This is a genomic window from Nocardioides endophyticus (assembly GCF_039543845.1).
GTDB classification, from domain to species: Bacteria; Actinomycetota; Actinomycetes; order Propionibacteriales; family Nocardioidaceae; genus Nocardioides; species Nocardioides endophyticus.
Window position 1 is genome coordinate 385392 of the sequence record NZ_BAABKN010000009.1, and the last position, 54879, is coordinate 440270.

At 71.0% G+C, this 54879-nt stretch carries 60 protein-coding genes and 1 tRNA gene (2 of these 61 running past the window's edge); 36 read left to right on the plus strand and 25 right to left on the minus strand.

Translation table 11 applies throughout. The annotated features are described in order from the left end of the window. The 7 genes from ABEA33_RS07880 to rodA all read left to right on the plus strand — a co-directional run. Positions 1–491, plus strand: the final stretch of a protein-coding gene (locus ABEA33_RS07880) for an alpha/beta hydrolase (RefSeq protein WP_345526184.1). The gene continues 1255 nt to the left of window position 1, outside the view; only the last 491 of its 1746 coding nucleotides appear in the window; the start codon falls outside the window, past its left edge; its stop codon occupies positions 489–491. Next, complete coding sequence (locus tag ABEA33_RS07885; RefSeq protein WP_345526185.1) at positions 488–1045, plus strand: hypothetical protein; 558 nt, start codon at positions 488–490, stop codon at positions 1043–1045. Before ABEA33_RS07880 ends, ABEA33_RS07885 begins: the two co-directional genes overlap by 4 nt. 107 nt (positions 1046–1152) lie before the next feature. Further along, positions 1153–2184 (plus strand): rod shape-determining protein, encoded by a 1032-nt coding sequence (locus ABEA33_RS07890; RefSeq protein ID WP_345526186.1) that lies wholly within the window; start codon positions 1153–1155, stop codon positions 2182–2184. Beyond that, complete coding sequence (gene mreC / locus ABEA33_RS07895) at positions 2181–3101, plus strand: rod shape-determining protein MreC (RefSeq protein ID WP_345526187.1); 921 nt, start codon at positions 2181–2183, stop codon at positions 3099–3101. Before ABEA33_RS07890 ends, mreC begins: the two co-directional genes overlap by 4 nt. Next, positions 3098–3607, plus strand: coding sequence for a rod shape-determining protein MreD (gene mreD, locus ABEA33_RS07900; RefSeq protein WP_345526188.1), 510 nt, complete (start codon positions 3098–3100; stop codon positions 3605–3607). The genes mreC and mreD overlap by 4 nt, the downstream gene beginning before the upstream one ends. Next, a complete protein-coding gene (gene mrdA, locus ABEA33_RS07905) occupies positions 3607–5715 on the plus strand; it encodes a penicillin-binding protein 2 (protein ID WP_345526189.1) in 2109 nt (702 codons plus the stop codon). Before mreD ends, mrdA begins: the two co-directional genes overlap by 1 nt. A gap of 1 nt (position 5716) precedes the next feature. Continuing rightward, on the plus strand, positions 5717–6892 hold the full coding sequence (rodA, locus tag ABEA33_RS07910) for a rod shape-determining protein RodA (protein ID WP_345526190.1): 1176 nt from the start codon (positions 5717–5719) through the stop codon (positions 6890–6892). Between the two features lie 127 nt (positions 6893–7019). Here rodA and ABEA33_RS07915 read toward each other — a convergent pair whose 3' ends face one another. Next, a complete protein-coding gene (locus tag ABEA33_RS07915) occupies positions 7020–8162 on the minus strand; it encodes a calcium:cation antiporter (RefSeq protein WP_345526192.1) in 1143 nt (380 codons plus the stop codon). Positions 8163–8240: 78 nt separating this feature from the next. Between ABEA33_RS07915 and ABEA33_RS07920 the strand changes: the two genes are divergently transcribed. The 3 genes from ABEA33_RS07920 to ABEA33_RS07930 all read left to right on the plus strand — a co-directional run bounded on the left by ABEA33_RS07920 (position 8241) and on the right by ABEA33_RS07930 (position 9921). Beyond that, the gene (locus ABEA33_RS07920; RefSeq protein WP_345526193.1) at positions 8241–9227 is read left to right on the plus strand and encodes an FUSC family protein; all 987 of its coding nucleotides are present in this window, start codon (positions 8241–8243) and stop codon (positions 9225–9227) included. A gap of 249 nt (positions 9228–9476) precedes the next feature. Beyond that, positions 9477–9644: a hypothetical protein gene (locus tag ABEA33_RS07925; RefSeq protein ID WP_345526194.1), complete on the plus strand. Its 168-nt coding sequence runs from the start codon at positions 9477–9479 to the stop codon at positions 9642–9644. A 148-nt stretch (positions 9645–9792) separates the two neighbouring features. Then, entirely contained in the window at positions 9793–9921 is a 129-nt protein-coding gene (locus tag ABEA33_RS07930; protein WP_345526195.1) for a hypothetical protein, read from the plus strand. On the opposite strand, the gene ABEA33_RS07935 is transcribed toward ABEA33_RS07930, so the two are convergent. Further along, on the minus strand, positions 9906–10733 hold the full coding sequence (locus ABEA33_RS07935; RefSeq protein WP_345526196.1) for a ceramidase domain-containing protein: 828 nt from the start codon (positions 10731–10733) through the stop codon (positions 9906–9908). The two genes, ABEA33_RS07930 and ABEA33_RS07935, sit on opposite strands and share 16 nt — an antisense overlap. 385 nt (positions 10734–11118) lie before the next feature. Here ABEA33_RS07935 and ABEA33_RS07940 point away from each other — a divergent pair, with 385 nt between their 5' ends. Then, complete coding sequence (locus tag ABEA33_RS07940) at positions 11119–12159, plus strand: HNH endonuclease signature motif containing protein (protein WP_345526197.1); 1041 nt, start codon at positions 11119–11121, stop codon at positions 12157–12159. A gap of 336 nt (positions 12160–12495) precedes the next feature. On the opposite strand, the gene ABEA33_RS07945 is transcribed toward ABEA33_RS07940, so the two are convergent. Together ABEA33_RS07945 and ABEA33_RS07950 are read right to left on the minus strand one after the other, a co-directional pair. Then, entirely contained in the window at positions 12496–12669 is a 174-nt protein-coding gene (locus ABEA33_RS07945) for a hypothetical protein (RefSeq protein ID WP_345526198.1), read from the minus strand. 164 nt (positions 12670–12833) lie between these two features. Beyond that, positions 12834–13232, minus strand: a complete 399-nt coding sequence (locus tag ABEA33_RS07950) for an FAD synthase family protein (protein ID WP_345526200.1) — start codon at positions 13230–13232, stop codon at positions 12834–12836. Between the two features lie 45 nt (positions 13233–13277). Between ABEA33_RS07950 and ABEA33_RS07955 the strand changes: the two genes are divergently transcribed. Continuing rightward, a complete protein-coding gene (locus tag ABEA33_RS07955) occupies positions 13278–14543 on the plus strand; it encodes a DUF445 domain-containing protein (protein WP_345526202.1) in 1266 nt (421 codons plus the stop codon). A 17-nt stretch (positions 14544–14560) separates the two neighbouring features. Next, entirely contained in the window at positions 14561–14806 is a 246-nt protein-coding gene (locus ABEA33_RS07960) for an RNA-binding S4 domain-containing protein (RefSeq protein ID WP_345526203.1), read from the plus strand. Between the two features lie 27 nt (positions 14807–14833). On the opposite strand, the gene ABEA33_RS07965 is transcribed toward ABEA33_RS07960, so the two are convergent. Then, the gene (locus tag ABEA33_RS07965; protein ID WP_345526205.1) at positions 14834–15202 is read right to left on the minus strand and encodes an FKBP-type peptidyl-prolyl cis-trans isomerase; all 369 of its coding nucleotides are present in this window, start codon (positions 15200–15202) and stop codon (positions 14834–14836) included. Between the two features lie 105 nt (positions 15203–15307). Between ABEA33_RS07965 and ABEA33_RS07970 the strand changes: the two genes are divergently transcribed. Then, entirely contained in the window at positions 15308–16345 is a 1038-nt protein-coding gene (locus ABEA33_RS07970; RefSeq protein WP_345526207.1) for a PP2C family protein-serine/threonine phosphatase, read from the plus strand. Positions 16346–16351: 6 nt separating this feature from the next. Here ABEA33_RS07970 and ABEA33_RS07975 read toward each other — a convergent pair whose 3' ends face one another. Together ABEA33_RS07975 and hisN are read right to left on the minus strand one after the other, a co-directional pair. Next, the gene (locus tag ABEA33_RS07975) at positions 16352–16783 is read right to left on the minus strand and encodes a CBS domain-containing protein (RefSeq protein WP_345526209.1); all 432 of its coding nucleotides are present in this window, start codon (positions 16781–16783) and stop codon (positions 16352–16354) included. A 38-nt stretch (positions 16784–16821) separates the two neighbouring features. Next, complete coding sequence (gene hisN, locus ABEA33_RS07980; RefSeq protein ID WP_345526302.1) at positions 16822–17685, minus strand: histidinol-phosphatase; 864 nt, start codon at positions 17683–17685, stop codon at positions 16822–16824. A 53-nt stretch (positions 17686–17738) separates the two neighbouring features. Between hisN and ABEA33_RS07985 the strand changes: the two genes are divergently transcribed. After that, positions 17739–18170 (plus strand): DUF2231 domain-containing protein, encoded by a 432-nt coding sequence (locus tag ABEA33_RS07985; RefSeq protein ID WP_345526211.1) that lies wholly within the window; start codon positions 17739–17741, stop codon positions 18168–18170. On the opposite strand, the gene rsgA is transcribed toward ABEA33_RS07985, so the two are convergent. From rsgA to ABEA33_RS08005, 4 genes are all read right to left on the minus strand, one after another. Further along, complete coding sequence (gene rsgA, locus ABEA33_RS07990; RefSeq protein ID WP_345526212.1) at positions 18167–19156, minus strand: ribosome small subunit-dependent GTPase A; 990 nt, start codon at positions 19154–19156, stop codon at positions 18167–18169. The two genes, ABEA33_RS07985 and rsgA, sit on opposite strands and share 4 nt — an antisense overlap. Before the next feature lie 10 nt (positions 19157–19166). Next, positions 19167–20435, minus strand: coding sequence for a 3-phosphoshikimate 1-carboxyvinyltransferase (gene aroA, locus ABEA33_RS07995; protein WP_345526213.1), 1269 nt, complete (start codon positions 20433–20435; stop codon positions 19167–19169). A gap of 74 nt (positions 20436–20509) precedes the next feature. Then, positions 20510–21034: a DoxX family protein gene (locus ABEA33_RS08000; RefSeq protein ID WP_345526214.1), complete on the minus strand. Its 525-nt coding sequence runs from the start codon at positions 21032–21034 to the stop codon at positions 20510–20512. Between the two features lie 9 nt (positions 21035–21043). Next, positions 21044–22450, minus strand: a complete 1407-nt coding sequence (locus ABEA33_RS08005; RefSeq protein ID WP_345526215.1) for a sigma-70 family RNA polymerase sigma factor — start codon at positions 22448–22450, stop codon at positions 21044–21046. A 116-nt stretch (positions 22451–22566) separates the two neighbouring features. Here ABEA33_RS08005 and ABEA33_RS08010 point away from each other — a divergent pair, with 116 nt between their 5' ends. From ABEA33_RS08010 to ABEA33_RS08035, 6 genes are all read left to right on the plus strand, one after another. After that, the gene (locus ABEA33_RS08010; RefSeq protein ID WP_345526216.1) at positions 22567–23298 is read left to right on the plus strand and encodes a hypothetical protein; all 732 of its coding nucleotides are present in this window, start codon (positions 22567–22569) and stop codon (positions 23296–23298) included. 287 nt (positions 23299–23585) lie between these two features. After that, entirely contained in the window at positions 23586–24353 is a 768-nt protein-coding gene (locus ABEA33_RS08015; protein WP_345526218.1) for an SOS response-associated peptidase, read from the plus strand. Further along, positions 24350–25006 carry an alpha/beta hydrolase family protein gene (locus ABEA33_RS08020; protein ID WP_345526220.1) on the plus strand — a complete coding sequence of 219 codons (657 nt, stop codon included), beginning with the start codon at positions 24350–24352 and terminating at the stop codon, positions 25004–25006. Before ABEA33_RS08015 ends, ABEA33_RS08020 begins: the two co-directional genes overlap by 4 nt. Before the next feature lie 92 nt (positions 25007–25098). Continuing rightward, positions 25099–25746 carry a sigma-70 family RNA polymerase sigma factor gene (locus ABEA33_RS08025; protein ID WP_345526222.1) on the plus strand — a complete coding sequence of 216 codons (648 nt, stop codon included), beginning with the start codon at positions 25099–25101 and terminating at the stop codon, positions 25744–25746. Next, positions 25743–26018 (plus strand): mycothiol system anti-sigma-R factor, encoded by a 276-nt coding sequence (gene rsrA / locus ABEA33_RS08030; RefSeq protein WP_345526223.1) that lies wholly within the window; start codon positions 25743–25745, stop codon positions 26016–26018. Before ABEA33_RS08025 ends, rsrA begins: the two co-directional genes overlap by 4 nt. A gap of 117 nt (positions 26019–26135) precedes the next feature. Next, the gene (locus tag ABEA33_RS08035; RefSeq protein ID WP_345526224.1) at positions 26136–27146 is read left to right on the plus strand and encodes a superoxide dismutase; all 1011 of its coding nucleotides are present in this window, start codon (positions 26136–26138) and stop codon (positions 27144–27146) included. Positions 27147–27204: 58 nt separating this feature from the next. Here the strand turns inward: ABEA33_RS08035 and ABEA33_RS27435 are convergent, their stop codons facing one another. The 5 genes from ABEA33_RS27435 to ABEA33_RS08055 form a co-directional block, all read right to left on the minus strand. After that, positions 27205–27279: a 50S ribosomal protein bL37 gene (locus ABEA33_RS27435; protein WP_371863162.1), complete on the minus strand. Its 75-nt coding sequence runs from the start codon at positions 27277–27279 to the stop codon at positions 27205–27207. Positions 27280–27441: 162 nt separating this feature from the next. Beyond that, complete coding sequence (locus tag ABEA33_RS08040) at positions 27442–27801, minus strand: thioesterase family protein (protein WP_345526225.1); 360 nt, start codon at positions 27799–27801, stop codon at positions 27442–27444. After that, positions 27801–28301 (minus strand): GNAT family N-acetyltransferase, encoded by a 501-nt coding sequence (locus ABEA33_RS08045; RefSeq protein ID WP_345526226.1) that lies wholly within the window; start codon positions 28299–28301, stop codon positions 27801–27803. The genes ABEA33_RS08040 and ABEA33_RS08045 overlap by 1 nt, the downstream gene beginning before the upstream one ends. Beyond that, positions 28294–29958 carry an acetolactate synthase gene (locus tag ABEA33_RS08050; RefSeq protein WP_345526227.1) on the minus strand — a complete coding sequence of 555 codons (1665 nt, stop codon included), beginning with the start codon at positions 29956–29958 and terminating at the stop codon, positions 28294–28296. The genes ABEA33_RS08045 and ABEA33_RS08050 overlap by 8 nt, the downstream gene beginning before the upstream one ends. Before the next feature lie 9 nt (positions 29959–29967). Next, the gene (locus ABEA33_RS08055) at positions 29968–30819 is read right to left on the minus strand and encodes a DUF2785 domain-containing protein (protein WP_345526228.1); all 852 of its coding nucleotides are present in this window, start codon (positions 30817–30819) and stop codon (positions 29968–29970) included. Positions 30820–30888: 69 nt separating this feature from the next. Here ABEA33_RS08055 and ABEA33_RS08060 point away from each other — a divergent pair, with 69 nt between their 5' ends. After that, complete coding sequence (locus tag ABEA33_RS08060) at positions 30889–32364, plus strand: sensor histidine kinase (RefSeq protein ID WP_345526229.1); 1476 nt, start codon at positions 30889–30891, stop codon at positions 32362–32364. A gap of 20 nt (positions 32365–32384) precedes the next feature. Here the strand turns inward: ABEA33_RS08060 and ABEA33_RS08065 are convergent, their stop codons facing one another. Next, the gene (locus ABEA33_RS08065; protein WP_027863177.1) at positions 32385–32636 is read right to left on the minus strand and encodes a WhiB family transcriptional regulator; all 252 of its coding nucleotides are present in this window, start codon (positions 32634–32636) and stop codon (positions 32385–32387) included. Positions 32637–32870: 234 nt separating this feature from the next. Between ABEA33_RS08065 and ABEA33_RS08070 the strand changes: the two genes are divergently transcribed. Then, the gene (locus tag ABEA33_RS08070) at positions 32871–33278 is read left to right on the plus strand and encodes a hypothetical protein (protein WP_345526230.1); all 408 of its coding nucleotides are present in this window, start codon (positions 32871–32873) and stop codon (positions 33276–33278) included. An 8-nt stretch (positions 33279–33286) separates the two neighbouring features. Here the strand turns inward: ABEA33_RS08070 and ABEA33_RS08075 are convergent, their stop codons facing one another. The 3 genes from ABEA33_RS08075 to sodN form a co-directional block, all read right to left on the minus strand. After that, entirely contained in the window at positions 33287–34090 is an 804-nt protein-coding gene (locus ABEA33_RS08075; RefSeq protein ID WP_345526231.1) for an RNA polymerase sigma factor SigF, read from the minus strand. 1 nt (position 34091) lies between these two features. Continuing rightward, positions 34092–34532, minus strand: coding sequence for an ATP-binding protein (locus ABEA33_RS08080; RefSeq protein WP_345526232.1), 441 nt, complete (start codon positions 34530–34532; stop codon positions 34092–34094). A 274-nt stretch (positions 34533–34806) separates the two neighbouring features. After that, on the minus strand, positions 34807–35208 hold the full coding sequence (gene sodN, locus ABEA33_RS08085; RefSeq protein WP_345526233.1) for a superoxide dismutase, Ni: 402 nt from the start codon (positions 35206–35208) through the stop codon (positions 34807–34809). Between the two features lie 74 nt (positions 35209–35282). Here sodN and ABEA33_RS08090 point away from each other — a divergent pair, with 74 nt between their 5' ends. The 4 genes from ABEA33_RS08090 (at position 35283) to ABEA33_RS08105 (ending at position 38591) form a co-directional block, all read left to right on the plus strand. Next, complete coding sequence (locus ABEA33_RS08090; protein WP_345526234.1) at positions 35283–35618, plus strand: S24/S26 family peptidase; 336 nt, start codon at positions 35283–35285, stop codon at positions 35616–35618. 141 nt (positions 35619–35759) lie between these two features. Next, positions 35760–36935 (plus strand): NAD(P)-dependent malic enzyme, encoded by a 1176-nt coding sequence (locus ABEA33_RS08095; RefSeq protein WP_345526235.1) that lies wholly within the window; start codon positions 35760–35762, stop codon positions 36933–36935. 19 nt (positions 36936–36954) lie between these two features. Beyond that, complete coding sequence (locus ABEA33_RS08100; protein ID WP_345526236.1) at positions 36955–37923, plus strand: zinc-binding dehydrogenase; 969 nt, start codon at positions 36955–36957, stop codon at positions 37921–37923. Next, positions 37920–38591: an SDR family oxidoreductase gene (locus ABEA33_RS08105; protein WP_345526237.1), complete on the plus strand. Its 672-nt coding sequence runs from the start codon at positions 37920–37922 to the stop codon at positions 38589–38591. Before ABEA33_RS08100 ends, ABEA33_RS08105 begins: the two co-directional genes overlap by 4 nt. Here the strand turns inward: ABEA33_RS08105 and ABEA33_RS27580 are convergent. Both ABEA33_RS27580 and ABEA33_RS08115 read right to left on the minus strand, forming a co-directional pair. Beyond that, positions 38572–39138, minus strand: coding sequence for an MmcQ/YjbR family DNA-binding protein (locus ABEA33_RS27580; protein WP_486348356.1), 567 nt, complete (start codon positions 39136–39138; stop codon positions 38572–38574). The two genes, ABEA33_RS08105 and ABEA33_RS27580, sit on opposite strands and share 20 nt — an antisense overlap. After that, positions 39030–39677 carry an acetoacetate decarboxylase family protein gene (locus tag ABEA33_RS08115; RefSeq protein WP_345526239.1) on the minus strand — a complete coding sequence of 216 codons (648 nt, stop codon included), beginning with the start codon at positions 39675–39677 and terminating at the stop codon, positions 39030–39032. Before ABEA33_RS08115 ends, ABEA33_RS27580 begins: the two co-directional genes overlap by 109 nt. Before the next feature lie 82 nt (positions 39678–39759). On the opposite strand from ABEA33_RS08115, the gene ABEA33_RS08120 reads away from it, so the two are divergent. Genes ABEA33_RS08120 through ABEA33_RS08130 form a run of 3 tightly spaced genes read left to right on the plus strand, consistent with a single transcriptional unit; the run spans position 39760 to position 44055 of the window. Next, positions 39760–42033, plus strand: a complete 2274-nt coding sequence (locus ABEA33_RS08120; protein ID WP_345526240.1) for a sulfatase-like hydrolase/transferase — start codon at positions 39760–39762, stop codon at positions 42031–42033. After that, positions 42026–42586, plus strand: a complete 561-nt coding sequence (locus tag ABEA33_RS08125; RefSeq protein WP_345526241.1) for a TetR family transcriptional regulator — start codon at positions 42026–42028, stop codon at positions 42584–42586. The genes ABEA33_RS08120 and ABEA33_RS08125 overlap by 8 nt, the downstream gene beginning before the upstream one ends. A gap of 38 nt (positions 42587–42624) precedes the next feature. Continuing rightward, positions 42625–44055 carry a M1 family metallopeptidase gene (locus tag ABEA33_RS08130; protein WP_345526242.1) on the plus strand — a complete coding sequence of 477 codons (1431 nt, stop codon included), beginning with the start codon at positions 42625–42627 and terminating at the stop codon, positions 44053–44055. Between the two features lie 18 nt (positions 44056–44073). Here ABEA33_RS08130 and ABEA33_RS08135 read toward each other — a convergent pair whose 3' ends face one another. After that, a complete protein-coding gene (locus ABEA33_RS08135; RefSeq protein ID WP_200944940.1) occupies positions 44074–44250 on the minus strand; it encodes a DUF6104 family protein in 177 nt (58 codons plus the stop codon). A 3-nt stretch (positions 44251–44253) separates the two neighbouring features. Then, the gene (locus tag ABEA33_RS08140) at positions 44254–47988 is read right to left on the minus strand and encodes a multifunctional oxoglutarate decarboxylase/oxoglutarate dehydrogenase thiamine pyrophosphate-binding subunit/dihydrolipoyllysine-residue succinyltransferase subunit (RefSeq protein WP_345526243.1); all 3735 of its coding nucleotides are present in this window, start codon (positions 47986–47988) and stop codon (positions 44254–44256) included. Positions 47989–48166: 178 nt separating this feature from the next. Here ABEA33_RS08140 and ABEA33_RS08145 point away from each other — a divergent pair, with 178 nt between their 5' ends. From ABEA33_RS08145 to ABEA33_RS08160, 4 genes are all read left to right on the plus strand, one after another. Beyond that, entirely contained in the window at positions 48167–48757 is a 591-nt protein-coding gene (locus ABEA33_RS08145) for a hypothetical protein (protein ID WP_345526244.1), read from the plus strand. Then, positions 48754–49653, plus strand: coding sequence for an LCP family protein (locus tag ABEA33_RS08150; RefSeq protein ID WP_345526245.1), 900 nt, complete (start codon positions 48754–48756; stop codon positions 49651–49653). Before ABEA33_RS08145 ends, ABEA33_RS08150 begins: the two co-directional genes overlap by 4 nt. Positions 49654–49935: 282 nt before the next feature. Next, a complete protein-coding gene (locus ABEA33_RS08155; RefSeq protein ID WP_345526246.1) occupies positions 49936–51216 on the plus strand; it encodes an amidohydrolase family protein in 1281 nt (426 codons plus the stop codon). Then, a complete protein-coding gene (locus ABEA33_RS08160) occupies positions 51213–52292 on the plus strand; it encodes a dipeptidase (protein ID WP_345526247.1) in 1080 nt (359 codons plus the stop codon). Before ABEA33_RS08155 ends, ABEA33_RS08160 begins: the two co-directional genes overlap by 4 nt. A 59-nt stretch (positions 52293–52351) precedes the next feature. Here the strand turns inward: ABEA33_RS08160 and ABEA33_RS08165 are convergent. Further along, positions 52352–52424: transfer RNA gene (locus ABEA33_RS08165), tRNA-Arg, on the minus strand. 208 nt (positions 52425–52632) lie between these two features. Between ABEA33_RS08165 and argS the strand changes: the two genes are divergently transcribed. After that, positions 52633–54315, plus strand: coding sequence for an arginine--tRNA ligase (gene argS / locus ABEA33_RS08170; protein ID WP_345526248.1), 1683 nt, complete (start codon positions 52633–52635; stop codon positions 54313–54315). A gap of 4 nt (positions 54316–54319) precedes the next feature. Next, positions 54320–54879 carry the beginning of a diaminopimelate decarboxylase gene (gene lysA / locus ABEA33_RS08175; protein ID WP_345526249.1) on the plus strand. It continues 841 nt past the right edge of the window, so the window shows 560 of its 1401 coding nt (coding positions 1–560); the start codon lies at positions 54320–54322; its stop codon lies off the right edge, out of view.

Below are 54879 nucleotides of genomic sequence, written 5' to 3' on the forward strand. Positions count from 1 at the left end.
GCTACGGCTCGACGACCACCGGCCACGCCGCCCACGACGAGGGCATCCCGGTCGACGACCTGGTCTTCGTCGGCAGCCCCGGGGTCGGCGGCGAGACCGACGACGTCGGTGACACCGGCATCGACCCCGACCACGTGTGGGCCGGCTCCAACAGCCGCGACCCGATCGCCGACCTCGGCAACCACGGCTGGCTCCACCTCGAGTCCGCGCTCGGCGGCCCCGGTCTCGGCGACGACCCGGCCGAGGACGACTTCGGAGCGAACCGGTTCCAGGCCGAGTCGACGAGCCGGCCCGACTTCCTCGACGTCGGAGAGCACTCGAGGTACTTCGACCACGGTAGCGAGTCGCTCTACAACCTCAGCCAGATCGTCAGCGGCAACTACGACGCGGTGCTCACGGCCGGCCCGGTGACCGACCCCTGGTACGCCGGCCCGCAGGACCCCGAGTGGGACCGCGACCCCACCGACCGCGACACCCTGGACGGTCAGTGAGGCGCCGCCGGCGGGCCCCGGGCCTGCTGCTGCTCCCGGCCCTGCTGTTGTCGGGATCGGGCTGCGCGGTCTTCGGCAGCGACGACGTCGACTCCGGCACCGCCGAGGAGGCGCTGCTCGGCCAGCGCGACGCGGTCGCCGAGACGGCGCGGGGCCTGGTCGCCATCAGCCACGACGTGCTCGGCAGCGAGGTGCTGGAGTCCCGGGGCGGCTGGGAGGGCTGCACCGGCCGGTTCCCCGAGGGCTACGAGGACTTCCGCTACACCGCCGACGTACGCCTGGAAGCCGCGCCCGGCAGCGGGGAGGACGTCGCGGAGGCGCTGCGGACGATAGCCGAGCAGAGCGGGTACGCCGTCGAGGAGCCCGGCTCAGCGGACCCGGACGACCCGGTCCGGGTCACGGACGGCTCGGTGTCGGCGTCCCTGATGGACGTCCCCGACCTCGGGACGGTCGGCGACGTGCTGATCCGGCTCAGCGCCGATCCGTGCGTCGCCGTACCAGAGGATGAGTGGCAGGACTGGATGAGCCGCAAGGACCCCGGACCGCAGATCTGACGACCCGAGGTCGATTTCGCAGGTCACGCCGCGTGTCCTCCCCGGTGAGGCGTGTCCTCGTTCGTAGCCTGTTGTCACTTCTTCCCCACCTGCAACAAGGCGACACGATGGCTAACAGCTTCATCGGCCGCGACATGGCCGTCGACCTCGGCACCGCGAACACGCTGGTCTATGTCCGCGGCAAGGGCGTCCTGCTCGACGAGCCGAGCGTGGTCGCGATCAACGACAACACCGGCGAGATCCTCGCCGTCGGCCACGAGGCGAAGCGGATGATCGGGCGCACGCCCGACAACATCGCCGCGATCCGGCCGCTCAAGGACGGGGTGATCGCGGACTTCGAGGCCACCGAGCAGATGCTGCGCTACTTCATCCAGCAGGTCCACAAGCGCCGCTACTTCGCCAAGCCGCGGATGGTCATCTGCGTCCCCAGCGGCATCACCGCCGTGGAGCAGCGTGCGGTCAAGGAGGCCGGCTACCAGGCCGGCGCCCGCAAGGTCTACATCGTCGAGGAGCCGATGGCCGCCGCGATCGGCGCCGGGCTCCCGGTCCACCAGGCGACCGGCAACATGGTCGTCGACGTCGGCGGGGGTACGACGGAGGTCGCGGTCATCTCTCTCGGCGGCATCGTCACCAGCCTCTCGATCCGCACCGCCGGCGACGACCTCGACCAGGCGATCGTCGCGTGGATGAAGAAGGAGCACGCGCTGATGCTCGGCGAGCGCACCGCCGAGGAGGTCAAGATGACCCTCGGCTCCGCGTTCCCGATGACCGACGAGCCGGAGGCGGAGATCCGCGGACGCGACATGATCTCCGGGCTGCCCCGCACGGTGGTCGTGTCGAGCGCCGAGGTGCGCCAGGCGATCGAGGAGCCGCTGCACGCGATCGTCGACGCCGTACGCTCCACCCTCGACCAGACCCCGCCCGAGCTGGCCGGCGACATCATGGACCGCGGCATCGTGCTGACCGGGGGCGGCGCGCTGCTCCGCGGCCTGGACGAGCGGCTGCGCCACGAGACCGGCATGCCGGTCCACGTCGCCGAGGACCCGCTGACCTCGGTCGCGATCGGCGCCGGCAAGTGCGTCGAGGAGTTCGAGGCGTTGCAGCAGGTGCTGGTGACCGACCGCAGGCGGGTCGGATGAGTCTCGACCGCCGGAGGGAGCGCCGGTGGCGCGGCCCTCTCAACGACCAGCAGGGTCCCTCGCGGGGACTGCTGGTCGCTCTGGTGCTGGCCTGCCTCACGGTGATGAGCCTCGACTCGCTGGACTCGTCGCCCATCGACCCCGCCCGCCGAGCCGTCGGTGAGGTCTTCGGCCCCGCCGAGGTCGCGTCTGCTGCTGCGATCCGACCGTTCACGGCCGTGCCGAACTGGTTCCGCTCCAAGGACTCGATGCAGCAGGACCTGCTCGACCTGCAGGCCGAGAACTCCGACCTGCGCTCGAAGGTCGCGACCCAGGACTACGACCGCAACCGCCTCGAGGAGTACGACGGCCTCACCGCCGCCGCGCAGAGCCTCGGCTACTCGCTGGTGCCGGCTCGGGTGGTCGGCCTCGGCCCGTCGCAGTCGTTCTCCCGCACCGTCACCATCGACGCCGGCTCCGACGCCGGCATCCACCCCGACCTCACCGTGGTCAACAACGACGGCCTGGTCGGCCGGGTCCTGCGCGTCACCCGCACCACGGCCACCGTGCTGCTGATCGTCGACGCCGACTCCGTCGTCGGTGGCCGGGTCGGTCGCAGCATGGAGGTCGGCTTCCTGCACGGCCGCGGCGTGCTCGGCAACGACGGCCGCCTGGATCTCGAGCTCGTCGACGACACCGCGGTCCCCGCCAAGCACGACACGGTCGTCACCTGGGGGAGCGAGGCCGGCGGCCCGTACGTCGCCGGAGTGCCGGTCGGCAAGGTCACCACCGTCTACAGCAGCCTGCGCGAGACGGCACAGCGCGCGGTCATCGACCCGTTCGTCGACTTCGGTGCGCTCGACCTCGTCGGCATCGTCGTCCCGGCCGGCACCGCCAGTGACCGCGCGATCATCGAGGCCGACGGAGGCCTGCGATGAACGCTGTCCGCGCCCTCGTGGCGGCCGCCGCCGTCGCCGTCGCCCTGGTCCTCCAGGTCTCGTTCTTCCCGCACCTGGCCTGGGACGGCATCGTCCCCAACGTGTGCCTGCTCGTGGTCGTCGGAGCGGCGCTGACCCGCGGCCCGCAGTTCGCGATCGTGCTGGGCTTCGCCGCCGGCCTCGCCCTCGACCTCGCCCCGCCCGCCGACCACCTCGCCGGCCGCTGGGCGCTGGCACTCGTCGTGGTCGGGTACGTCGCCGGCCGGGTCCGTCGCGACACCCAGCCCACCGCCGGCACGGTCGTCGCGACCGTCGCCGCGTCGTCGTTCGTCGGCACCTCAGTCTTCGCGCTCACCGGGCTGGTGTTCGGTGACCCGATCGGCATCCCGCAGATGCTCGAGGTCGTGCTCGTCGGGGTGCTCTGGGACGTGCTGCTCACCCCGCTGGTGCTGCCTCCGGTGATGGCGATGTTCCGTCACCTCGAGCCGGACCGGTCTCTCGCCTGATGTCTGCCCGTACCGGTCGCCTGCGGCTCTACGTCATCCAGGCGTTGGTGTTCTCGCTCTTCGCCACCCTGTTCGTGCGCCTCTATTACCTCCAGGTCGTCGGCGGCGAGGAGTACCACGCCCAGGCGACCTCCCAGTCGGTCCGCGAGGTCGTCGTCCAGCCGCAGCGCGGGCTGATCGTCGACGACATGGGTCGCCCGCTGGTCGCCAACCGCACCTCCTGGGTGGTCTCGATCGACCGCTCCGTCCTGGCCAAGCTCAGCGAGCACCAGCAGGGCGTGCTGCTCGAGCGGGTGGGCAAGGTCGTCGACGTGCCGGCGCCGCGGATCCGCAAGCTGCTGGTCACCTGCGGCGAGGACGGCTCGGAGTCCGGCGTCTGCTGGAACGGCTCGCCGTACCAGCCGGTCCCGGTCGCCGAGGACGTCAAGAAGGCCGTCGCCCTGCGCATCCTCGAGCAGCCCGAGGACTTCCCTGGCGTGATCGCCGACCAGCAGAGCGTGCGCGCCTACCCGGCGCCGTACGGCATCAACCTCGCCCACGTGCTCGGCTACCTCAGCCCGATCACCGAGGAGGAGCTCGACCAGTCCGAGGAGGACGGCGACACCTCGGTCAACGGTGCGTCCTCGGTCGGCCGGGCCGGGATCGAGAAGGAGTACGACCGCTGGCTGCGCGGCATGCCCGGCTACAAGAGCGTGGCGGTCGACTCGATGGGCCGGGTGCTCGGCGACGACGGCGAGGTCGCGGGCGAGCCGGGCGACACCCTCGTCACCAGCATCGACGCCAAGGTCCAGGGCGCGGTCGAACGGCAGCTCGCGCAGACCATCGCGACGGCCCGTCAGACCTATGACCCGGTCACCCACAAGAACTACGTCGCCGACTCCGGCGCCGCGGTCGTCATGGAGGCCAAGACCGGCCGGATCGTGGCGATGGCCAGCCAGCCGACGTACGACCCCGAGACCTGGGTCGGCGGCATCACCAAGAAGCAGCTGGCGCAGCTCTACTCGACCGCCGCCGACAACCCGCTGCTGAGCCGGGCGACCCAGGGGCAGTTCGCCCCCGGCTCGACGTGGAAGCCGATCATGACCGTCGGCGCGCTCAACAACGGCTTCACCCCGCAGACCCGCCTGGACTGCTCGTCCGGGCTGCAGGTCGGCAACCGCTGGTTCAAGAACTACGAGTCCGCGTCGTACGGCTCGATCGGCTTCGACCAGGCGCTGCAGCTGTCGTGCGACACGTTCTTCTACCGGGTCGGGCTCAGCTACTGGCAGCGCTACGGCTCGGACCCGACCAACGTCGACGCGAAGGACCCGCTCGTCGACGAGGCGAAGGACTTCGGCTTCGGCAGCGAGACCGGGGTCGACCTGCCCGGCGAGGCCAGTGGCCGGATCGCCGACCGGCACTGGAAGCTGGACTACTGGAAGTCCATGAAGTCCTACTACTGCAAGATCGACGAGGACGGCTCCGCCAAGTCCGACTTCCTGCGCCTCTTCGCCCACGAGTTCTGCCTGGAGGGCAGCTACTACCGTGCCGGCGACGCCGTGAACTACTCGATCGGGCAGGGCGACACGATCGTGACGCCGCTGCAGCTCGCCCGGGCGTACGCCGCGCTGTCCAACGGCGGCACGCTCTACGAGCCTCGCGTCGCGAAGGCCGTGGTCAGTCCGGACGGCAAGACGATCCGGAAGATCAAGCCCAAGGTCCAGGGGAGGGTCGACGCGTCGGCCGCGAGCCTGCGCTACGTCGACCAGGCGCTGCTCGGCACCCCGAAGGTGGGCACGCTCGCCTGGAAGTTCGGCGGCTTCCCGCTCGACAAGGTCCAGATCCGCGGCAAGACCGGCTCCGCCGAGGTCCAGGGCAAGCAGTCGACCTCGTGGGTCGCGACGTACGACGAGAACTACGTGGTCGTCATGATGCTGACCCAGGCCGGCACCGGCTCCGGGACCACCGGCCCCGCGGTCCGCGCAGTCTGGGAGTCGCTCTACGGCATCAAGGGGATGGACATCGACCCGGGCAAGGCCGCGATCGCGGGCACCACGCCGCCGGCGGGGCTCCCGACGTTCATGCGCGACGGCACGATCCTGCCGCCGTCCGCGGCGAAGGAGGACTGACATGAAGGTCCCTCGGCTCGACTGGGTGCTGATGGTCGCCGTCCTCGCGCTGCTGACCCTCGGGACGCTGCTCGTCTGGTCTGCGACGAGCCATCGCGCGGACCTCACCGGCGGCGACACCACGGCGTACCTCCGCAAACAGCTCGTCAACGTCGTGATCGGGCTCGTGCTGATGGTGCTGGTGCTGGCCACCGACCACCGGTGGGTCCGGATCGTCGCTCCGCTGGTCTACCTCGGCTCCATCGCCGGCCTGGTGCTCGTGCTCACCATGGGCAGCACCGTCAACGGGTCACGGTCCTGGCTGCAGCTCGGCGGGATGTCGATCCAGCCCTCGGAGTTCGCCAAGCTCGCCGTGGTCATCGGGATGGCGCTGTGGGTCGCCGAAAGGGCCGACGTACGCCGGATCAACGGCGGCGGTCTGCGTGGCAGCGGCAGCCTCGGCGACGTCGCCGGGATGCTGGCGATCGCGGCCGTGCCCGCCGTGCTGATCCTGCTCCAGCCCGACCTCGGCACCATGCTCGTGCTCTCGGCGACGGTGCTCGGGGTGGTGGCGATCTCGGGTGCGCCGAGGCGGTGGCTGGCGCTGCTGGCGGCCGGTGGCGTCACTGCGGCGGTCGCGGCCGTCGCGGGCGGGTTCCTCAAGCAGTACCAGCTCGAGCGCTTCCTGGCGTTCACCAACCCCGACCTCGACCCGCGCGGCGCCGGCTACAACGTCGAGCAGGCCCGGATCGCGATCGGCAGCGGCGGGCTCACCGGGGAGGGGCTCTTCGGTGGCTCGCAGACCCGGGCGGGCTTCGTGCCCGAGCAGCACACCGACTTCGTGTTCACCGTCGCGGGGGAGGAGCTCGGCCTGCTCGGTGCCGGCCTGCTGATCGCCCTGCTCGGGGTCGTCATCTGGCGCGCGCTCGCGATCGCGACCCGCACCGACGACGTCTTCGGTCGCCTCGCCGCGGCCGGCATCGCCTGCTGGTTCGCCTTCCAGGCCTTCCAGAACGTCGGGATGTGCCTGGGCATCATGCCCGTGACCGGCGTACCTCTCCCGTTCGTGTCGTACGGCGGCAGCTCGATGTTCGCCGGCCTGCTCGCGATCGGGCTGCTGCAGAACATCCACCTGCGCGCGAACGCCGCCCCGGCTGCCCGTCTGGCCGCGCCGCCGCGGGTGCTCGTGGCCCGCTGACGGTCCGGTGGTTAAGGAGGGACGAAGTCCCGTCTCGCAACCCCGGACGCCAAGGCAGACCACGTATCGGTGGTTGAGGTGTGAAGGCTGCCAGGCCTGAGCCTCGAAACCACCACCAACCCGACGGCTAGGGGTTGATCGCCAGGAAGACGAAGGCAGCCAGCAGGGACAGGTGCACGAACCCCTGCAGCGACTTCGACCGGCCGGGTACGACGGTGAGGACCGAGACGATCACCGAGACCAGCAGCAGCACCATCTGGGTCGGCTCCAGGCCGAGGATCAGCGGGCCGTCGAGCCAGATCGACGCCACGGCGATGACGGGGATGGTCAGGCCGATGCTCGCCATCGCGGAGCCGTAGGCGAGGTTGAGGCTGATCTGCACCCGGTTGCGCGCCGCGGCCCGCCCGGCGGCGATCGACTCGGGGAGCAGCACGAGGAGCGCGATCACGACACCGACGAACGAGTGGGGCGCGCCGACGGCCTCGACGGCGTCCTCGATCGGGTACGACTCGACCTTGGCCAGGCCGACGACCGCGACCAGCCCCAGCAGGAGCAGCGCGAGGCTGGCCAGTGCGGCCCGGTCGCTCGGCGGGTCCGCGTGCCCGTCGCCGTCGAGGTCGACCGGCCCGTCGATCGGCCCCGAGGCCGCCCAGTCGCCGTTGGACGCGCCGGGACCGGTGTCGACGGCCAGGAAGAAGTCGCGATGCTTCACGGTCTGGGTGAACACGAAGATCCCGTAGAGCCCGAGCGAGGCGACCGCTGCGAACGTGAGCTGGGCGGGGGAGAACTCCGGTCCCGGGTGCGAGGTCGTGAAGCGCGGCAGCACCAGGGTCAGCGTCGCCAGGGCCACGACGGTCATCAGGGCCGAGCCGGCGCCCTCCGGGTTGAAGACGGCCATCCGGTACTTCACGGCGCCGATCAGCAGGGACAGCCCGACGATGCCGTTGAGCGTGATCATCACCGCGGCGAAGACCGTGTCGCGGGCCAGCGCCGAGGTGTCGCCGCCGCCGAGCATCAGCGTGACGATCAGCGCTACCTCGATCACCGTCACGGCGACTGCCAGGAGGAGGGAGCCGAACGGCTCGCCGACCCGGTGCGCGACGACCTCGGCGTGGTGGACGGCGGACAGCACCGCGCCGATCAGGAAGATGCCGACAGCGACCGCCGCGACCGTGCCCGGGTGTCGGCCCCACGCCAGTGCGAGGACCACGATCGCCGTGACGGGCGCGAGTGTGGTCCAGCTGAGCCAGGGCGACCGAGGGTTGCTCATGTCCAAACCCTACGGACCCGCAGGACTCACCCGCGTCGGGTGAGACACCCGCGGACGCGGCGCCCTAGCCTCCCGATGGTGACGACCGCTCCTGCGCCGGCCCCGCCGGCCATCCGGTGGGACGGGGCGAGCGCCCTCCGCGGGCTGCTGCTCGGGCTGCCGGCCGCCGCCATGGCGGCGCATGACGTCCAGCCCGCGGCCCTGTTGGCGGTAGGCGTCATCCCCGCCGCGATCCTGCCGCTGGCTGCGCGCCGGCGAGGGCGCGTCCGGGCAGCCGTCGTGGGCTACCTCGCCGGCATCTCGATCGTCCTCGGATCGGCACTGGCCGTCTGGCCGCCGCTCGCGGTCGCGGGCATCTTCGTCATCGCGGTGGTCGCGGGGCGGGTCGCCGCCGACCGGCCGGCCGGTGCGCTGGTGCTCAGCCTGTGCCTGCCGCTGATGGGGGCCGGGTTGAGCTATTCCGGCGTGGAGAACTCCTGGGACCTGGGGCTGGCCCTCGTCGCAGGCTCGACCTGGGCGTTGCTGCTCTCGATGTGTTGGCCCGAGCACGCGCCGTCCGAGGCCCTCGCTGCGCCGCAGGGGCCGCCCCCTGCGGTCATGGTGCGCTTCGGCTACCTGGCCGGTACGACGGGAGCGCTCTGCGCGGCGATCGGCTTCGGCCTCGACCTCGAGCACGTCGGCTGGCCGGTGATCGCCGGGTTGATCGTGATGCGACCCGTGCCGGCCGTGCAGCGGATGCGCTCGGTGGACCGGATCGCGGACGTGGTCCTCGGAGCCCTGCTCGCGATCGCACTGGTCGCGACCGGTGCACCGGGCTGGGTCTTCGGCGCTGCGATCGCGGTTGTCATCGTGGCGGCCACCGCGACCGCCGCCAGTCGGTGGTACCTCACGCCGGCGTACACGACGTTCCTGGTCTTCGTGATGCTGCTCGCCAACGACCCGGACGACGCCCGCTCGCGCTTCTGGGAGCGGGTTCTCGAGACGGCGCTCGGCATCGGCGTGGCCGCGGTCGTCGTCTTCGCCATCGCCCCGCTGATCACTCGACTCAGGAGGCCACCGACATGACCGACGTACTCCCGTCCTGGCGCGACGGCGCCACCCGACGGGCGATCCTCACTTCGTCGCGGCCGTGACCGAGGCGTACCAGCCGCGGTCGGGTGGGCGACGGCTCTACAACGTCAACCCGTCGGACGACGGCGTACGCGCGGCAGCGAGTCGCCGTGGGACGAGTCCACCCGCCCGACGTACGACTCTCCCCTTCCGCCCGTCGCCTGGATCGCGCAGGAGCGCGCGGCCGGTCAGCACCTGGTCGACGTGCACGACCACCTGCGCTCGGAGCTCGAGCAGCTCTTCGACCTGATCTCGCAGGTGGAGGCCGGGACGCTCGAGGCGGGCGCCGCGCGGTCGCTGATCAACACCATGCGATGCGGCAGAACGACTGGGCGCTCGGTGCCTACTGCCAGTCGTACTGCCGGGTGGTGACGACCCACCACACGATCGAGGACACCTCGATGTTTCCCGCACCTGCGTGCGAGCGACGCCGCGCTCGTCCCGGTGATCGACCGGTTCGAGGAGGAGCACCACGTCATCGCCGGCATGCTCGACGGCGTCGACCGGGCTGGTCGCCGTGGTGTCTGAGGCAGATGGCCTGGCGCGGCTGCGCGAGGCGGTCGACCTGCTGTCGGACACGATGGCCTCGCACCTGTCCTACGAGGAGACCCAGCTGGTCGAGCCGCTGGCCCGCTACGGCTTCCACTGAGCCGACCACTCGCTCGCCCAGAGCCGGAACAACAGGTACGCCGAGGCGGCGTCGAGCAGGTGCCAGGCAGCGTGCCCCTGGAGCAGGGAGTCTGGGTCGCACCACACGGACTTGGTGACGTTCCAGATCGCGAAGGCGACCAGGATCGCGCCGAGAGCCGCCGCTCCCCAGCCAAGATCAGTGCGGGGCTCGGTGCGGGGCGCGGTGGCCGGGGCTCGACCGGCGCGGAGCCAGAGTCGGATCTCGAGGACCACCGCGGAGAGCAGCAGTGCCGCGAAGGCAACGTTGCCGGCCTGCTCCACGACCGGCAACGTGCCGTCGTACAGGCCGATGAGCTCGCAGGCCGCCACGAACAGCAGGAAGAGCTGCGCGAACAGCACCCGCCCCTGCCGCACCCATCGCATCAGCGCGTAGGCAGCGGCGAACGCGGCGACGAGATACATGCTGAGCAGGTCCAGGTCGCCGCCGTGCTCGGCCTGGGTCGCGTGCATCGCCGCGCTTGCGGGTCCGAGGATGACCACGACGCAGGCGTACGCCGTCGCCAGCCCGTCGTGCTGCGAGAGGACGTCGCCGAGCTGGTCGCGCCGCCCCACCCGCCACGCCACCAGGAGGCCGGCGCCGACGAACCCCAGGTTGGAGAACGAGTTCGCCGGCTGCTTCACCCACCCGTCGCGCGCGGCCTCGCAGAAGTTCGCGCCCCGCCCCACGTCCGGCCCCAGCCATCCGTTGCCGACGGCGAGCACGAGGAGCCCGGTCGACACCACTGCCGTGAGTGCGGCGTACGCCAGCGGGCGCAGAGACCGGGTCGGCATGTGCCGACCCTAGGGTTCCTGGTGGTCGAGGTGTGAGGGCCGCCGGGCCCGAGCCTCGAAACCACCACCAGCGTGGGCCACTTGTCGTCCACAAGCCTGCTTGCGGCAGCGTTGTCCACTGGTCGACGGCGCCGGGATGCGGGCGCCGGTCGCAGGGGGTTGGCTGGACCCATGACCGCGATCGCAGTCCCGAGACACCGAGTGTCGGTGGCGGTCGCGCACGCACACACCGAGCTGGACGCCGTGGCGGACGCGTCGGTGTGGTCGATGGATGCTGCTGAGACCGCGACGACTTTGGTGGAGGTCACCCGGTTGAAGTCGCGGGTGGTTGAGCTCGAAGCCCGGGTCGTGGCGCACGCCGACGAGCTGCAGGTCGGGCCAGGAGGTGGGTGCCACGTCGACGGCGAACTGGCTGGCGCACACGGTGAAGGAGACCCGTCCGGCGGCTGCCCGGACGGTCCGGCTCGGGTACGACCTGGCCACGCACGACCTGGTCCGGGCCGCGTTGGCGCGCGGGGATCTGCGGGTCGAGCAGGCCCAGGTGATCATCCGCGCGGTCGAGGCTCTGCCCGAGGGCCTGGGCCCGGACCTGGTGATCAGGGCCGAGCGGCACCTGGTCGCCGCGGCGCAGGAGCACGACGCCCGCACGTTGAGGATCCTCGGACGCCGGCTGCTGGAGGTGGTGGCGCCGGACCTGGCGGATGCCCATGAGGCCGACCTGCTCGAGAGGGAGGAGGCCAAGGCGGCGCAGGCGGCCCGGTTGACGATGACCGACGACGGGCACGGCAAGACCTACGGTCGGTTCACCCTCCCGACGGCGCAGGCCGCCAGGTTGCGGAAGATGCTGCTGGCGATCGCCGCTCCGAAGCACCAGGCCGCCACCCACGGAGCGGGCGCAGGTGTGGTGCGCCGGCCGGGGCCGGAGCGGCTGGGGAGGGCGTTGGCCGAGCTCATCGAACGCATCTCGGCGAAGGACCTGCCGAAGGTCGGCGGCACCGACGCCACCATCGTGGTCACCATCGACCTCGACACCCTCACCGGGAAGCTGGCGAAGGCAGGGGTCCTCGACACCGGCGACCGGATCAGCCCCGGACAGGCCCGCCGGCTCGCGTGCACCGCCCGGATCATCCCCGTCGTCCTCGACGGCGAGTCTCAGGTCCTTGATGTGGGCCGTGCCCGCCGGCTCTTCACCAAGGCCCAGCTGCTCGCGATGGCCCTGAGCGACGGCGGCTGTGTCGCCGACGGCTGTGACTGGCCACCCTGGATGTGCCACGCACACCACTGGCAGCGATGGGCCGACGGAGGACCCACCGACCTCCACAACGGCGGACTCCTCTGCCCGAGACACCACGCCCGAGCACACGACCCCACCTACGAGACGACCCATCACCCCAGCGGCAGGGTCAGCTTCCACCGCAGGTGCTAGGTCGGAAAGTCGCGCCAACCGCGAGGGATGGTTCGAGCGTTCAGTTGGCGAGAGGTTGCTGATGGGCGTCACCCGCGCCGTGCTGGTAGCAGTGCTCGTGCTGCCGTTGACGGCCTGCACCTCGAACGAGCCGATCCCGAAGGCCGAGCCCGAAGTCACGACGGAGCCGGCTTCTCCGACCGCAGCGGACACGCCGACCGTGCCTGCCCAGCAGCCGGCCTGGGACCCGCCCAGCTGCGACCAGGGCGATCGCAGTCGCGCGGGAGATGTCGCGAGCCGGGTTGCGGTAGTCCGACGACAGGGACGTGACGACCTCCCAACCGGCGAGCGCCCAGATCAGCAGCGCGGCCGCCGACCGATCGCGGCCCACCCGTGCGGCGCGAACGGCGTCAGGTTGGCGGCGCTGGCGTGGGGGAGTGAGACCAGGGTCGCGACCAGCAGTAGCACGGCGAGCGTCGCGGCGATGACTGGCTGGACCCGGCCGGAGACGCGCACGCCGTACCAGTTCATGATCGCGACCGTGCCGATCAGCAGCCCGGACGTGGGCAGCTGGGTCTGCCGACCACTGCCGAGGCTGTCCGCGACGTACGCCCCGGCGAAGCCCGCGGCCGCGGGAGCGCCGAGCGGGATCGCGAAGTTGGGCCATTCCGGGCCCGTCTGGATGGGCCGATCCGCTAATTGCCGCCGGAGATCTTCTCGATCAGCGCGGTCGTGGAGATCGCCGGCGTACGGGTCAGGTAGACGACCTCGCAGATGTCCTTGAACTCGTCGAACCGGCCCTCCCAGTCGTCGCCCATGACGAGCACGTCGGCGGCGTACTGCTGGATGTATTCGCGCTTGAGCTCGAGGCTCTCCTCGACGAACACCTCGCTCACCGGCTTGAGCGCGGCCACGATCGCGAGGCGCTCGCCCTGGCTGAAGACGGGTTCGCGGCCCTTCTTGCGCATGTTGAGCTCGTCGGCGGATACCCCGACCACCAGGCGGTCGCCGAGGGCGGCCGCGCGCTCGATCACCCGGAGGTGCCCGACGTGGAACACGTCGAACGTGCCGAAGGTGATGACCGTGCGTGACATGCCACGGATTCTTTCACGCCCACTCCTAGGGAAGGATGGCGGGAGATGGCTGCCACCCTCACGATGATCACGCCCGACTCCGGTGCCGACGAGCGCCGGCGTCGGGGCCTGCGCCGGATGCGCACGGTCGCTGTCAGCCTGCTGGTCCTGGCCGCGGTCGTGTACGTCGCGACGCTCGGCCAGGACGGGTTCTGGGGCTTCGTCAACGCGGGCGCGGAGGCCTCGATGGTGGGTGCGATCGCGGACTGGTTCGCCGTCACGGCGCTCTTCAAGCACCCGCTCGGGCTGCCGATCCCGCACACCGCGCTGATCCCGAAGCGCAAGGACGAGCTGGGCCGCTCGCTCGAGGAGTTCGTGGGCGAGAACTTCCTCCAGGAGGAGATCATCCGAGACCGCGCCGCGGCCGCGACGATCTCGCTGCGGGTGGGCCGCTGGCTCGCCGTACCCGAGCATGCGCGGCGGGCCGTCGACGAGGTCGCCGAGGTCGCTGGCGCCGCGCTCGGCCGGATCCGCGAGGAGCACGTCGAGGAGCTGGTGCGCGACGTATTGGTGCCGCGCTTCCACGCTGAGCCGATTTCGCCGCTCATCGGAAGTCTCCTGGAGGAGACTGTCCGCGACGACCTGCACCACGGGCTGGTCGACCTCGCCCTCGACGAGCTCTACGCCTGGCTGGTGGCCAACCCGGAGGCGGTGGCCGAGATCCTGGGGGAGCGCGCGCCGTGGTGGGCGCCGACCCGGGTCAACGACGCCGTCATCTCCCGGCTGCACCGCGAGCTGGTCAACTGGGTCGAGGACATCCGCGAGGACCCGCGCCACCACGCGCGGCAGGCGCTGGACTCGATGCTCGCCAAGCTCGCCGATGACCTGCTGCACGACTCCGCGACCCAGGTGCGCACCGAGCGCCTCAAGGAGCGGCTGCTCGACCAGCCCCAGATCGTCGCCTCTGGCGTGTCGCTCTGGAACGCCCTGCGCCGCAGCCTCCAGGCCTCCCTCGCCGACGCCGACGGCCCGCTCCGCACCCGCCTGGTGGCCGAGACCGCCGCCTTCGCCGAGCGCCTGCTCGCCGACGAGAAGCTCCGCGCCCGGATCGACGGCCTCGCCGCCGACGCCGCGGTGTACGCCGTCGACAGGTACGGCGCCGAGATCACCGCGGTCATCACCCACACCGTCGACCGCTGGGACGGCAAGGAGGCCGCCAGCCGGATCGAGCTCCAGGTCGGCCGCGACCTCCAGTTCATCCGGATCAACGGCACCATCGTCGGTGGGCTGGTCGGGGTGCTGATCCACACGGTGTCGGTGCTCCTCACGTGAGAGAGCACAATGAGCGCATGTCCGAGCCGTACGACGTAGCCATCCGCGACCAGTCGATCCGACTCGGCCAGTTCCTCAAGCTCGCCAACCTGGTCGAGAGCGGGGCGGAGGCCAAGCCCGTCATCCAGGACGGGCAGGTGACGGTCAACGGCGAGGTCGAGACCAGGCGGGGACGTCAGCTGGTGATGGGTGACGTGGTCACCCTCGGCTCCCAGTCGGCGCGGGTGGCAGACGAGAGCGCGGACGACGGGCTGCCCTGGTAGGTAGCCCGCCGCCGGAAGAGTCTGAACTCAGGAGACGCCGATCAGGTCGACGACGAAGATCAGCGTCTCGCCGGGCTTGATGGCGCCGCCGGCGCCGCGGTCGCCGTACCCGAGGTGCGGCGGGATGACGAGCTGGCGGCGGCCGCCGACCTTCATGCCCTGCACGCCCTGGTCCCAGCCGGCGATGACCTGGCCGATGCCGAGGCGGAACTGCAGCGGAGCGCCGCGGTTGTACGACGCGTCGAACTCCTCGCCGGTGGAGTGGGCGACGCCGACGTAGTGCACGGAGACGGTCGAGCCGGCGGTGGCCTCGTCGCCACCGCCCTCGGTGATCTCGGTGACGACGAGGTCGGCGGGCGGGTCGAAGTCGGGGAAGTCGATCTCGGGCTTGTCCATGACGTCCACCCTAACCAGCGCGTAGGTCACCCCATCCGGGTGACCCGAGCGGCGGGATCGGAGGTTGTCGGCTCGCCGTGACACCCGAACTGCCACACTTCGGGGGTGAACCCCCTCCCACATCCGGGTCGCCTGGACCTCGGACTCGTCAGCGGATTCTCGGTGCTGGCCGTCCTGACCTTCATCTCGGTCACGTGGGACATCCAGCTCACGACTGCGATGGTCGCGGCGCCGATTGTGGCCTCGTTCATGACGAACGCCGGCCGGACCGCGATCGTGGCCGGCGCCGCGATCGCCCTCTCGGCGGTGGGCGGCAGCTGGCTCGACGTGCCCTACACCTTCGACTACTGGTTCCGGGTCGCCATCTGCGCGTCGCTCGCGGGACTGGCGGTGCTCTCGGCGCTGCTCCGCGACCGTCGTGAGTCCCGGCTGCAGCGGATGACCGTGATCGCCGAGACGGCCCAGCGTGCGGTCCTGCGTGCGATGCCGAACTCCATCGGCTCGGTCGGTCTCGCCGCCCGCTACGTCTCCGCGTCCGCCGAGGCGCTGGTGGGCGGTGACCTCTACGAGGTGGCGGCCACTCCGTTCGGCGTACGCGTCATCGTCGGCGACGTCCGTGGCAAGGGTCTCGAGGCGGTGCAGACCGCTGCCACGGTGCTCGGCGCATTCCGGGCCGCGGCCTTCACCGAGCCCGACCCGGCCGCTCTCACCAGGAGCATCGACGACACGCTGTCACGGATGCTCGACGACGAGGAGTTCGTCACCGCCATCGTCGGCGAGTTCCAGGGCGACCGGGTGACCATTGCCAACTGCGGTCACCACCCGCCGATCCTGGTCGGGGCCGACGGCGCGGCCGAGATCTCCACCGGCGAGCCGACAGTGCCTCTCGGCCTGGGCTCCGTGCCCGAGCTCAGCGAGCACGCCTGGCCGGCGGGCTCCCGGATGCTGTTCTTCACCGACGGGCTGGTCGAGGCCCGCGACGGGACCGGCGAGTTCTTCCCGCTCGCGGAGTACGCCGACGAGCTCCGTGACGGCACGGTCGAGGAGGCGCTGGACCGCCTGGTCGCGCGGCTGCTGGCGTACGCCGGCCAGGAGATGAACGACGACATGGCGCTCGTCCTCGCGGAGCGCACCGGCGCCTAGTCAGGCTCAGATCTGGTGTACGTAGCTGTCCAGCTGGTCGCGCTCGAACTCCAGCTGGTCGATGCGGTGCTTGACCACGTCGCCGATGCTGATGATCCCGACCAACCTGCCGTCGTGGACCACGGGCACATGCCGGATCCGGCGCTCGGTCATGGTCTTCATCAGCTCGTCGACGTTGGTGTCCTGGTCGCAGGTCTCCACGGCCGCGGTCATGATCCTGGCGACGGTGTTGTCGATGACGGTGCCGTCGGTGTGGAGGTGTCGGACGACGTCGCGCTCGCTGACGATCCCCTCGAGCGTGGCGCCGTCGGTGCTGACGATCAGGGCGCCGACGTTGTGCTCGGCGAGCTTGGCGACCAGCTCGCGCACGCCGGCCTCGGGACTAATCGTGATGACCTCATGACGGGTCTTGGCGTTGAGCACGTCACCGATTCGCATGTCACGACGGTACTCGTGACCGGGGTCACGCGTACAGATCAGTCTCGGCGGTGCAGCCGGAGGTCCGACACCGAACCCGGGCCGGTCCGTCGCGAGTCGGGGTCGTCGTCGTCATCGGGCAGCGAGCCGAGGAACGACAGGGCCGCCTCGTGCAGGTGCCCGTTGGACGCCAGCGCGTTGCCGCCGAACGGTCCGTCCGTGCCGTCGAGCGACGTGAACCGTCCACCCGCCTCGCGCACAATGATGTCGAGGGCGGCCATGTCGTAGACCTCGAGCTCGGGCTCGGCGGCGATGTCGACGGCACCCTCGGCGAGCAGCATGTAGGACCAGAAGTCGCCGTACGCCCGGGTCCGCCAGCAGCGCCGCATCAACGACTCGAAGTCGTCGAGGCGGTCGCGCTCGTCCCAGCCGGAGAGCGAGGAGTACGACAGCGAGGCGTCCTCGAGCCGGCGTACGTCGGAGACCTGGCACCGGACCGCCTTGAGCAGCGAGCGGCCGGTCCAGGCGCCGTTGCCCTTCGACGCCCACCACCGGCGCTGCAGCAGGGGAGCGGAGACGACGCCGAGCACGACCTCGTCGTCGACGGCCAGGGAGATCAGGGTCGCCCAGACCGGGACGCCGCGGACGAAGTTCTTGGTGCCGTCGATCGGGTCGATGATCCAGCGGCGCTGGCTGTGCCCGCTCGAGCCCTGCTCCTCGCCGGTGATGGCGTCGCGCGAGCGGGCCCGGGACAACGTACGGCGGATGCTCTCCTCGACCGCCTGGTCGGCGTCCGTCACCGGTGTGAGGTCCGGCTTGCTCATCACGTGCAGGTCGAGCGCCTTGAACCGGCTCTCGCTGATCGAGTCGGCGTCGTCAGCCAGGACGTGCGCGAGGCGCAGGTCGTCGGTGTAGTCCGTCAGTTTGTTCGGCACGGCCTCACACTATTCTCATCAACCTGGTGCAACCTTCACCTATGGAGATCAACGGACTCCCGTTGCACCCGCTGGTGGTGCACGCGGCGGTCATCTTCGGACCGATCGCCGCTCTGGTGGCGCTGGCGTTCCTCGTGCCCCGATGGCGGTTGAAGCTGCGCTGGCCGATGGTCGGCCTCGCCGTGATCGCCACGCTGTCGATCGTCGCGGCGTACCTCACCGGCAACGACTTCCTCCAGCACAAGCCCGAGCTGCGGACCAGCCCGCAGGTGCAGACCCACGAGGACCGGGCCCGCCAGCTGCTGTGGGTGACCATCGCCTTCGGCGTCATCGCGCTGGTCTCCGGCTGGTTCGCCACCCGCACCGGGGCACTCCGCGTCGTGCTCGACGTGCTGCTCGGCGTCGTGTCGGTCGCCCTGCTCGTGCTGGTGTTCCTCACCGGCGAGGCCGGTGCCCGGGCGGTCTGGGGTTAGTAGAGCGGTTCGCTCCGGGCCGCCAGCAACCGGCGGAACGACTCCACCCGCAGCGGGTCGGCGGTGCCGGACTCCACGGCCTCGTCGAGACCGCACTCCGGCTCGTCGGTGCCGTGGGTGCAGCCGCGCGGGCAGTCCTCGGTCATCTCGTCGAGGTCGGGGAAGGCCTCGATCAGCCGCTCCGGCTGCACGTGCGCGAGCCCGAACGACCGGATGCCGGGGGTGTCGATGATCCACCCCGAGTCGTCAGGCAGCTCGAGCATGAACGCCGACGTCGACGTGTGCCGGCCACGCCCGGTGACCGCGTTGACGTGCCCGACGTCGCGGTAGGCGGTCGGCACCAGCGCGTTGACCAGGGTGGACTTGCCGACCCCGCTCGAGCCCACCATCACGCTGATCTTGCCGTGCAGCCGATCGCGCAGCTCGGCCAGGTCGCCGCCGCGCTGGGTGACCACCCACGGGACCCCGAGGGAGCGGTAGGTGACCAGCAACGTCTCCGGGTCGGCGAGGTCCGACTTGGTGAGGCACAACAGCGGCTGCATGCCCGCGTCGTACGCCGCCACCAGGGCGCGGTCGATCAGCCGCGGCTGGGGTTCGGGGTCGGCCAGAGCGGTCACCACGACCAGCTGCTCGGCGTTGGACACGATGACGCGCTCGACAGGGTCGTCGTCGTCCGCCGTACGACGCAGCGTGGTCACCCGCTCGCGCACCTCGACGATCCGGGCCAGCGAGCCGTCGTCGCCCGTCGTGTCGCCGACGACCCGCACGCGGTCGCCGACCACGACGCCCTTGCGGCCCAAGGGGCGTGCCTTCATGGCCATCACCTTGTGGCCGTCGAGGAGCAGCGTGTAGCGGCCGCGGTCGACGGTCACGACGACACCGTCCACGGCGTCGTCATAGGTGGGGCGGTCCTTGGTGCGCGGACGGGTACGCCGACGGGGACGGTCGTAGTGCTCGACGTCCTGGTCGGAGTACCGGCCCGTCATCGGCGCGCACTCATGGGGAGAGGAGCCCGGACCAGAAGCCGGCGAAGTCGGGGAAGGTCTTGGCCGTCGTGCCGACGTTCTCGACCTGGATCCCGTCGACGGCAGCCCCGACGATCACGGCGGCGTGGGCCATCCGGTGATCGGCGTACGTGTGGAACACCCCGCCGTGCAGGGGAGCGGGCCGCAGGCTGAGGCCGTCGGCGTGCTCGGTCACGTCGGCACCGAGTGCACCGAGCTCGGTGGCCAGTGCGGCGAGCCGGTCGGTCTCGTGGCCGCGGATGTGGCCGATGCCGCGCAGGTGCGACGGCGACTCGGCGAGCGCGCAGAGTGCGGCGATCGCCGGGGTGAGCTCGCCGACGTCGTGCAGGTCGACGTCGATGCCCTGCAGAGCCCCCGAGCCGGTGACCCGCAGGCCGTCGTCGTCGAGCTCGACCGTGCAGCCCATCTCGGTGAGGATCCCGCGCAGCGCGTCGCCGGCCTGGGTGGTCGCGTGCGGCCAGTCGCGCACGGTCACCGATCCGCCGGAGACCGCGGCCAGCGCCAGGAACGGCGCGGCGTTGGAGAGGTCGGGCTCGATCAGGTGGTCGACGGCCTTCACCGGTCCCGGCGCCACTCGCCAGCGGTTCGCGTCCGCGTCGTCGACCTCCACGCCGTGCTCGCGCAGCATCGCGATCGTCATGTCGATGTGCGGGAGGGAGGGCACAGGCTTGCCGTCGTGGCGTACGTCGACGCCCGCGTCGTACCGTGCCCCGGCCAGCAGCAGCGCGGAGACGAACTGCGAGGACGCCGAGGCATCGACCACGACCGTGCCGCCCGGCACCGAGCCGGCGCCGTGGACCGTGAAGGGCAGGGCGTCGCCCTGGATCGAGACGCCGAGGTCGCGCAGTGCCGACAAGACCTGACCGATGGGTCGCTGCCGCATGTGCTCGTCGCCGTCGAAGGAGACCAGCGACGTGCCGAGCCCGGCGATCGGCGGCACGAACCGCATGACGGTGCCCGCCAGCCCGCAGTCCACGACGGCGTCCCGGTCGAAGGCACCCGGGGTCACGACCCAGTCGTCGCCGGACGTGTCGACGGTCGAGCCGAGCGACGTGAGCGCCGCCGCCATCAGCGATGTGTCGCGTGAACGCAGCGCCCGGCGTACGACGGACGGGCCGTCGGCGATGGCCGCCAGGATCAGCGCGCGGTTGGTGATCGACTTGCTGCCGGGCAGGGTGACGACGGCGTCCACGGGGTGCACGGCGCGTGGGGCCGGCCACAGGTCAGGGCTGCTCGTCACCCGCGACAGCCTAGTGGGGGCACGGCCCGGGACGACCGGGCGTCAGCCGATTCGAGGCTCAGCCGATTCGAGGCTCAGCCGATTCGGGCCCGGGCGAGCTTGGCCTCGCGCCGGGCGTCGTGGGCCAGGCGCTTCGCCTCGCGGCGGGCGTCGCGTACGCCGTGCCGGGCTCGCCAGGCGACTCCCGGCTTCCCCTCGGTGTCGCCCGCGGCGATGATCAGGCCACCCACGACGGAGACGTTCTTGAAGAAGTGCAGCTTCTGCTGGGTGCGCTGGGCCGGGTCCTGGACCTCCCAGAACCGGTGCCCCGCCGCGGTTGTCGGGATCAGCGACGCGGCGAGCACGGCCGCCGACAGGCGCGGTGCACGGCCGGTGGCCAGGGCCAGCCCGGCTGCGATCTGGACGCCGGCGTTGATCTTCACCAAGGTCTCGGGGTTCTCCGGGATCGGGACGCCGGCCTTCTTGGCCAGCGGCACGACCTTGTCGGTGACCGGAGCGGCCTTGGCGGCGGACGCGGAGGCGTTCTTGAGGGCGGTGGCGGCGCCGACGACGAAGATCGATGCGAGCATCGGGCGGGCGATGAGTCTGCTGACGGTCATGCTTCGTGTTTACCCCGCAGGTGGCAACGGCACGCCCACCGTGGTCTTCGGAATGACCGTGACGCCGATCAGGCCGAGCTCGATCCCGACCTCGAGGCCGCCCGGACCCGCCGAGACGTCAGCGCTCAGGTCGACGAGGGGTGGCCGGGACGGCTGCTCGACCGGTGGCCGGCTCGGCGGCAGTGGGGGAGGCGAGGGCGGGCTGGTGGGGTCGGCGGTCGGCTCGGTCGACGGCTGGGTGGTCGGTCGGTCCGTGGGGCCTTGCGAGGGCGGGTCCGACGGCAGGTTCGAGGGCGGGCCCGACGGACGGCTCGACGGCCCTGTGGTCGGCCGGCTCGACGCCGCGGTCTGGCCACCTGAGCCCTGGACACCGGTGGCGGGAGCAGAGCGGGCGTGGCGCGGCTCGCGCCGGAGCGGTCGGTCCCCGGTCGGTCGGATCGACTGCGTGTCGGTGATGGCCGGCGGAGCGTCGGCGCTCGGGTCGCCGCCACGGTCCTGGTTGAAGGTGATGACCGAGCCCGCGACGACCGCCGCAGCCGCAGCGCTGGCGACGGCTGCGGTCGGCCCGTGGGCGAGCACGGCGTCGCGGGCTCGCCCGAGGAGCAGGCCCAACCCGGTGGCCGTGACGCTCCCGGTCGAGGCGGCGTACGCCGCCGCGGCACCGCCGAGCAGCAGCGGCGCCAGCACTGCGCGCAGGTTGGAGTTGACCTCGGTGAGCTCGAGGTAGAGCGCGGCGCAGGCGCGGCACTCCTGGAGGTGCTGCTCGACCCGGGCGGCGTCGCGGCGGGAGAGGCCGCCGCGGACGTAGGCGCCGAGCTCGGCGCGAGTGCGTTCGCAGGTGTCGTCGGCGGCGTCGGCGGCGTGCATCGTCAGGTACGCCTGACGCAGGCCCTCGCGCGCCCGGTAGGCGAGCGCGGACACGGCGTTGGGTGTCATCCCGAGCATCGGGGCGACCTCGGCGGGCTTCTGCTCCTCGACTTCGGTGTGCCACAGCACCAGCTGCCAGCGCTCGGGGAGCGAGGCGAAGGCACGGGCGGCGGCCGCGCTCTCGAAGCCCTCGATCGCCGTGTCGCGGAACGGCACCCCCGGGTCGAACGGCGTGAGGTCGTCGGTCGTGTGCAGCCGGGCGGTCGAGCGGATCCGGTCGACGTGCAGCCGGCGTACGGCGGTCAGCAGGTAGGCGCGGAAGGCCAGGTCGGGGCCGCCGCCGCGTTGCAGGACGCCGAGCACCTTGGTGAAGGCCTCGGAGACCAGGTCGTCGACGTCGGGACCGGGGACCAGCTGGCGGCCGAGCCGCCGGGCCGCCTCGACGTGGCGGGCGAAGAGCTCGCCGTACGCCGCGACGTCACCCGCTCGGACGGCTGAGATGAGCTCGGCGTCGCTGGGCTCGTCGAGGGTCGAGACGGAGGGTCCCATGTAGGCCCAACGCGCGAGCGCGTGAAAGGCGACGGATCTTTTTCCGCGGGTCGCGTCATGGCCCGATGTCGACCCCGTCACATCGTCGGCAAGACCGGAACCGAGGGGGAGCCACCGTGGACTGGGACGCGACGCGCAGGCGGAGCGCGACCACGGACGGTCCCGAAGCAGGGCGGGAACTGTCATCGGAGCTGCGAGCGGCACTGCCGCCGCGCTTCGAGGCGGTGGGGGAAGCCCTTGCTTCGGGATCGGGTTCGGTCGCCGCCTGCGAGGTCCTCGGCGGCGTGCTCGCCCGGGACGGCGTCTCGCTCGCCGAGGCGCTCGATGACCTTGCGGCCACCTGGCGGCAGGTGCTCGGCGCCGAGCCGGCCCACGTCGAGCTCCGCGCCCTCGCGGTCGCGTGGAGCGACGCGACGCTCGGCTACGTGCACGGCCTGTCCTGTGCCGACCCGCTGACCGGACTGGCCAGCCTGGCCCACCTGCGGACCTGCATCGGAGATCTCTTCCGCGCCGGCCCAGCCCACGAGACCCATGCGCTGGTGGTCGTGGTCGTCGACGGGGCCCGCGACGTGGAGCAGCTCGGTGAGCCGCTGGCCCGCGCGATGGAGGACGCACAGGTCGGCGCCACCGTCCGGGGCGTCTTTCCCGGCCGCGAGACGATCGGACACATCGCACCCGGCCGCCTCGTCGTGCTGGCCGAGCGCGACCTGCTGCTGCTGCGCCGGGTCGACCTGCTGATGCGGATGCTCGAGAGCGGAGAGCCGCCGCGGCCGCGGGTCTGGATCGAGGGCCTGCCCGACTCCGACCGGTCGGTCACCGTACTGCTCGACGAGCTCACCCGTCTCTGAGCCTGAGGGGCCTGGGTCACAGGGGCATGGGGGACCGGTGGCACCTCAGGTTGCGGGTGTCGAGTGGGTCCTCGGCGCCGACGACGTCATCGTCACCAAGACCGACCTCACCTACGCCAACGAGGTCTTCTGCCAGGTCTCGGCGATGTCCGAGGTCGACCTGCTGGGCAAGCCGCACAACGTCATCCGGCACCCCCCGACATGCCTCGTGCCGTGTTCAGCATGCTGTGGGACTCCGTCGCGAACGGTGATGAGATCTTCGCGTACGTCACCTCTAGAGTGGCCGCATGTGCGGCCGCTACGCGTCGAGTAGGCGCCCCGAAGACCTCCTCGACGAGTTCGACATCGTCGAGAGCCGCATCCAGGACGCCCTCGAGGCCGACTACAACGTGGCGCCGACCAAAGAGGTGTACGCCGTGGTGGAGCGTGCCCCCAAGAGTCCGGCAGCGTCGAAGGACAGCCCGGAGCACCCGGAGCGCCAGCTCCGGGTGCTCACCTGGGGGCTGATCCCGTCGTGGGCGAAGGAGGCCTCGATCGGCAACCGGATGATCAACGCCCGGATGGAGACCCTCGCCGAGAAGCCGGCGTACAAGCGGGCGTTCGCGAAGCGGCGCTGCCTGCTCCCGGCCGACGGCTACTACGAGTGGTATCCGACCGAAGAGCAGACGTTGGCCGGCAAGCCGCGCAAGCAGCCGTTCTTCATCCGGCCGAAGGACCACGGAGTTCTCGCCATGGCCGGCCTCTACGAGATCTGGCGCGACCCCGACCGGGCGGAGGACGACCCGAACCGGTTCCGCTGGACCTGCACGGTGATCACCACCCAGGCCGAGGACTCCGTCGGCCACATCCACGACCGGATGCCGCTGATGGTCGAGCGCGACCGCTGGGATGCCTGGCTCGACCCCCGTGCCGAGGGTGGCCAGCTGCTCGACCTGCTGGTGCCCGCCGCGCCGGGCGCCTTGGAGGCCTACCCGGTCTCGACCCTGGTGAGCAACGTGCGCAACAACGGTCCGGAGCTCCTCGCTCCGCTGCCCCTGGAAGGGGACCCGTCGTGACCACCGACGAGCGTCGGATCGACACTCCGCACGGCGAGGCCCGGATGGTCGTACGCCGGGCCCGCGGGGCCGTCGCCACCTTGCTGCTCAGCCACGGTGCCGGTGGCGGCATCGACAGCCGCGACCTCGTGGCCCTGGGCGACGACCTGCCGCGCAACGGCGTGACCGTCGTACTCCTCGAGCAGCCGTGGAAGGTCGCCGGCCGTAAGGTCGCGACCCCGCCGGCCACGCTCGACGCCGGCCTCGTCGCGGCCGCCAACAAGCTCAAGACCCGCACTCCGCTGGTCGTGGGCGGCCGATCCGCCGGTGCCAGGTCCGCGGCCCGGTGCGCCAAGCAGCTCGGCGCCTCCGGCTGTCTCGCGCTGGCCTTCCCGCTGCACCCGCCCGGCAAGCCCGAGAAGTCGCGCCTGGACGAGCTGCGTGGCGCCCGGGTGCCGACCCTGGTGGTCCAGGGGGAGCGCGACACCTTCGGCCGGCCCGAGGAGTTCCCGACCGATCTCGACCTGGCCGTCGTACCCGCCGCCGACCACGGCTTCAAGGTGCCGGCCCGCTCGGGTGTCACCGAAGCGGAGGCGATGGCGATCATCGTCGAGTCCACGCTGGAGTGGATCTTGCGCGAAGTCACCGGCACCGGCACCGGCACCGGGACCTAGGGACCCTGCCTCGGGAATGAGCAGAGCGTGTGTCGCGTTCCATGAGCATGCAGGCAGTGCTCGAACGCCCCACGGGGCTACTCTGGGAAGCGATGACAGACCCCATTGTGACGACCCCGGAGGTCGTCGAGCCCCCCGTTGACGTGGCCACCGAGTCCGAGGCCGACCGCTCCGCCCGCTTCGAGCGGGACGCGCTGCCGTTCCTCGACCAGCTCTACAGCGCCGCGATGCGGATGACCCGCAACCCGGCCGATGCCGAGGACCTGGTCCAGGAGACGTTCGCCAAGGCGTACTCCTCCTTCCACCAGTTCCGGCCGGGCACCAACCTGAAGGCCTGGCTCTACCGCATCCTGACCAACACCTTCATCAACAACTACCGCAAGAAGCAGCGGCAGCCGCAGCAGTCGATGTCCGAGGACGTCGAGGACTGGCAGCTGCACCGGGCCGAGACGCACGCATCGACCGGTCTGCGCTCCGCCGAGACCGAGGCGCTCGAGCACCTGCCCGACTCCGAGGTCAAGGACGCTCTGCAGCGACTGCCGGAGGAGTTCCGGCTCGCGGTCTACCTCGCCGACGTCGAGGGATTCGCCTACAAGGAGATCGCCGAGATCATGGATACCCCGATCGGCACCGTCATGTCCCGGCTGCACCGGGGCCGGCGCCAGCTGCGTGACCTGCTCTCGGACTACGTCCGCGACAACGACCTCCTGACCGCCGGCCGCGACGGGGGCAAGTCATGAGCCACGACCACAGTGTCGAGCCGTCGGCCAGCGACTGCGCCGAGTTCCTCGACCGGATCGTCTACTTCATCGACAACGAGCTCGACGAAGCCGACTGCTCCGCGGTGCGGGTGCACCTCGACAGCTGCAACCCATGCCTGGAGAAGTACGACCTCCAGCGCACCGTGAAGTCCGTCGTGGCCCGCTCGTGTGCCGAGGTGGCGCCCGACGAGCTGCGCCAGCGAGTGCTCTTCCGGATCCGAGAGGTCCAGGTCCAGATCCGCGAGGGATGAGCGGAGACGCGCGAGCGGCTCCACGTGAGAGCTCGATGAGAGTCGGGCGAGTGCCCTTCTTCGGAGCCTGACTGTCGGTGCACCGTGAGGAAAACCCACCCTCTCGGGAGGCTCCTCATGCTCGCTCGACACTCCGTTCGCCGTGGCGTCGCCCTCGCCGCCACGCTGCTGGTGGCCGCCGGTCTCCAGGCGACGTCGCTCAGCCCGGCCGAGGCCGGACGCGGCGATCACCACCCCAGCGCCGTACCCGACCGGATCGACCTGCCGGACGGCTGGCGTCCCGAGGGCATCACCACCGACGGGAAGCGGCTGTACGTCGGGTCGCTTGCCGACGGCGCGATCTGGGTCGCCGACCCGCGCTCGGGTGAGGGAGAGGTGCTCGCCGAGGGGAGCCCCGGCAGGGTCGCGGTCGGCGTCGAGTACGACCGGCGTCGCGACGTCCTGTGGGTCGCCGGAGGGGCGACCGGCGAGGTCCGTGCCCATGACGCGGACACAGGAGCGCTGCTCGCGACGTACTCGTTCCCGTCGCCGGACGCGGCGCCGCGCTTCCTCAACGACCTCGTCGCGACCACGAGGGGCGTCTACGTGACGGACTCCCGGCACGCCGAGCTCGCGGTCGTACCGCTGGCCCGACGGGACCACCGCGGTCACGACCGCAGGCATGGCCACCACGGGTCCGGGCTCCCGCCGGCCGATGCTGCGCGGGTGCTGCCGCTGACCGGGGACCTCGTGCTCCAGACCGGCAACAACCTCAACGGCATCGTGGACGAGGGGCGTTGGCTGGTCGCTGTCCAGAGCAACGCCGGGAAGCTGCTGCGGATCAGCCCCCGCACGGGCGAGACGACGGAGGTCGACCTGGGCGGCGCGAGTCTCGTCAACGGCGACGGTCTCGAGCCCGGTCGCGGCGTGGTCTACGTGCTCCGCAACCGGGACAACCTGATCGTGCCGGTCCGGCTCCACCGTCGCGCCACGGAGGGCAGCGTGCGAACGGCGATCACCGATCCGGGACTCGACGTCCCGAGCACCGCAGCTCGCCTGCACCACTCGCTGTACGCCGTGAACGCCCGCTTCGCCACGACGCCGACGCCCGCGACGCCGTACTGGATCACCCGCGTCGACCTGCGCTAGCCGTCGAACAGAAGAACCCCCGAACCAGAAGGCTCGGGGGTTCTGTCATGTGATGCGCTCAGGCGTTGGGACGCTTGCCGTGGTTGGCAGCCTTCTTCTTGCGAGCGCGACGCTTGCGGCCGGTCTTGCCCATGATTTTCCTCCTGATCGAAACGAATCGGCCCGGAGGCCAAGGGTCATCCTCTCAAACGCGTCGTCCTGGGGGAAATCGGGATCCGATCGGCATGGGTCTCGACACGCCGGTCGCGACTTCGTTCCTCAGCCGCGCGGCTCGCTCGACCATCAGCGGATCCGCTCACAGCCGCGACAGGAAGCGCTCGGCGTCGACGACGAGCCGGGTGATCTCGCCGGTGGCGACGAGCTTCCCGCCCACGTTGCGAGCAGCCACGGTGAAGCGGTGCAGCCGCCCGTCGACGTACGTCGAGGAGGCGGTCACCTCGACCTGCTGACCCACGGCGCTGGCGGCCTGGTGCTCGAGCTCGACGCGGGTGCCGACGCTGGTCGAGCCGGCGGGCAGGGTCGGGTCGATCGCCGCGCAGGTCGCGGCCTCGCACCACGCCAGCAGCCGAGGCGAGCCGAGCACCGGCAGGCTGCCGGAGCCGACCGCGATGGCGGTGTCCTCGTTGGTGACCGTGAACGTGAGAGTGGCGTCCATCAGAGCTCCTTCGCAAAGGCGATGAGGTGTACGCCGGGCTGCGGCGACCAGTCCCGATCGGGGATCCGGTGGTAGCCGAGGCGTTCGTAGATCCGGTGGGCCGAGCTCATGCTGGCGAGGCTGGAGAGCACGATGCTGCGGAAGCCGAGCTCGCGGAACCGGTCCAGCACGACCCGGGCCAGCGCGTCGCCGATCCCCATCCGGCGGGCGTCGGGGGAGACGGCGAGCATCCGGAACTCGCCCTCGTCATCGGTGCCGATCTCGCGCCACGGCGATCCCGGCAGCGCGATCGTCACGCTGCCGCGGACCACGCCGTCGACCTCGGCGACCCAGAGCTCCGCCTCGCGGTCGCGGCGTGCGGCGTCGCGCAGCAGGTCGAGGTAGTGGTCGTCGGGACCATCGGTGAACTCGGCGTACGCCGCCACGGTGATCTCGCCGACGGCGTCGAGGTCATCGGGGCGGGCGCGCCGGACGACCGGCCCTGCAGGTGACTCAGACACCGAAGCTGGCGCGCGGGTAGACGGCCTCGACATCGGTGACGATGTTGACGAGGTAGGGCGCGCCCGACGCGAAGGCCCGGTCCAGCGCGGCACCGATCTGGCGCGGGTCGGTCACGGTCTCGCCGCCACCGCCCAGGGCACGCACCACTCCGTCGTACGACGTGCTCGGGGAGAGGTCGGCGATCACGTCGTAGCCGTAGAGCATCTGCATCGGACCCTTCTCCAGCCCCCAGGCGGAGTTGTTGCCCATCACCATGACGACCGGCAGGTTGTGCCGCACGAGCGTGTCGACGTCCATCAGCGAGAAGCCGGCGGCGCCGTCACCGAGCAGCAGGACCACCTGCGAGGAGGGCCGGGCGACGCGGGCGGCGATGGCCGCGCCGAGCCCGGCGCCGAGGCAGCCGTAGGGGCCGGGGTCGAGCCAGCCGCCGGGCCGCTTCGGCTCGACGAACTTGCCGGCGAAGCTGACGAAGTCGCCGCCGTCGCCGATCACGACCGCGTCCTCGGCGAGGCGGGGGAGCAGCTCGCCGTAGATGCGGGCCGGATGGATCGGGTCGGCCTCGGCACCGAGCAGCGCCCGGTCCCGCTCCGCCGCGGCGGAGACGGCGGCCTGGAGGTCGCCCACCCACGACGACCAGTCGGGGCGGCGTACGGCGTGCTCGAGGCCGGCCTGCAGTCCGTCGAAGACCGACGTGAGGTCGCCGGAGACCGACGCGGCGAGCGTGGCGTGCCCGGACAGCTGGTCGGGGGAGTCGGCGACGTGCACGACCCGGGCAGGGGTCGCGCCATCCTTGCCGCCGAAGACGCCGTACCCGAGCCGGAAGTCCAGCGGGGTGCCGACGACGAGCACCAGGTCGGCGCCACCGAGCGCGGTGCTGCGGGCCTTGGTGACCAGCAGGGGGTGGCCGCCCGGGACGACGCCGCGGCCCATGCCGTTGGTGATTGTCGGGACGCCGACGGTCTCGACGAAGCGCAGCGCGGCCTCCTCGGCGTGGTCGGCCCATACGTCGGTGCCGAGGATCAGCACCGGCCGGCTGGCGGCGGCGAGGAGCCCGGCGATCTCGGTGACCGCGTCGGGGTCGGGGTCCGCGCCGCGGAGCGGGGCGACGGCCGGGACCGGGCCGGTCGCGTTGTTGAAGAGCTCGTCCATCGGCACGTCGACGAACACCGGCCCCCGGTGCGACGAACCGGCCGTGACGAATGCTCCGTGCATCCCCTCCAGCACCTCGCCGGCGGTCGGGATGGTGCGGGCGAGCTTCGAGACAGGCGCGAAGATCGGCGGCTGGTCGAGCTCCTGCAGCGCGCCGGTGCCCCAACGGCCCTGCGGCGCACGACCGCCGACGACGACCATGGGAGAGCCGGCGAACTGCGCCTGGGCGACCGCGCTCAGGCCGTTGGTCACGCCCGGCCCGGCGGTGAGCACGGCGAGCCCGGGGACCCGGGTGAGCTTGCCGGTCGCCTCGGCGGCGAAGGCCGCCGTCTGCTCGTGGCGTACGTCGAGCAGGGTCACCGGGTCGGCGGCCTTGACGGCCCCGTCGTACAGCGGGAAGACGTGCGCCCCCGAGAGCGTGAACAGCGTCTCCACGCCGTGGGCCTGGGCCACGGCGACGGCCAGCTCGCCGGCGTGGCCGGTCAGGTCGGTGGTGTTGTCGGGCATGCCCGCAGGTTACTCACCCGTAGCGGTGAGGTACCCGTGGTTTGTGCTCTTGAGAGCCTCCACCACGACGAGCAGCAGGTCGGAGCGCACCTGCGGCGGCCGGGCGCCCAGCGACAGCTGGAGGTAGAGCGCGCGCAGGAACGCCTCCGCGTTGCCACCGGCGAGGTAGGGGTCACGCTCGTCGTACGACGAGCGGGTGCCGGCCGAGGCCGCGATCCGAGCGATCCAGGGCTCGAGGACTCGCAGCGGGACCAGGTTGCGTCGCAGGATCGTCACCGTCGCGAACGCCAGCCGGTCGCCCTCGCCGCTGCTGAAGAGCCGGTCGACGGGCATCAGCAGCCGGTCGGCCACCACGTCGAGGAGCACGGTCAGCTCGGGCGTCGCCAGGTGCGGCGACCGGGCCAGGATCGCCATGGTGTCGGCGCCGTGGGAGACGGCGTGCGCCCACCCCTTGCCGGGCACCCAGCCGCGCAGGTCGCGCTCGCGCAGCATCCACGTCGTCAGCCGGTCGCCCCACTCCAGGATCTTGCCGCCGGGCAGCAGCGGCCGGTCGTTGTCGCGGGCGATGCACTCGCCGAGGACCAGCGCCGAGAAGCTGCGGCGAAAGACGCTGTCGGTGTCCCGCTCGCCGATGCCGACGAGCAGACCCGACGCCATCCCGTCACCGAGCCCGGCCAGCAGGTCGTCGTACACGCCGCGTTCGATCCAGGTCGTCAGTGCCGGGTAGGCGGTGCCATCCCGCAGGGCCGGATCGGGATCGCCCAGCATCCGGGTGAGCTCGGCCGTCAGCTCGGCGAGCGGGCGGTCGGAGGGGACCGCGAGACCCTCGGCGTGAACGTTCCGCCAGTATGACCCGGACATGGGAGCCATCCTGCCAAAGGACGCCCGGACGTCTAGTGGGGGTCCCGGGCGCGCCTTACCCTTACGCCTGTGCCCTCCCTCAACGACCTCGTGCGCAGCCACACGGAGCTCGACGCGGACGACGTCGCGTGGCTCCAGCTGCTCCAGGCGGACTGGCAGATCATCGCCGACCTGTCCTTCGCGGACCTGGTGCTGTGGCTGCCGGACCGGGAGGGCAAAGGCTTCTGGGCAGCGGGCCAGATGCGCCCCACGACCGGCCCGACGGCGTACGTCGACGACGTGATCGGCACCTTCGTGCCGGTGGGCCGCCGACCCCTGATCGACGCGGCGTACGCCGAGGGCCGGCTGGTCAGGGAGGGCGATCCGGAGTGGCGCGACGACGTGCCGGTGCGGGTCGAGACGATCCCGGTACGGCGCGCCGGGCGGGTGATCGCCGTCGTGGCCCGCAACACCAACCTGCTAGGCGTACGCACCCCGAGTCGCCTGGAGCTGTCCTACCTGCAGTCTGCGGCCGACCTCACCCAGATGATCGCGCACGGGTACTTCCCGGCCGCCGTCCAGCGCAGCGACCACGCCGACACTCCCCGGGTGGGCGACGGGTTCCTGCGGGTCGACGCGAGCGGACGGGTCGTCTACGCCAGTCCCAACGGGCTGTCGGTCTTCCGTCGGCTCGGGCACTCTGGCGACCTCACCGGCCTGTCCCTGGCGGACACCACCCGCGAGCTGGTGCCACCCCGGCGCCGGCCCGACGAGGAGACGCTGAGCGCGGTGCTGGGCGGTCGCGCACACCGTGACACCGAGATCGGCACCGACGGGGTGGCGCTGATCGTGCGCTCCATCCCGTTGCGTCCGCAGGGCGACCACATCGGTGCTCTGGTCCTGGTCCGTGACGTCACCGACCTACGACGGCGTGACCGCGAGCTGGTCACCAAGGACGCCACCATCCGCGAGATCCACCACCGGGTGAAGAACAACCTGCAGACCGTGGCCGCCCTGCTGCGCCTCCAGGCCCGCCGGATGGACAACGAGTCGGCGCGACTGGCCCTGGAGGAGGCGGTGCGACGGGTCGGGTCGATCGCGATCGTCCACGAGATCCTCAGCCAGGCGGTCGAGGAGCGCGTGGACTTCGACGAGATCATCGACCCGCTCGGCAGGATGGTCACCGAGGTGAGCGCGGTCGGCAGCCGGGTGCGGGTACGCCGCAACGGCACGTTCGGCGTACTGCCCTCGGAGTCGGCGACCGCGCTGGCGATGATCCTCACCGAGCTGCTGCAGAACGCGGTCGAGCACGGCTACGACCCCGGGGACGCCGGGCCCACCGGCTCGATCGTGCTCACCGCACGTCGCCTCGTCGGCCGACTCCACGTCACCGTGGACGACGACGGCTTGGGTCTCCCGGACGGCTTCGACCTCGACGGGTCGAGCAGCCTGGGGCTCTCGATCGTGCGCACGCTCGTGGAGTCCGAGCTCGGCGGCCAGCTGGAGCTGGGGCCGCGCCCCGACGGTCCGGGCACGAGAGCAGCGCTCGACGTGCCCGTCGACTGAACGACTGGTGGGTCAGTCGGTCACGCCGTGCGGACCCGGGCTCTCGCGTTGCGGCGCTTGAGCGCGCGGCGCTCGTCCTCGCTGAGGCCGCCCCACACACCGTGATCCTGCCCGGCCTCGAGCGCCCAGGCGAGGCACTGCTCGCGCACGTCGCAGCGGCGGCACACCTGCTTGGCCTCCTCTATCTGGAGGATGGCCGGGCCGGTGTTGCCGATCGGGAAGAACAGTTCCGGATCCTCGTCGAGGCACGCAGAACGGTGGCGCCAATCCATGGCTCGGGGGCCTTCTTTCAATCGATAGTCAGGGGTGTCGACCGTGGGCTTCGGACGTCAGCAGCATGGGCATGACGAAACCGGCTCGTCGTCGAGCGCTGCGTCAAGACTGGCAACCTTTTGACCGTTAAACAACCCCTTGACATGGTCTTGTCCGTCACAGCCTGGATCTGACTGGTGGCTGTCGTCGGGGTCGGTGCCGGGTCTTTCTTCGCTGACTCCTAGGCTGCTCGAGTGAGCCTACGCCCGTCGACCAACCGCCCGGCACCCCTCGTCGTCGCCGCGTCGCTGGTCGCCGTCGAAGGCCTGTTGCTGCTCGTCTTCGCCGTGCTCGAGCTGGCCAGTCTCGACTCCGACCGGATCGCGATGGGTGCGACCACCAGCATCTTCTTCCTCGCGTACGGCGCCGGCCTGCTGCTCTGCGCCTGGTCGCTGGTCCGGGGTCAGTCGTGGGCACGGAGCCCGGTGGTGCTCACGCAGCTGATCGGCCTGGGCGTGGCCTGGAGCTTCCGGGGCGGGGACACGACCGCCGTCGCGGTGGCGATCGCCGTGGTCGCGGTCGTGGTGCTGGCCGGGCTGTTCCACCCGGCGAGCCTGGCCGCCCTCGCCGACGACGGCGAGCAGAACTCGCTGCCCGACTGACGGGAGCCTCAGCTCTCCTCTTCCAGGGAGGTGCGCAGCTGCTCGAGCGTGCGGTTGAGCAGCCGGGAGACGTGCATCTGCGAGACGCCGATCTCCTCGGCGATCTGCGACTGGGTCATGTTCTTGAAGAACCGCAGCAGCAGGATCTTCTTCTCCCGAGGCGCCAGCCGGTCCAGCAGCGGCTTGATCGACTCGCGGATCTCGACGTGCTCGAGTCCCTCGTCGTCGATCCCGATCGCGTCGAGCATGCTCGCGGCGCCGTCGTCGCTGTCGTCGCTCGCATCCAGGGAGAGCGTGGAGTAGGCGTTGCTCGACTCGATGCCCTCGATGATCTCCTCGACCGTGCACCCGATGGCCTCGGCGAGCTCACGCGGGGTGGGGGAGCGCCCCAGGCTCTGCGTGAGCTCGGCGCTCGCCGTACCGATCTGCATCCGCAGCTCCTGGAGCCGCCTCGGCACCCGGATCGCCCAGCCCTTGTCACGGAAGTAGCGCTTGATCTCGCCGATGATCGTGGGAGTCGCGTACGTCGAGAACTCGACCCCGCGATCGGTGTCGAAGCGGTCCACCGACTTGATCAGGCCGATCGTGCCGACCTGGACCAGGTCCTCGAGCGGCTCGCCACGGTTGCGGAACCGCCGGGCGCAGTGCTCGACGAGCGGCAGGTGCAGGTGCACGAGATCCTCGCGAGCCGCGGCGTGGCTCGCCTCGGAGCCCTCCTCGTCACGCAGGATCACGAACAGGTCCGCGCTGCGCTTCCGGGTCAGCTCGATGCCCGTGAGGCCATCGTCCGCCCCGTCGTCCGAGTTCGTCATGTCAGAGACCAGGCTCCTGGTGGATCGCCACCGACGACGTCATCGACAAGGTGATGGTGAACGCGGTGTCCGTGGCGTCAGCGCTCGCGCTCGTCGCCAGGGTGGTCAGGACCTGCCAGGCGAAGCTGTCGTAGTCGGGCTCGATGGCGCCGTCGACGGTGCCCGACACGCTGACCGTGAGCTCGCCGGGGCCCTGGAGGAAGCCGCACACCAGGTCGGTGCCCGGCTCGGCCTCTTCGAGGACCATCGCGCAGGCCTCGCCGACGGCGATCCGGAGGTCCTCGATGTCGTCGATCGGGAAGTCCAGGCGGGCGGCGAGACCGGCGGTGGTGGTGCGCAGCACGGAGGCGTACGCCCGATCGGCCGGCACCCGCAGCTCGACGTCGGGCCTGCGGCCTCCGTCCGTCTCGGTCGGGCCGGAGGTCGCGCCGATCGGTGCCATGTGTCGTCCTTGCGCTGTGTCGAGGTCGGGGTCTGAGACCGGTCCGGAAACAGTAGCGGGACCAGCCCCCGCGGGTGTGTGTACCCGGGGACTGGTCCCGTTAACCGCTTGTGTGGAGCGCCTGAGCCTAGGGGCGCCGCTGTCCGTGGTGACGGAGAACGGTCGCGACTTCGCTTTGCTCAGGCCTTCCTTCGGCGTCCGCGTTGGTTGCGGCGGACGGTCGCGACTTCGCTTCGCTCAGTCGCGCTCGAGACGTCGAAGCCCTTCGCTTCGCTCAGGCCTTCTTGGTCTCCCAGAAGATTGCAGCGATCTCGTCGATCTTCGCGAGCAGCTCGTCGGCCTTGCCGGCGTCGAGCTCACCCTTGGTGCCGGAGGCGCCGGCGAGCTTGGTGGCCTCGTTGACCAGGGTGTGCAGCTGCGGGTACTTCTCGAAGTGCGGCGGCTTGAAGTAGTCGGTCCACAGCACCCAGAGGTGGTGCTTGACCAGCTCGGAGCGCTGCTCCTTGATCAGGATGGCCCGGGTGCGGAAATCGGGGTCGTCGTTGTCCGCGACCTTGGCGATGATGGCCTTGATCGACTCGGCCTCGATGCGGGCCTGTGCGGGGTCATAGACGCCGCAGGGGAGGTCGCAGTGGGCGGAAACCTCGAGGGTGGGGGCGAACAGTCGCGCGAACATGCGGGTCCTCTCGTTCTTCGGTTGTCCTTCGTTCGACTGCGACACTACTCCGCGTGTCGGGTCCTGCACGAGACGTGTCTCCAGGCGAGAAACGAGTACCCCCGTTGGGGTTTGCCCGGGTTCGTGGTGTGTCCATGACTCCCACGCTCGCCGACGGGGACCGGCTCCTCGTGTCCTACCGACGCGCCGTCCGGCGCGGTGATCTCGTGGTCGCCCGCCTGGCGGACGGGACGGTCGCGGTGAAGCGCGCGGCCGAGCGGCGTACGACGCGCGACGGGTCGCCGGCGTGGTGGCTGCTCAGCGACAACGCCGACGAGGGCGTCGACTCGCGGCACCGGGGGCCGGTCGCCGACCGGGACGTGATCGCCGTCACCGTGGCCAGGCTGTGGCCGCACCCGCGACGGCTGTGACGCCTGTGTCAGACTGCACGTGGGGAAGATCCCCCGAGGCCTGACGAGTTCCGCGCACCACCCCTGCGCGTCGAGCTGGGCCCCCATACCGTCGTACGTTCTCCCGCTCGAAATCCAGACCATCTGAAAGTCAGAGCTGTCATGGCTGATGCACATCCCTTTGCTGGTGACCCGGTGTTCGACCTGCACGTGGCCGGGAAGATGGAGCTCCGGTCGACGGTCGCCCTCGCCGGCGCCGACGACCTCTCCCTCGCCTACACCCCGGGCGTAGCCCGGGTCTGCGAGGCGATCGCCGCGGACCCGTCGATGACCCAGCACTACACCTGGGTCCCGAACGTCGTCGCCGTCGTCTCCGACGGCACGGCGGTGCTGGGTCTCGGCGACATCGGCCCGGCCGCCGCGATGCCGGTGATGGAGGGCAAGGCCGTGCTCTTCAAGCAGTTCGGCAACGTCGACGCCGTCCCGATCTGCCTGGCGACCACCGACGTCGAGGAGATCATCGAGACCGTCGTGCGATTGGCGCCCAGCTTCGGCGGCATCAACCTCGAGGACATCTCGGCGCCTCGGTGCTTCGAGATCGAGGACCGGCTCAAGGACCTGCTCGACATCCCGGTCTTCCACGACGACCAGCACGGCACCGCCGTCGTCGCCCTCGCGGCTCTCAAGAACGCGCTGACGCTGACCGGACGCAACCCGGAGTCGACCCGCGTGGTGATCTCAGGCGCCGGTGCCGCGGGAGTCGCCATCGCGAAGATCCTGCTCGAGGCCGGCATCAAGGACCTCGCGGTGACCGACCGCAAGGGCATCGTGCACTCGGGCCGCCACGACCTGACTCCGGTCAAGCGGGAGCTGGCGGAGATGACAGCCGACAAGACCGGACGCACCGGGACGCTCGCCGAGGCGCTGGACGGGGCGGACGTCTACCTCGGGGTGTCCGGTGGCACCGTGCCGGAGGAGGACGTCGCGCGGATGGCGGCCGACGCGATCATCTTCGCGATGGCCAACCCGACGCCGGAGGTGCACCCCGACGTCGCGCACCGGCACGCCCGCGTGGTCGCCACCGGCCGGTCCGACTTCCCCAACCAGATCAACAACGTGCTGGCGTTCCCGGGCATCTTCCGGGGTGCGTTCGACGCGCACGCCACGTCGATCACCGAGGGCATGAAGCTCGCCGCGGCGGAGGCCATCGCCGATCTCGTCGGCGACGGGCTGTCCGAGGAGTACGTCATCCCGTCGCCGTTCGACCCTCGCGTCGGGCCGGCGGTGGCGGCGGCTGTGGCGGATGCCGCACGCCGGGACGGTGTCGCCCGCAGGTAGCCGTCGGTAGGTTCGACGTATGTTCGCCGTCTACGCCGACCAGTTCTCGAAGGACGACCCCCTCTCCGCCCTGCAGGTAGGGGAGCGACCGGACCCGGAGGTCCCCGACGGGTGGACCACGGTGACGGTCAAGGCCGCGTCGCTCAACCACCACGACCTGTTCTCGCTGCGAGGCGTCGGCCTGCGCGAGGAGGCGCTGCCGATGATCCTCGGCTGCGACGCCTCCGGGCTCGACGAGGACGGCAACGAGGTCGTCGTCCATGCCGTGATCAGCGACCCCTCGTGGTCGGGCGACGAGACCTTCGACCCGAAGCGGTCGCTGCTCTCGGAGCGCTACCAGGGCACCTTCGCCGACAAGGTCGCCGTACCCCGCCGCAACGTGGTGCCGAAGCCTGCGTCGTTGTCGTTCGAGGAGGCGGCCTGCCTGCCGACCGCCTGGCTGACGGCGTACCGGATGCTCTTCACTCGCGGCCAGCTGCGCGCGGGCGAGACCGTGCTCGTCCAGGGCGCCGGCGGTGGTGTGGCCACCGCCGCGATCGTGCTCGGCCGGGCGGCCGGGCTGCGGGTCCTGGTGACCAGCCGGGACGAGGCCAAGCGGGCGCGGGCGCTCGAGCTCGGCGCGCACGACGCCTTCGAGTCCGGTGCCCGCCTGCCCATGAAGGTGGACGCTGTCATCGAGACCGTCGGCCGGGCGACGTGGTCGCACTCGATCCGGGCGCTGCGTCCGGGTGGCCGGATCATCACGTCGGGTACGACGTCCGGGCCGAACCTCGACGACGCCGAGCTGACCCGGATCTTCTTCCTGCAGCTCAGCGTCATCGGCTCAACGATGGGCACCCGGGAGGAGCTCGCCGGCCTGGTGTCGATGCTCGACGCCACCGGGGCGCGACCGCTGATCGACCGGACGATCCCGATGACCGACGCACGGGAGGGGTTTGCGGCCATGCTCGGCGGCGAGCAGTTCGGCAAGATCGTCTTCACTCGATGAGGCACCTCGTCACCGGGGCGGGATCCGGCATCGGTGCCGTCCTGGCTCAACGCCTGCTCGACCGAGGAGACGAGGTCGTGGTGCTGGCCCGCTCGGCCGAGAGGGCCGACGAGATGGCGGCGGACCTGCCGGGGGCCGACGTCCTCGTCGCGGACCTCGCGTGGCCGGAGTCCGTCGAGTCGCTCACGCTGCCCGACGCACTCGACTCGGTCGTGCACGCCGCCGGCGTCGTCGAGCTCGGGCCGGTCGCCGAGCTGAGCATCGACGACTGGGCGTCGCAGCTGCGGGTCAACCTGGTCGCCCCTGCCGCACTGACCCGGGTCGCCCTGCCTGCGCTGCGCCACGCGCGCGGCACGGTCGTCTTCGTGAACTCGGGCGCCGGGCTGTCCGCCCACCCGCAGTGGTCGGCGTACGCCGCGTCGAAGCACGGTCTGCGCGCGCTCGCCGACGCGCTGCGCGAAGAGGAGGCCGCGGCCGGCGTACGCGTCACCACGGTCTACCCCGGCCGCACCGCCACCCCGATGCAGGAGAAGGTGCACCAGCAGGAGGGCAAGGCGTACGACGCCGACGCCTGGATCCGCCCCGAGACCGTCGCCGAGGCCGTGCTGCACGTCCTCGACCTGCCGCGTGATGCGACGATCCCGGACGTCACGGTGCGTCCGGGCTAGACCTCAACTCGTCCAGCAGCCGCGCCAGCTTCTGCGGCGCCTGGAAGCGGTAGGACTCGGCGACCAGCTCGGCCACCTCGGTCCAGTCGGTCTGGTCGTCGAGCACCATCCCGATGATCGTCGGCGACCACGGCGGTTGGTAGAACGGCCAGCCGGCGTGGGTGAGCGCGAGCAGCTCGTCGCCGGTGGCGCGGAAGGTCAGGATGGTGCGGATCGAGTCGTCGCCGGTGATGTCGCGGTACGACGACTCGTAGCCGGGCTGGGCGACCATCACGTGCGCGAAGGTCGCAGTCCGGACCCGCCAGCGCACGCCGGTCCAGGCATCCTCCTCGACGACCTCGGGGAGCCGGGTCGCGATCGCGGAGAGTCGACGTACGACGTCCGCTTCGGGCTCGATGCGGCGTGCCGTCTCGCTGTGGGCCCCTTGACGCAGTGAGCTCAGCCGAACGACATCCGGAAGTCCGCCTGCCGGAACGACGCCAGCTGGCGCGCGTCGCGCAACCAGCCGAGCGGACCGTCGGCGGCGAAGTCCCAGCGGCCGCGGCACGGCAGCGCCTTCGACGACCCCTGCAGCGTGGCGGTGCGCTCCTCGCCGTCGGTGTCCTCGATGCCGGGCTGCCAGGTGGTGCCCTTGAACGGGATCCGCACCATCGCCCGGCTCACGTCGGTGAACGACGCGCTCGCGATCGGCCGTCGCTCGACCGAGGTCGACCAGGTGGTCGACGAGAGCGGCCCGCGGCGACTGCTGTCGAGCTCGAAGTCGCAGAGTTCCTTGGGGATCGCCCACAGCTCGCGGCCGCCGGCGACCGAGGCGGGGGAGTCGACCCAGATGTCGGTGATCGTCACGCACTTGCCGTGCTGCTCGGTGGGCACGAGCCGGGCGACGAGGAGCTCGGAGTACGTCAGGGGGCTGCCGGGCTCGTAGGAGACGAACGCGGCGCCGTACGTGCCGGCGGGGCGGAGCTCGTCGGCGCCCTCGCGCAGCTTGAAGATCGAGAGCCAGAGCTGCCCGACCATGTGCCACGGTGCGTCCGGGTAGTCGATCGACGGGGGCGTGGGCGTGGATTCGGTCGTCTGCTCGGCCATGTGCGCATCCTGCCGTACGGCGCGATCCGAGAGAAGTGTCAGTTGAGTGACAGATGGCGATTGCGGGATTAGCGTGCGGCCGGTGAGCAGCCAGCGGATCACCACCCGTGTCGAGACCTCCGAGCCGCGCTTCGTGTCGTACCCGAAGCCCGGACCCGACGCCCCCAACGTCGTGATGATCGTCCTGGACGACGTCGGCTTCGCCCAGCTCGGCTGCTTCGGGTCGGGGATCGCCACCCCGAACATCGACCGGTTGGCGGCCGAGGGACTGCGCTACAACCGCTTCCACGTGACCTCGGTCTGCTCGGCCACCCGCGCCGCGCTGCTGACCGGCCGCAACCACCACGCGGTCGGGATGGGCGTCACCCAGGAGGCGGCGCTCGGCTTCCCCGGCTACACCGGGCGGATCCCGAAGTCGGCCGCCACCCTCGCGCGGGTGCTGCGCGACAACGGCTACAACACGCTCGCGGTCGGCAAGTGGCACCTGGCGCCGAAGAATGAGTACTCCGCCGCCGGCCCGTTCGACCGGTGGCCGCTCGGCCAGGGCTTCGAGCGCTACTACGGGTTCCTCGGCGCGGAGACCAGCCAGTGGGCGCCCGAGCTGGTCCGCGACAACACCCACATCGAGCCGCCGTACCCGCCGGAAGAGGGCTACCACCTCACCGAGGACCTGGTCGACCAGGCGATCCGGATGATCCAGGACCAGCAGCAGGCCGAGTCCCGCAAGCCGTTCTTCCTCTACTTCGCGCCGGGCGCGGCACACGCTCCGCACCAGGTGACCGAGGAGTGGGTGACGCCGTACGCCGGCCAGTTCGACGACGGCTGGGAGGACTGGCGCCAGCGCGCCTTCGACCGTCAGGTCACGGAGGGCATCGTCCCCGCCGACACGGAGCTGCCCGAGCGGCCGCCGTGGATCCCCGACTGGGAGACGCTGCCGGCCGACCAGCGGCGGCTGTTCGCGCGCTACATGGAGGTGTTCGCGGGATTCGTCACGCACACGGATCACCACCTCGGCCGGCTCTTCGCCGACCTGGAGCAGCGCGGCATCGCCGAGGACACCCTGGTGATGGTCCTCTCCGACAACGGCGCCAGCGGCGAGGGTGGTACGACGGGCACGCTCAACGAGGCCGCCGGGTGGCTGGGCAACGGTGAGGACGTCGACGAGGCGGTCGCCCGGATCGACGACATCGGCGGCCAGGACGCCTACAACCACTACCCGTACGGCTGGGCCTGGGCCGGCAACGCTCCGCTGCGGCTCTGGAAGCGGTACGCGTGGCTCGGCGGCGTACGCACCCCGCTCGTGGTGCGCTGGGGGGACCGGCTCACTGCGCAGGGCGGGGTCCGCCCGCAGTTCGTGCACGCGGTCGACCTGTACGCGACGATCCTCGACGCCGCCGGGATCACCCAGCCCGAAGCCGTCGACGGGGTCACCCAGCAGCCGGTCGAGGGGACCTCGCTCCTGCCCAGCTTCGCCGAGCCAGATGCCGCCGAGCACCGGTTGCTGCAGTACTTCGAGATGTTCGGCTCGCGGGGGATCTACGAGGACGGCTGGATGGCGGTGACCGACCACGTCGCCAACCAGTTCGACGAGCGGAGCAACCTGGTCGGCAGCCACGACTTCGACACCGACCGGTGGTCGCTCTTCCACCTCGCCGAGGACTTCTCCGAGGCGCGCGACGTGGCCGACGAGCACCCGGAGCTGGTGCGCCGGATGGAGGGTCTGTGGTGGGCGGAGGCCGGGCGCAACCAGGTGCTGCCGCTCTTCGAGTTCCCGGCCTCGATGTCCCACATGCACCCGGGAGAGTTCCCGCCTCCGTGTGAGCGGGCGTACGCGCCGGGCGGCGGCCCGATCCAGGAGAGCCAGCTGCCGACGCTGGTGGGCGGCTTCGAGCTGACGGCGCGGGTCGTCGTGCCGGACGGCGGCGCCGAGGGCGTCCTCATCGCGATCGGGGACCGGCACGGCGGCTGGGCGACGTACCTGCTCGACGGCCGGCTGGTGGCCACCATCGCGATGCCCGACCAGACGACGCGGGTGGTCGCTCCGGAGCCGGTGGCGCCGGGAGAGCGCGTCCTCTCGGTGCGCTACGAGCCGGGCCCCGGGCCGCGCCTCGTGCTGGCCGTCGACGACGTGGCCGTGGCGGAGGACGCGCTGCCGGGGATGTTCTACTTTCCCAACCTGATGACCTCGGGTGCCGGACTGCTGGTCGGCCGCGACCGCGGCCTGTCCGTCAGCCATGACTACACGCCCCCGTTCGCGTTCACGGGCACGCTGGAGCGGGTGGAGCTGCGCAGCGGCCGGCCGGGTGCGCGCCCGGACCAGAGTGCCGAGCTACGGGTGGCGCTCGCCGGTGACTGAGCCGGTCATGGGGGAGGGCCGGCGCGAGCGGCACAAGCAGGACACCCGGGTCGCGCTCGAGGACGCGGCGCTACGGCGCTTCGCCCTGGACGGGTACGACGAGACCTCGGTCGACTCGATCGCCGCGGACGCGGGAGTCTCGGCGCGCACCTTCTTCCGCTACTTCGCCACCAAGGACGAGGTGCTCGACATGGGCCGCGAGGAGCGTCAGGCCGACCTGCGGGCCGTCGTCGCGGCGGCCGAGGGCAGCGGCCTGGCGGTCGTGCGAGCGGCCGTGACCGAGCTTGCGGCCGGGTTCGCCGAGGACCGCGAGCGGATGATGCTGCGCCAGCGCGCGGCGGCCAGCTCCCCGCTGCTCCGCGGCCGGCTCTTCGACACCCTCGCGTCGTGGGAACGCACGCTCGCGCTCGCGCTGCACCAGCGTGGTGAACCGCACGCCGAGACGCTCGCTGTCGTCGGCATCGCGGTCTTCCGGTTCGCTGCCAACGCGTGGCTGCGTGACGGTGGCGACATTTCCGTCGAAGTCGGCCGTGCCTTCGACGCGCTCGTGTGAGAATCCACCGCCGACCATCGACTCTCGGGAGCACGTTCATGCCCCTCCGCCCTGCCCGCTGGGTGCCGCTCGTCCTCGCTGCCGCACTCGCCGTCTCCACTCTCGGCGTGCCCGCCGGCGCCACGTCGTACGACGCGGGCCTCTCGACACCGCGGGAGGACAGCTACTACCCGGACCACGGCGACCCGGGCGTCGACACCCTGCACTACGGACTGGACCTCACCTGGCACCGTGCTCGCCGGACAATGAGCGGGGTGGCGGACATCCGGCTCCGGGCGACCGCTGCCGCGCCGTCGTTCCAGCTCGACCTGGCCCACTCCCTGACGGTCTCCCAGGTGACGGTCGATGGCGCGCCGGCCGCGAGCAGCCACGCCGGCGACGTACTGCGCGTCGACGTCCCGGTGGTCGCGGACCAGCGCTACGACGTCCGCGTCGTCTACCGCGGGACCCCGCGGCCCGTGCACGCGCCGACCACGCGCGGCGACTTCGACACCATCGGCATGAACGTCACCCGCGACGGCCAGCTGTGGACCATGCAGGAGCCGTACGGCGCGTTCACCTGGTACCCCGTCAACGACCACCCTTCCGACAAGGCGCTGTACGACGTACGCGTGACCGTGCCGCGCCCCTGGGTCGGCGTCAGCAACGGGCGACTGGTCTCGCAGCGCCGTACGGCCAAGCAGACGATCACGCGATTCCACCTCGCGCACCCGGCGGCGAGCTATCTGACCACGCTCGCGGTCGGTCCCTACGCCCACAGGACGGCCAAGGGGCCGCACGGCCTCCCGCTCAGCTACTGGCTCCCGGCGGGCAGTGTCGGGCGTTACCTGAAGGCGTTGCGGCACGTCCCGGCCGACCTGCGCTGGCTCGAGCGCAGGCTCGGCCGCTACCCGTTCGAGAGCGCCGGCGTCGTGGTGGTCCCGGGAGCGTCCGCGATGGAGACCCAGACCATGATCACCTTCGGTCGCAAAACCTGGGGACGTCCCCTGGAGGCTCGCGAGGTGATGGTCCACGAGCTCGCGCACCAGTGGTGGGGCGACACCGTCACCCCGTCGGACTGGCGGGACCTCTGGATGAACGAGGGCATGGCGATGTACGTCCAGTCCCGCTGGGCGGCAGATCACACCGACACGTCCTGGGCGCAGCAGGTGGACATGTTCCGCGTGTTCAACTGGATCGCGCGCGAGGAGCAGGGTGGCCCCGGCGCCTACGACCCGGAGATGTTCGCCACCGACTGCGTCTACCTCTGCACGGCGATGATGTACGAGACGCTCCGCAAGAAGGTCGGCGACCGTGACTTCTGGCGGATCGTGCGCCAGTGGCCGCAGCGCCAGCCCGACGCGAACGTCGACCGGGCCGGCTTCGAGCGGTACGTCGAGCGGGTGACCGGCGACGAGCTGACGAGCTTCTTCAAGAGGTGGCTGAACCGGGCGAGCTGGCCGCAGGCCCCGGAGTGGCCGTCGGCCTGAACTCCCCGTCTGCGGAGCTCAGTCCTCCGGATCGTCGAGCCGCGCCAGCCAGGTCGCGAACCGCTCGACGGCGGTCTCGAACTCGGGGTGTGAGTCGACGAAGCCCTGGAGCTGCTCGGCGAGCCACGCCAGAGTGACCTCTTCGTCGCCTCGGCGCTTCTCGAGCTCCTCGATGCCGCGATCGGTGAAGTACATGGCTCAGCTGAACGCCCGCGCCACGAGGTCCTTCTGCTCCTCCGTGTGCCGCTTGACCGTGCCGACGGCGGGAGAGGACGACTCCGGGCGGGAGACGACCTCGACCTGGGCGTCGACGTGCGGCCACACGTTGAGCTGGTAGTGCGGCCACGGGCCCATGTTCTGCGGCTCGTCCTGCACCCAGCGCACGGCCTTCAGGTGCGGGTAGCGCGCGATCTCCTCGCGGATCTCGGCCTCGGGGCGCGGGTAGAGCTGCTCGATCCGCGCGATCGCGAAACGGTGGCCGTCCTCGCGCTTGGCGCGCTCCACCATCAGGTCCCAGGTGACGCGGCCCGAGCAGAGCAGCAGCGTGTCGACCTGCTCGGCGTCGGCGGCGGTGTCGCTGATGAACGGCTTGAAAGTGCCCTCGGTGAAGTCACTCGGCTGCGATGCGGCCTCCTTGCGCTTCAGCATCGACTTCGGCGTGAAGACGATCATCGGCTTGTGCTCCTCGCCGAGCGAGTGCCGCCGAAGCAGGTGGAAGTACGACGCGGGCGTGCTCGGCTGAGCGACGACGAACGCCTCGTCGGCGGCCATCGTCAGGAACCGCTCGATCCGCGCCGACGAGTGGTCGGCACCCTGGCCCTCGTAGCCGTGGGGGAGCAGCAGCACGACGCCCGACTGCTGGTTCCACTTGCTCTCGCCGGCGCTGATGAACTCGTCGATGACGGTCTGCGCGCCGTTGACGAAGTCACCGAACTGCGCCTCCCACAGCACCAGCGCCTCGGGGCGGGCGACGGAGTAGCCGTACTCGAACCCGAGGGCGGCGTACTCCGAGAGCAGCGAGTCGTAGACGTAGAACTTCGCCTGGTCCTCGGTGAGGTTGGACAGCGGCGTCCACTCGTCGGCGTTGCGACGGTCGATGATCGTCGCGAAGCGCGAGACGAACGTGCCGCGGCGGGAGTCCTGGCCGGCCAGGCGGACCGGGCGGCCCTCCATCAGCAGCGAGCCGAGCGCGAGGATCTCGCCGGTGCCCCAGTCGATCGGGCCGTCGGCGATCGCGGCCGAGCGGCGCTGGAGCTGCGGCATCACCTTCGGGTGGACGGTGAAGCCCTCCGGTGGGGTGACGTAGGCGTCCGCGATCCGCTTCATGACCTCGTTGGACACGGCCGTCCGGGTCTCGCCGGCCGGCTTGTCCGGGTAGTCCGGGACCGTCGTCCACTCGGACGGTTGGGTGCTCGCCTCGCGGACCTCGGTGAAGACCCGCTCCAGCTGCTGCTGGTAGTCGCGCAGGACCTGCTCGGCCTCCTCGATCGTGATGTCGCCACGACCGATGAGGGACTCCGTGTAGAGCTTGCGGACCGAGCGCTTCTGCTCGATCAGGTCGTACATCAGCGGCTGGGTGTACGACGGATCGTCGCCCTCGTTGTGACCGCGACGGCGGTAGCAGACCAGGTCGATGACGACGTCCTTGTTGAACGCCTGGCGGTACTCGAAGGCCAGCCGCGCGACCCGGATGCACGCCTCAGGGTCGTCGCCGTTCACGTGGAAGATCGGCGCCTGCACCATCCGGGCGACGTCGGTGCAGTAGAGCGAGGAGCGCGACGAGCCGGGGGAGGTGGTGAAGCCGACCTGGTTGTTGACGACCAGGTGGATCGTGCCGCCGGTGCGGTAGCCGCGCAGCTGGGAGAGGTTGAGCGTCTCCGCGACCACGCCCTGACCAGCGAACGCAGCGTCGCCGTGGACGAGCAGCGGGAGGACGGGGTACGCCGCGCCGCGGTCGAGGACGTCCTGCTTGGCGCGGGCGATGCCCTCGAGCACGGGGTCGACGGCCTCGAGGTGCGAGGGGTTCGCGGCGACCGAGACCTTGATCTCGGCGCCCGACCCGGCGACGAACTCGCCCTCGGCGCCGAGGTGGTACTTCACATCGCCAGAGCCCTGGACGGTGCGCGGGTCGATGTTGCCCTCGAACTCGCGGAAGATCTGGCTGTACTTCTTGCCGACGATGTTGGCCAGCACGTTCAGCCGGCCGCGGTGGGCCATGCCGATCGCGACCTCGTCGAGGTCGGCCTCGGCGGCGGCCTCGCAGATCTCGTCGAGGACCGGGACCGTGGTCTCGCCACCCTCCAGGGAGAACCGCTTCTGACCGACGAACTTGGTCTGCAGGAAGGTCTCGAACGCCTCGGCCTGGTTGAGCTTCAGCAGGATCCGCAGCTGCTCCTCACGGGGCGGCTTCACGTGCGGCTGCTCGACCCGCTCCTGGATCCAGCGGCGCTGCTCGGGGTCCATGATGTGCATGTACTCGATGCCGGTCGTGCGGCAGTACGAGTCGCGCAGGATGCCGAGGATCGCGCGCAGCTTCATGAACCGGCGACCCTCGCCGCCGAAGGAGCCGGTCGCGAACTCGCGGTCGAGGTCCCACAGGGTCAGCCCGTGCGACTCCACCTCGAGGTCGGGGTGGCTGCGCTGGCGGTACTCGAGCGGGTCGGTGTCGGCCATCATGTGGCCGCGCACCCGGTAGGCGTGGATCAGCTCGAGGATCCGGGCCTGCTTGCTGATCTCGTCGTCGTGGGACGTCGAGATGTCGGCGTTCCAGCGGATCGGCTCGTAGGGGATGCGCAGCGAGCGGAAGATCTCGTCGTAGAAGTCGTCGCCGCCGAGCAGGAGCTGGTGCACCCGCTTGAGGAACTCACCCGACTGCGCGCCCTGGATGACGCGGTGGTCGTACGTCGAGGTCAGGGTCATGACCTTGCTGATTCCGTTGCGGGCGATCGCGTCGGCCGAGGCGCCCTGCCACTCGGCGGGGTACTCCATCGCGCCGACGCCGATGATCGCGCCCTGGCCCTTCATCAGGCGGGGGACCGAGTGGGTGGTGCCGATGCCGCCGGGGTTGGTCAGCGAGATCGTGGTGCCCTGGAAGTCCTCGATGGTCAGCTTGGCGTCGCGCGCCTTGCGGACGATCTCCTCGTACGCCGTCCAGAACGCCGCGAAGTCCATCGCCTCGGCGGCCTTGATGCTGGGGACCAGCAGGGTGCGCGAGCCGTCCTTCTTCGGGACGTCGATCGCGAGGCCGAGGTTGATGTGCGCCGGGGTGATCAGGTTGGGCTTGCCGTCGACCACCTCGAAGCCGACGTTCATCTCCGGCATCGAGCGCAGCGCCTTGATCAGCGCGAAGCCGATCAGGTGGGTGAAGGAGACCTTGCCGCCGCGGGCGCGGGCGAGGTGGTTGTTGATGACGGTGCGGTTGTCCCAGAGCAGCTTGACCGGGACGGAGCGCACTGAGGTCGCGACCGGCACCTCGAGCGACGCGTCCATGTTCTGGACGGTGCGGGCGGGGGCGCCGCGCAGCACGGTGTAGGTCGGCTCGTCCTTGGCCGGCGCAGGCGCGGCCGGGCGGGACTCCTTGGGGACCGGGTTGGTCGTGCCCTTGGCCGGCTCCGCGGCCTTGGTCTCCGGGCGCGGCTTCGCGACCGGGGCCGGGGTCGGGGTGGGATCGGGCGCGTGCTCCTGGGAAGCCGGCGCCGGCGCCGGCGCCGGCGCCGGGGCCGGCTTCGTCGCCGTGGCGGACGCCGTACTCGACGACGGGCTCGCCGTACCGTTGCCGCCGTTGGCGTGCCCGTTCGTCTTGAAGTACGTCGCCCACGTCGCGTCGACGCTCCCGGGGTCGCGCTGGTACTGGTCGAACATTTCCTCGACGAGCCACTCGTTGGCACCGAAGTCGGCGGACGGGAGCTCTGACTGGCCTGGGGACTGCGGCACGGCTTGATTCGCCTCTTCCGGGATCGTGCACGGGGGGAGTGTCAGTCGTCAAGGCTAGACCCCCGCGCCAGCAAATGCCCGACCACCCGGGCGGTTTGCGGCGTGGTGTGCCAAGGGCCACAACCTCGTCTTGCAGACTTCCCTCTGATCGGCACCGGCGAGGGGGAGTTTCGGAGTTATGAGAGAACGGACCAGAAACGGGTCCTGGGTGATGGCGGCGCTGGTCGTCGTCGGCCTCGCGGCCGGTGGATGCAGTGACGGCAGCGACGGCGGGCCCCGGAAGGCGGACGCGACGTCGAGCGCGTCCGCGGCGCCGGCGGAGGTGGTCACCGCGGCATCGGTCGGCCAGCTGGCCGGCAAGCTGCCGCAGGCACGACGCGCGCAGTTGGTCGGCGAGGTCCAGCAGGTCGTCGACGGCTGGATCGACGCGGCGTACCTCTCGGGTGACTACCCACGCACCGACTTCGCCGGCTCCTGGCCGGGGTTCACCGCCCCGGCCCAGGCCAAGGCCGAGCGGGACGGCGACCTGATGAGCAACCGTGACATCGGGGCGTCGATCGACGGGGTCGAGCCGCAGAAGCGGCAGCTGAAGCTCGACGTCCTCAGCGTTCGGAAGAGGCCGGTAGGGGTGACCGCGCGCGTCGTACTCCGGTTCGCGACCACGGGCGACACGGTCAAGGACGTCCGGGTTGCCGGCCGGCTCTACCTCACGAAGGGCAAGCAGGGATGGCAGGTCTTCGGGTACGACGTCACGAAGGTGGCCCGATGAAGAGGCGATTCATCCGCATCCTGGCGGTGGGCGCCGTCCTGGCGATCGCGGCCCTGCTGGTGCCCGACTCGGCGGTGAAGAGCACCGAGGTCGAGCTGGTCAAGGTCAACCGGGCCGAGACGGTCGACGTCAGCCCCGACGTGGTCTGGATCCTCGCGGTCGGCTCCGACGCGCGCCCCGGTCAGGACATGACGCACACCCGCGGCGACGCGCTGCAGCTCGTCGGCATGAACACCAAGACCGGCGCGGCGACCGCGATCGGCATCCCGCGCGACTCGTGGGTGCCGATCCCCGGCCACGGCTCCAACAAGATCAACGCCGCGCTCTACTTCGGTGGCCCGCAGGCCCTCGGGCAGGCGGTCGGCAACCTGGTCGGCATCCAGCCCGACTACGTGTTCGTCAGCCGCTTCGAGTTCTTCGAGGACATGATCGGCGACATCGGCGGCATCGACGTCAAGAACCCGATCGCGTTCGCCGACGACTTCATCAAGCCCAAGGGCTTCAAGAAGGGGCGCATCCACCTCGGTGGGTACGACGCGCTCGCCTTCGCCCGCATCCGTCACGACCTCATCCGCGGCGACTTCGACCGGTCCGCCAACCAGCAGCGTGTGCTGCGCGGCATCCAGTCCACGGTGAGCGCGAAGGCGGACAAGCCGGGCTTCATCGAGCGCGGCGTCTTCAGCGTCATCCAGCACATGCGCACCAACCTGTCGCCGGTCGAGCTCTATCGCCTCGGCCAGGCGATGGCCCAGGTCAACCCGGGCAAGGTCACCAGCTGCGTGGTCCAGGGCAGCATCGGCACCATGGGTGGCGCCAGTGTGGTCCTGCCGTTCGTCGACCAGGCCCGCCGCTACGGAGACGATGCGCGCAAGGACGCCACGATCAAGCGGTGCTGAAGAAGACCAAGCGGTGCTGAAGAAGACTCCGCCGTTCGTCGTGCTCGACGTCCGACGGCGATCCGATGCACGACCGAGGCGGCGCCGACGATCCGTGGTCGCCCGTTGCAGTGCGTCGCGCAGGGCGGGGAGCCGGTCGGTGTCGAAGTCCGGCTCCAGCCCGACCAGCGTCAGGGCGAAGCCGTCGGCGGCCGTCCTCGTCGAGCATCGCGACCAGGGCGACCGGCACGGCAGCAACGGCACGGCAGCAACGGCACGGCGGAACGACAAGAGGGGAGTGGGATGGGCATCGTCGTCTACCGGGACGCGACGATCTTCGACGGGACCGGTGCCGCGCCTGTCGGCGGCAGGTCCCTCGTCGTCGACGACGATCGGCTCACGCAGGTGGTCGCGACCGACCAGCTCGTCGTTCCCGACGGTGCCGAGGTCGTCGAACTCGTCGAGCGGTTCGTGATTCCTGGCCTCATCGACTCACACCAGCACCTGGCCACCCCGCCGGACCGGGTCCAGGCCGAGGCCTGGCTGCGCCGCATGGTGTACGGCGGCGTCACGGCGATCCGCGACATGGCGGACGACCTGCGGCAGATCGCCGATCTCACCCGCGCCTGCCTGGTGGGTGAGATCCCGGGGCCGGACATCCACTACGCCGCCCTGGTGGCCGGCCCGAGCTTCTTCGACGACCCGCGCACCTGGCAGGTCTCCCAGGGCGAGACGCCGGGGACGGTGCCCTGGATGCAGGCGATCACCGACGAGACCGACCTCGTCATCGCCACCGCCCTGGCCCGCGGGACGCACGCCAGCGCGCTCAAGATCTACGCCGACCTGTCGCCCGAGCTGGTCGCCGCCGTCACCGCCGAGGCGCACCGGCAGGGAGTGCCGGCGTGGGCGCACCTCTCTGTCTTCCCCGCGCTGCCGATAGACGTCGTCCGCGCGGGCGTGGACGTGGTGTCGCACGTGACGATGCTCGCCTGGCAGACCCAGACCCAGACCCAGGCGGAGGCGGCGCCGACGTACAAGAGCAAGACGCCGATCGACCCGGCCACGATCGACCCGGACGACCCCCGAATCGGCGAGGTGCTGGAGGCGATGCTCGAGCGGGGCACGATCCTCGACGCGACCGGGAGCATGTGGGAGAGCGGCGAGGTGCTCGACGGAGCCGATGCCGCTGGCGTCGCGCGCGCCCAGGGCAACGCGGAGCTCTCCGCGGCGCTGACGGCGCGCGCCTTCGCCGCTGGGGTGCCGATCTCCGCGGGCAGCGACTACGTGACGGCCGCGGACGACCCGTTCCCGGCGCTGCACCGGGAGCTCTACTTCCTCCACGAGCGGTGCGGGATGCCGGCCGCCGACGTGCTGCGCTCCGCCACCCAGATCGGTGCCCGCGCCGCCGGCGCCGAGGACGACCTGGGCACGCTCGAGCCCGGCAAGCTCGCCAGCTTCGTGGTCCTGGACCGGGACCCGGTCGCAGACCTGCGCAACCTCGCCAGCGTCTGGTGCACCGTCAAGCGCGGCGTCCGCCACCAGCGCGGCGACTTCGTCGGGCCCGAGAATCTGGAGCAGCGATGAGCAGGCACGACCTGACGATCGTCAACGCGCTCGGGATCCTCGACAACCCGAACTCGGAGCACTCGCTGGCGGCCGCCACCCAGCTCAACCCGAGCAGCGACCAGCTCACCATCGACGAGCGGACCCTGTCCGACGCGCACGCGTCCGGGCTCACGGCGCTCAACGTCACCCTCGGCTACACGATGGGCGAGATGGAGCCCTACGCGCACACGCTGCGGGAGATCGAGACCTGGGACCGGCTGGTGGCGGAGCATCCGACCGACCTGGTCAAGATCCTGACGGCGGCCGACATCGACCGGGCTCGCGCCGACCGCAGGATCGGGATCATCTACGGGTTCCAGAACGCGGTCGCCGTCGGTGACGACCCCGGTCGCGTGGCCGATCGGGTGGCAGAGTTCCAGCGCCTCGGCGTACGGGTGATCCAGCTGACCTACAACCAGGCCAACCACCTCGGCGACGGGTCGATGGCCCCGGACAATCGTGGCCTGTCCGCGACCGGTCGCGACGTCGTCGCGGCTCTCAACGACGCCCGGGTGATGGTGGACCTCTCGCACAGCGGCGAGCGGACCTGCCTCGACGCGATCCGGACGTCGCAGGCGCCGATCTCGATCAACCACACCGGCTGCCGGGCGCTGGCCGACCTCCCGCGCAACAAGACCGACGCCGAGCTGCGGCTGGTCGCGGACAGCGGCGGCTTCGTCGGCATCTACTTCATGCCGTTCCTCAACCCGAGCGGGCACGCCACCGCAGCCGACGTCGTCGCCCACATCGAGCACGCGATCGACGTCTGCGGAGAGGACGCCGTGGGCATCGGCACCGACGGGACCGTCACGGGGATCGACGACCTCGACGCCTACCGGCTCACCCTGGCCGACCACGTCGCGAAGCGACAGGCGGCCGGGGTCGGCGCCGCGGGGGAGCGGGCCGACACCCTGCCGTTCGTCCTCGACCTGAGCGGCGCCGACCAGTTCCACCGCCTGATCGCGCTGCTCGAGCAGCGCGGCCACTCGTGGAGCCGGATCGAGAAGGTCATGGGCCGCAACTTCATCGACTACGCCCGCCGTATCTGGGGCTGACCGACGAAGCACTTGACAATGGGGTCCACGTGGACCCCATTGCCAAGTCACAACTGGTGTGCCCCCGGCAGGATTCGAACCTGCGGCACCCGGTACCGGAAACCGGTGCTCTATCCCCTGAGCTACGGAGGCATGCTGCCGCGACGTACCCATCGATGACGTACCCATCGATAGCGTCGTGGTGGCTGCGCAGAACCCTACAACCGCGCCGCGATCGACGTGCAATCGGCCCAACTGACGGCACGGGTGGCGGCACGGGTGGCGGCACGGGTGGCGGCAGGGGCGTCCCACAGCCGATATCGATGCGAGGCGGGGGAGCGTGCGCCGATACCCTTGCCGGGTGACTCCCGAGCAGCTCTCCACCGCGATCGTCGACGTCCTGACGACGCTGTCCACCGAGGGTGCGATCACCCTGCCGGACGGCGTCCCCACGAACGTGACGGTGGAGCGACCGCGACAGAAGGGGCACGGCGACTACGCCACCAACATCGCGCTGCAGCTGGCCAAACGGAGCTTGATCAATGGCAAGGGGACGAACCCCCGCGCGCTTGCCGAGCTCGTCCAGGCGCGCCTGGCGCAGGTCGACGGGATCGCGGGGATCGACATCGCGGGTCCGGGATTCCTCAACATCACGGTCGCGGCCGGTGCCCAGGGCATCGTCGCGGCGCAGATCGTCGAGGCGGGCGCGTCGTACGGCGGCAACGACGCGTTCGCCGGCGAGAAGATCAACCTCGAGTTCGTCTCGGCCAACCCGACCGGCCCGATCCATATCGGCGGCGTGCGGTGGGCAGCCGTCGGCGACGCCCTCGGCCGGATCTTCGAGATGACCGGCGCCAAGGTCACCAGGGAGTACTACTTCAACGACCACGGCGCCCAGATCGACCGGTTCAGCCGGTCGCTGCTGGCCAGCGCCAAGGGCGAGCCCGCTCCCGAGGACGGGTACGGCGGCGCCTACATCCACGAGATCGCGGCGGCCGTCGTGGCGCGCACCCCCGAGGTCAAGGACCTCCCCGACGCCGACGCGCAGGAGGTCTTCCGCGCGACGGGCGTCGAGATGATGTTCGAGGAGATCAAGCAGAGCCTCCACGACTTCGGGGTCGACTTCGACGTCTACTTCCACGAGAACAACCTGCACAAGAGCGGTGCCGTCGACCGGGCCATCGCCCGGCTCACCGAGATGGGCAACACCTACGAGCAGGACGGCGCCCTGTGGCTGCGCACCGAGAAGTTCGGTGACGACAAGGACCGGGTGATCATCAAGTCGGACGGCAACGGCGCCTACATCTCCGGCGACCTCGCCTATTACCTCGACAAGCGCGAGCGCGGCTTCGACCGCTGCCTGATCATGCTCGGCGCCGACCACCACGGCTACGTCGCGCGGATGAACGCGATGTGCGCGGCCTTCGGCGACGAGCCCGGCAAGAACCTCGAGATCCTGATCGGCCAGATGGTCAATCTGCTCCGCGACGGCGCCCCGCTGCGGATGTCCAAGCGGGCCGGCACGGTCGTCACCATCGACGACCTGGTCGAGGCGATCGGTGTCGACGCGGCGCGCTACGCGCTGACGCGCTACAGCTCGGACTCCAACATCGACCTCGACCTCGATCTCTGGGCGAGCCAGTCCAACGACAACCCGGTCTACTACGTGCAGTACGGCCACGCCCGCACCTGCCGGATGATGGCCAACGCCGCTGACCTGGGCATGTCGCTGCCCGACGATTTCGACCCGTCGCTGCTCTCCCATGAGAAGGAGGGGACCCTGCTGCGGGCGCTCGCGGAGTTCCCGCGCGTCGTCGCCAGTGCCGCTGAGCTGCGTGAGCCGCACCGGGTAGCCCGCTACCTCGAGGACACGACCGCGATCTTCAACCGGTGGTACGACACCCGCGAGTGCCGGATGCTCCCGCAGGGCGACGAGCCGGTCGCCCCCGTCAACGAGGCGCGCCTGGTCCTGGTCGCCGCCGCCCGCACGGTGCTCGCCAACGGTCTGGGGCTGCTCGGCGTCTCGGCGCCCGAGCGGATGTGACGGCATGTCCCACGAAGCCGGCTGGGCGCACGCGCCCGGAGCAATGCGCGGCCCTGCCTGGCTGACGCCGCCCGCCGACCCCAACGCCCTGGTCCCGCACCTGTGGTCGCAGACCGCCCACAAGGTCGACGGCGAGCTGCACGTCGGCGGCCTGGCGATCCCCGAGCTGGTCGCCAACGTCAACACCCCGGCGTACGTCCTCGACGAGGAGGACTTCCGCTCCCGGGCGCGCGCGTTCCGCGACGCGTTCTCGTCGTACGACGTCTTCTACGCCGGCAAGGCCTTCCTCTGCATCGCCGTCGCTACGTGGGTGGCCGAGGAGGGGCTGTGCCTCGACGTCTGCTCCAACAGCGAGCTGACGGTGGCGCTGCGGGCTGGTTTCGACCCGGCCCGGATCGGCTACCACGGCAACAACAAGTCGACCGCGGACCTGCGCCGCGCGGTCGCCGCTGGCGTGGGCCGGATCGTCGTCGACTCCCTCGACGAGATCGAGCGCCTCGAGTCGCTGACCGCAGAGCCCGGCATGACCGCGAAGGTCATGATCCGCGTGACCGCCGGCGTCGA

Coding starts and splice junctions, on each gene's coding strand:
- mreD (WP_345526188.1), top strand. CDS start 3,098: ATGAACGCTGTCCGCGCCCTCGTGGCGGCCGCCGCCGTCGCCGTCGCC.
- mreC (WP_345526187.1), top strand. CDS start 2,181: ATGAGTCTCGACCGCCGGAGGGAGCGCCGGTGGCGCGGCCCTCTCAAC.
- ABEA33_RS08055 (WP_345526228.1), bottom strand. CDS start 30,819: ATGTCCGGGTCATACTGGCGGAACGTTCACGCCGAGGGTCTCGCGGTC.
- ABEA33_RS08115 (WP_345526239.1), bottom strand. CDS start 39,677: ATGGCCGAGCAGACGACCGAATCCACGCCCACGCCCCCGTCGATCGAC.
- ABEA33_RS07960 (WP_345526203.1), top strand. CDS start 14,561: ATGTCCGAGCCGTACGACGTAGCCATCCGCGACCAGTCGATCCGACTC.
- ABEA33_RS07975 (WP_345526209.1), bottom strand. CDS start 16,783: ATGCGAATCGGTGACGTGCTCAACGCCAAGACCCGTCATGAGGTCATC.
- ABEA33_RS08105 (WP_345526237.1), top strand. CDS start 37,920: ATGAGGCACCTCGTCACCGGGGCGGGATCCGGCATCGGTGCCGTCCTG.
- ABEA33_RS08135 (WP_200944940.1), bottom strand. CDS start 44,250: ATGTACTTCACCGATCGCGGCATCGAGGAGCTCGAGAAGCGCCGAGGC.
- ABEA33_RS07935 (WP_345526196.1), bottom strand. CDS start 10,733: ATGCCGACCCGGTCTCTGCGCCCGCTGGCGTACGCCGCACTCACGGCA.
- ABEA33_RS08040 (WP_345526225.1), bottom strand. CDS start 27,801: ATGGACGCCACTCTCACGTTCACGGTCACCAACGAGGACACCGCCATC.
- rodA (WP_345526190.1), top strand. CDS start 5,717: ATGAAGGTCCCTCGGCTCGACTGGGTGCTGATGGTCGCCGTCCTCGCG.
- ABEA33_RS07985 (WP_345526211.1), top strand. CDS start 17,739: ATGGAGATCAACGGACTCCCGTTGCACCCGCTGGTGGTGCACGCGGCG.
- ABEA33_RS07915 (WP_345526192.1), bottom strand. CDS start 8,162: ATGAGCAACCCTCGGTCGCCCTGGCTCAGCTGGACCACACTCGCGCCC.
- ABEA33_RS08160 (WP_345526247.1), top strand. CDS start 51,213: ATGAGCAGGCACGACCTGACGATCGTCAACGCGCTCGGGATCCTCGAC.
- rsgA (WP_345526212.1), bottom strand. CDS start 19,156: ATGACGGGCCGGTACTCCGACCAGGACGTCGAGCACTACGACCGTCCC.
- ABEA33_RS08100 (WP_345526236.1), top strand. CDS start 36,955: ATGTTCGCCGTCTACGCCGACCAGTTCTCGAAGGACGACCCCCTCTCC.
- ABEA33_RS08025 (WP_345526222.1), top strand. CDS start 25,099: ATGACAGACCCCATTGTGACGACCCCGGAGGTCGTCGAGCCCCCCGTT.
- ABEA33_RS08130 (WP_345526242.1), top strand. CDS start 42,625: ATGCCCCTCCGCCCTGCCCGCTGGGTGCCGCTCGTCCTCGCTGCCGCA.
- ABEA33_RS07950 (WP_345526200.1), bottom strand. CDS start 13,232: ATGTCACGCACGGTCATCACCTTCGGCACGTTCGACGTGTTCCACGTC.
- ABEA33_RS08145 (WP_345526244.1), top strand. CDS start 48,167: ATGAGAGAACGGACCAGAAACGGGTCCTGGGTGATGGCGGCGCTGGTC.
- sodN (WP_345526233.1), bottom strand. CDS start 35,208: ATGTTCGCGCGACTGTTCGCCCCCACCCTCGAGGTTTCCGCCCACTGC.
- ABEA33_RS08005 (WP_345526215.1), bottom strand. CDS start 22,450: ATGGGACCCTCCGTCTCGACCCTCGACGAGCCCAGCGACGCCGAGCTC.
- ABEA33_RS07890 (WP_345526186.1), top strand. CDS start 1,153: ATGGCTAACAGCTTCATCGGCCGCGACATGGCCGTCGACCTCGGCACC.
- ABEA33_RS07965 (WP_345526205.1), bottom strand. CDS start 15,202: ATGGACAAGCCCGAGATCGACTTCCCCGACTTCGACCCGCCCGCCGAC.
- ABEA33_RS08080 (WP_345526232.1), bottom strand. CDS start 34,532: ATGGCACCGATCGGCGCGACCTCCGGCCCGACCGAGACGGACGGAGGC.
- ABEA33_RS08150 (WP_345526245.1), top strand. CDS start 48,754: ATGAAGAGGCGATTCATCCGCATCCTGGCGGTGGGCGCCGTCCTGGCG.
- ABEA33_RS07955 (WP_345526202.1), top strand. CDS start 13,278: ATGGCTGCCACCCTCACGATGATCACGCCCGACTCCGGTGCCGACGAG.
- ABEA33_RS08015 (WP_345526218.1), top strand. CDS start 23,586: ATGTGCGGCCGCTACGCGTCGAGTAGGCGCCCCGAAGACCTCCTCGAC.
- mrdA (WP_345526189.1), top strand. CDS start 3,607: ATGTCTGCCCGTACCGGTCGCCTGCGGCTCTACGTCATCCAGGCGTTG.
- ABEA33_RS07945 (WP_345526198.1), bottom strand. CDS start 12,669: ATGAACTGGTACGGCGTGCGCGTCTCCGGCCGGGTCCAGCCAGTCATC.
- ABEA33_RS08095 (WP_345526235.1), top strand. CDS start 35,760: ATGGCTGATGCACATCCCTTTGCTGGTGACCCGGTGTTCGACCTGCAC.
- ABEA33_RS08035 (WP_345526224.1), top strand. CDS start 26,136: ATGCTCGCTCGACACTCCGTTCGCCGTGGCGTCGCCCTCGCCGCCACG.
- rsrA (WP_345526223.1), top strand. CDS start 25,743: ATGAGCCACGACCACAGTGTCGAGCCGTCGGCCAGCGACTGCGCCGAG.
- ABEA33_RS08000 (WP_345526214.1), bottom strand. CDS start 21,034: ATGACCGTCAGCAGACTCATCGCCCGCCCGATGCTCGCATCGATCTTC.
- ABEA33_RS08155 (WP_345526246.1), top strand. CDS start 49,936: ATGGGCATCGTCGTCTACCGGGACGCGACGATCTTCGACGGGACCGGT.
- ABEA33_RS08065 (WP_027863177.1), bottom strand. CDS start 32,636: ATGGATTGGCGCCACCGTTCTGCGTGCCTCGACGAGGATCCGGAACTG.
- ABEA33_RS08050 (WP_345526227.1), bottom strand. CDS start 29,958: ATGCCCGACAACACCACCGACCTGACCGGCCACGCCGGCGAGCTGGCC.
- ABEA33_RS08075 (WP_345526231.1), bottom strand. CDS start 34,090: ATGACGAACTCGGACGACGGGGCGGACGATGGCCTCACGGGCATCGAG.